54 protein-coding genes are annotated in these 57,671 nt (G+C 46.8%); 40 read left to right on the forward strand and 14 right to left on the reverse strand.

Translation table 11 applies throughout. The features are described from left to right. Positions 1-141: 141 nt before the first annotated feature. Positions 142-2,706, reverse strand: a complete 2,565-nt coding sequence (locus tag L1N97_RS12050; protein WP_236129970.1) for a penicillin-binding protein 1A — start codon at positions 2,704-2,706, stop codon at positions 142-144. A 156-nt stretch (positions 2,707-2,862) separates the two neighbouring features. Here L1N97_RS12050 and L1N97_RS12055 point away from each other — a divergent pair, with 156 nt between their 5' ends. The 9 genes from L1N97_RS12055 (at position 2,863) to L1N97_RS12095 (ending at position 11,756) form a co-directional block, all read left to right on the forward strand. After that, a complete protein-coding gene (locus L1N97_RS12055) occupies positions 2,863-3,942 on the forward strand; it encodes a pilus assembly protein PilM (RefSeq protein WP_236129971.1) in 1,080 nt (359 codons plus the stop codon). Beyond that, complete coding sequence (locus L1N97_RS12060; RefSeq protein ID WP_236129972.1) at positions 3,930-4,529, forward strand: PilN domain-containing protein; 600 nt, start codon at positions 3,930-3,932, stop codon at positions 4,527-4,529. The genes L1N97_RS12055 and L1N97_RS12060 overlap by 13 nt, the downstream gene beginning before the upstream one ends. Before the next feature lie 8 nt (positions 4,530-4,537). Beyond that, positions 4,538-5,125, forward strand: coding sequence for a type 4a pilus biogenesis protein PilO (locus L1N97_RS12065; protein ID WP_229586487.1), 588 nt, complete (start codon positions 4,538-4,540; stop codon positions 5,123-5,125). Continuing rightward, positions 5,122-5,655, forward strand: coding sequence for a pilus assembly protein PilP (locus tag L1N97_RS12070; protein WP_236129973.1), 534 nt, complete (start codon positions 5,122-5,124; stop codon positions 5,653-5,655). Before L1N97_RS12065 ends, L1N97_RS12070 begins: the two co-directional genes overlap by 4 nt. 15 nt (positions 5,656-5,670) lie before the next feature. Then, a complete protein-coding gene (locus L1N97_RS12075; protein ID WP_229586491.1) occupies positions 5,671-7,740 on the forward strand; it encodes a type IV pilus secretin PilQ in 2,070 nt (689 codons plus the stop codon). Between the two features lie 172 nt (positions 7,741-7,912). Then, positions 7,913-8,431: a shikimate kinase AroK gene (gene aroK / locus L1N97_RS12080; RefSeq protein ID WP_226751065.1), complete on the forward strand. Its 519-nt coding sequence runs from the start codon at positions 7,913-7,915 to the stop codon at positions 8,429-8,431. Between the two features lie 20 nt (positions 8,432-8,451). Next, positions 8,452-9,507, forward strand: a complete 1,056-nt coding sequence (aroB, locus tag L1N97_RS12085) for a 3-dehydroquinate synthase (protein ID WP_236129974.1) — start codon at positions 8,452-8,454, stop codon at positions 9,505-9,507. Then, positions 9,507-10,922, forward strand: coding sequence for an SPOR domain-containing protein (locus L1N97_RS12090; protein WP_236129975.1), 1,416 nt, complete (start codon positions 9,507-9,509; stop codon positions 10,920-10,922). The genes aroB and L1N97_RS12090 overlap by 1 nt, the downstream gene beginning before the upstream one ends. Further along, positions 10,923-11,756, forward strand: coding sequence for a Dam family site-specific DNA-(adenine-N6)-methyltransferase (locus tag L1N97_RS12095; protein WP_226751068.1), 834 nt, complete (start codon positions 10,923-10,925; stop codon positions 11,754-11,756). Here the strand turns inward: L1N97_RS12095 and L1N97_RS12100 are convergent. The 3 genes from L1N97_RS12100 to L1N97_RS12110 form a co-directional block, all read right to left on the reverse strand. After that, a complete protein-coding gene (locus L1N97_RS12100; protein WP_229586497.1) occupies positions 11,753-11,947 on the reverse strand; it encodes a DUF2970 domain-containing protein in 195 nt (64 codons plus the stop codon). The genes L1N97_RS12095 and L1N97_RS12100 overlap by 4 nt on opposite strands. A gap of 9 nt (positions 11,948-11,956) precedes the next feature. After that, positions 11,957-12,196, reverse strand: a complete 240-nt coding sequence (locus L1N97_RS12105) for a hypothetical protein (RefSeq protein WP_229586499.1) — start codon at positions 12,194-12,196, stop codon at positions 11,957-11,959. Between the two features lie 117 nt (positions 12,197-12,313). Further along, positions 12,314-12,997, reverse strand: coding sequence for a TorF family putative porin (locus L1N97_RS12110; RefSeq protein ID WP_236129976.1), 684 nt, complete (start codon positions 12,995-12,997; stop codon positions 12,314-12,316). 223 nt (positions 12,998-13,220) lie between these two features. Between L1N97_RS12110 and rpe the strand changes: the two genes are divergently transcribed. The 9 genes from rpe to speD all read left to right on the forward strand — a co-directional run bounded on the left by rpe (position 13,221) and on the right by speD (position 21,607). Next, on the forward strand, positions 13,221-13,898 hold the full coding sequence (gene rpe, locus L1N97_RS12115; protein WP_229587000.1) for a ribulose-phosphate 3-epimerase: 678 nt from the start codon (positions 13,221-13,223) through the stop codon (positions 13,896-13,898). A gap of 80 nt (positions 13,899-13,978) precedes the next feature. Beyond that, positions 13,979-14,983 carry a tryptophan--tRNA ligase gene (trpS, locus tag L1N97_RS12120; RefSeq protein ID WP_229586502.1) on the forward strand — a complete coding sequence of 335 codons (1,005 nt, stop codon included), beginning with the start codon at positions 13,979-13,981 and terminating at the stop codon, positions 14,981-14,983. 28 nt (positions 14,984-15,011) lie between these two features. Continuing rightward, positions 15,012-15,599 carry an anthranilate synthase component II gene (locus L1N97_RS12125; protein ID WP_226751073.1) on the forward strand — a complete coding sequence of 196 codons (588 nt, stop codon included), beginning with the start codon at positions 15,012-15,014 and terminating at the stop codon, positions 15,597-15,599. Between the two features lie 271 nt (positions 15,600-15,870). Beyond that, positions 15,871-17,088, forward strand: a complete 1,218-nt coding sequence (locus L1N97_RS12130; protein ID WP_229586506.1) for an aspartate aminotransferase family protein — start codon at positions 15,871-15,873, stop codon at positions 17,086-17,088. Positions 17,089-17,205: 117 nt separating this feature from the next. Further along, a complete protein-coding gene (gene astA / locus L1N97_RS12135; RefSeq protein WP_236129977.1) occupies positions 17,206-18,225 on the forward strand; it encodes an arginine N-succinyltransferase in 1,020 nt (339 codons plus the stop codon). Between the two features lie 15 nt (positions 18,226-18,240). Beyond that, positions 18,241-19,710, forward strand: a complete 1,470-nt coding sequence (gene astD, locus L1N97_RS12140) for a succinylglutamate-semialdehyde dehydrogenase (protein WP_236129978.1) — start codon at positions 18,241-18,243, stop codon at positions 19,708-19,710. Positions 19,711-19,844: 134 nt separating this feature from the next. Continuing rightward, positions 19,845-20,195: a DUF3802 family protein gene (locus L1N97_RS12145; protein WP_229586512.1), complete on the forward strand. Its 351-nt coding sequence runs from the start codon at positions 19,845-19,847 to the stop codon at positions 20,193-20,195. Between the two features lie 122 nt (positions 20,196-20,317). Continuing rightward, positions 20,318-20,728, forward strand: coding sequence for an OsmC family protein (locus tag L1N97_RS12150; RefSeq protein ID WP_226751078.1), 411 nt, complete (start codon positions 20,318-20,320; stop codon positions 20,726-20,728). 72 nt (positions 20,729-20,800) lie between these two features. After that, positions 20,801-21,607, forward strand: a complete 807-nt coding sequence (gene speD, locus L1N97_RS12155; RefSeq protein WP_229586514.1) for an adenosylmethionine decarboxylase — start codon at positions 20,801-20,803, stop codon at positions 21,605-21,607. Between the two features lie 59 nt (positions 21,608-21,666). On the opposite strand, the gene L1N97_RS12160 is transcribed toward speD, so the two are convergent. The 4 genes from L1N97_RS12160 to L1N97_RS12175 all read right to left on the reverse strand — a co-directional run bounded on the left by L1N97_RS12160 (position 21,667) and on the right by L1N97_RS12175 (position 27,130). Beyond that, complete coding sequence (locus tag L1N97_RS12160; RefSeq protein ID WP_236129979.1) at positions 21,667-22,155, reverse strand: RidA family protein; 489 nt, start codon at positions 22,153-22,155, stop codon at positions 21,667-21,669. A gap of 23 nt (positions 22,156-22,178) precedes the next feature. Beyond that, positions 22,179-22,811: a c-type cytochrome gene (locus tag L1N97_RS12165; RefSeq protein ID WP_229586518.1), complete on the reverse strand. Its 633-nt coding sequence runs from the start codon at positions 22,809-22,811 to the stop codon at positions 22,179-22,181. Beyond that, the gene (locus L1N97_RS12170) at positions 22,808-24,382 is read right to left on the reverse strand and encodes a flavin monoamine oxidase family protein (RefSeq protein ID WP_236129980.1); all 1,575 of its coding nucleotides are present in this window, start codon (positions 24,380-24,382) and stop codon (positions 22,808-22,810) included. Before L1N97_RS12170 ends, L1N97_RS12165 begins: the two co-directional genes overlap by 4 nt. A gap of 75 nt (positions 24,383-24,457) precedes the next feature. Then, entirely contained in the window at positions 24,458-27,130 is a 2,673-nt protein-coding gene (locus tag L1N97_RS12175) for a TonB-dependent receptor plug domain-containing protein (RefSeq protein WP_236129981.1), read from the reverse strand. 431 nt (positions 27,131-27,561) lie between these two features. Between L1N97_RS12175 and L1N97_RS12180 the strand changes: the two genes are divergently transcribed. Beyond that, positions 27,562-28,506, forward strand: coding sequence for a LysR family transcriptional regulator (locus L1N97_RS12180; protein ID WP_236129982.1), 945 nt, complete (start codon positions 27,562-27,564; stop codon positions 28,504-28,506). A 21-nt stretch (positions 28,507-28,527) separates the two neighbouring features. Here the strand turns inward: L1N97_RS12180 and L1N97_RS12185 are convergent, their stop codons facing one another. Further along, positions 28,528-29,409, reverse strand: coding sequence for a phosphoribulokinase (locus L1N97_RS12185; RefSeq protein WP_226751080.1), 882 nt, complete (start codon positions 29,407-29,409; stop codon positions 28,528-28,530). 270 nt (positions 29,410-29,679) lie between these two features. On the opposite strand from L1N97_RS12185, the gene L1N97_RS12190 reads away from it, so the two are divergent. Then, positions 29,680-30,075 (forward strand): MAPEG family protein, encoded by a 396-nt coding sequence (locus tag L1N97_RS12190; RefSeq protein WP_229586526.1) that lies wholly within the window; start codon positions 29,680-29,682, stop codon positions 30,073-30,075. Here L1N97_RS12190 and L1N97_RS12195 read toward each other — a convergent pair. The 3 genes from L1N97_RS12195 to L1N97_RS12205 all read right to left on the reverse strand — a co-directional run bounded on the left by L1N97_RS12195 (position 30,072) and on the right by L1N97_RS12205 (position 34,061). Continuing rightward, entirely contained in the window at positions 30,072-31,844 is a 1,773-nt protein-coding gene (locus tag L1N97_RS12195; RefSeq protein ID WP_236129983.1) for an ExeM/NucH family extracellular endonuclease, read from the reverse strand. The two genes, L1N97_RS12190 and L1N97_RS12195, sit on opposite strands and share 4 nt — an antisense overlap. Before the next feature lie 97 nt (positions 31,845-31,941). Then, positions 31,942-33,231, reverse strand: coding sequence for a phosphoribosylamine--glycine ligase (purD, locus tag L1N97_RS12200; RefSeq protein ID WP_236129984.1), 1,290 nt, complete (start codon positions 33,229-33,231; stop codon positions 31,942-31,944). Positions 33,232-33,251: 20 nt separating this feature from the next. Then, positions 33,252-34,061 carry a class I SAM-dependent methyltransferase gene (locus tag L1N97_RS12205; RefSeq protein WP_229586532.1) on the reverse strand — a complete coding sequence of 270 codons (810 nt, stop codon included), beginning with the start codon at positions 34,059-34,061 and terminating at the stop codon, positions 33,252-33,254. Between the two features lie 180 nt (positions 34,062-34,241). On the opposite strand from L1N97_RS12205, the gene trmJ reads away from it, so the two are divergent. The 19 genes from trmJ to L1N97_RS12300 all read left to right on the forward strand — a co-directional run bounded on the left by trmJ (position 34,242) and on the right by L1N97_RS12300 (position 54,329). Next, positions 34,242-34,985 (forward strand): tRNA (cytosine(32)/uridine(32)-2'-O)-methyltransferase TrmJ, encoded by a 744-nt coding sequence (trmJ, locus tag L1N97_RS12210; RefSeq protein ID WP_229586533.1) that lies wholly within the window; start codon positions 34,242-34,244, stop codon positions 34,983-34,985. Positions 34,986-34,990: 5 nt separating this feature from the next. After that, positions 34,991-35,800, forward strand: a complete 810-nt coding sequence (gene cysE, locus L1N97_RS12215; protein ID WP_236129985.1) for a serine O-acetyltransferase — start codon at positions 34,991-34,993, stop codon at positions 35,798-35,800. Positions 35,801-36,062: 262 nt separating this feature from the next. Then, complete coding sequence (gene iscR / locus L1N97_RS12220) at positions 36,063-36,542, forward strand: Fe-S cluster assembly transcriptional regulator IscR (RefSeq protein ID WP_226751086.1); 480 nt, start codon at positions 36,063-36,065, stop codon at positions 36,540-36,542. 17 nt (positions 36,543-36,559) lie between these two features. Beyond that, the gene (locus L1N97_RS12225; protein ID WP_236129986.1) at positions 36,560-37,774 is read left to right on the forward strand and encodes an IscS subfamily cysteine desulfurase; all 1,215 of its coding nucleotides are present in this window, start codon (positions 36,560-36,562) and stop codon (positions 37,772-37,774) included. 36 nt (positions 37,775-37,810) lie between these two features. Further along, complete coding sequence (gene iscU / locus L1N97_RS12230; protein ID WP_226751088.1) at positions 37,811-38,194, forward strand: Fe-S cluster assembly scaffold IscU; 384 nt, start codon at positions 37,811-37,813, stop codon at positions 38,192-38,194. 6 nt (positions 38,195-38,200) lie between these two features. After that, on the forward strand, positions 38,201-38,524 hold the full coding sequence (gene iscA, locus L1N97_RS12235; RefSeq protein ID WP_229586539.1) for an iron-sulfur cluster assembly protein IscA: 324 nt from the start codon (positions 38,201-38,203) through the stop codon (positions 38,522-38,524). An 18-nt stretch (positions 38,525-38,542) separates the two neighbouring features. After that, positions 38,543-39,067 (forward strand): co-chaperone HscB, encoded by a 525-nt coding sequence (gene hscB, locus L1N97_RS12240; RefSeq protein ID WP_229586541.1) that lies wholly within the window; start codon positions 38,543-38,545, stop codon positions 39,065-39,067. 7 nt (positions 39,068-39,074) lie between these two features. Further along, entirely contained in the window at positions 39,075-40,931 is a 1,857-nt protein-coding gene (hscA, locus tag L1N97_RS12245) for a Fe-S protein assembly chaperone HscA (RefSeq protein WP_236129987.1), read from the forward strand. 3 nt (positions 40,932-40,934) lie between these two features. Beyond that, positions 40,935-41,273, forward strand: a complete 339-nt coding sequence (gene fdx, locus L1N97_RS12250) for an ISC system 2Fe-2S type ferredoxin (protein ID WP_226751092.1) — start codon at positions 40,935-40,937, stop codon at positions 41,271-41,273. 160 nt (positions 41,274-41,433) lie between these two features. Next, entirely contained in the window at positions 41,434-41,865 is a 432-nt protein-coding gene (gene ndk, locus L1N97_RS12255) for a nucleoside-diphosphate kinase (protein ID WP_226751093.1), read from the forward strand. Between the two features lie 140 nt (positions 41,866-42,005). Then, the gene (locus L1N97_RS12260; protein ID WP_236129988.1) at positions 42,006-43,133 is read left to right on the forward strand and encodes a bifunctional tRNA (adenosine(37)-C2)-methyltransferase TrmG/ribosomal RNA large subunit methyltransferase RlmN; all 1,128 of its coding nucleotides are present in this window, start codon (positions 42,006-42,008) and stop codon (positions 43,131-43,133) included. 21 nt (positions 43,134-43,154) lie between these two features. Next, complete coding sequence (gene pilW, locus L1N97_RS12265) at positions 43,155-45,218, forward strand: type IV pilus biogenesis/stability protein PilW (RefSeq protein WP_236129989.1); 2,064 nt, start codon at positions 43,155-43,157, stop codon at positions 45,216-45,218. Beyond that, the gene (locus L1N97_RS12270; RefSeq protein WP_236129990.1) at positions 45,211-46,191 is read left to right on the forward strand and encodes a RodZ domain-containing protein; all 981 of its coding nucleotides are present in this window, start codon (positions 45,211-45,213) and stop codon (positions 46,189-46,191) included. The genes pilW and L1N97_RS12270 overlap by 8 nt, the downstream gene beginning before the upstream one ends. After that, on the forward strand, positions 46,191-47,291 hold the full coding sequence (ispG, locus tag L1N97_RS12275) for a flavodoxin-dependent (E)-4-hydroxy-3-methylbut-2-enyl-diphosphate synthase (RefSeq protein ID WP_226751097.1): 1,101 nt from the start codon (positions 46,191-46,193) through the stop codon (positions 47,289-47,291). The genes L1N97_RS12270 and ispG overlap by 1 nt, the downstream gene beginning before the upstream one ends. A gap of 101 nt (positions 47,292-47,392) precedes the next feature. Next, entirely contained in the window at positions 47,393-48,658 is a 1,266-nt protein-coding gene (gene hisS / locus L1N97_RS12280; protein WP_229586560.1) for a histidine--tRNA ligase, read from the forward strand. Positions 48,659-48,678: 20 nt separating this feature from the next. Continuing rightward, positions 48,679-49,308 (forward strand): YfgM family protein, encoded by a 630-nt coding sequence (locus tag L1N97_RS12285; RefSeq protein ID WP_236129991.1) that lies wholly within the window; start codon positions 48,679-48,681, stop codon positions 49,306-49,308. A gap of 9 nt (positions 49,309-49,317) precedes the next feature. Further along, positions 49,318-50,505: an outer membrane protein assembly factor BamB gene (gene bamB, locus L1N97_RS12290; protein ID WP_236129992.1), complete on the forward strand. Its 1,188-nt coding sequence runs from the start codon at positions 49,318-49,320 to the stop codon at positions 50,503-50,505. Positions 50,506-50,578: 73 nt separating this feature from the next. Continuing rightward, complete coding sequence (gene der, locus L1N97_RS12295; RefSeq protein WP_226751101.1) at positions 50,579-52,054, forward strand: ribosome biogenesis GTPase Der; 1,476 nt, start codon at positions 50,579-50,581, stop codon at positions 52,052-52,054. A 16-nt stretch (positions 52,055-52,070) separates the two neighbouring features. Continuing rightward, positions 52,071-54,329 (forward strand): arginine/lysine/ornithine decarboxylase, encoded by a 2,259-nt coding sequence (locus L1N97_RS12300; RefSeq protein WP_229586574.1) that lies wholly within the window; start codon positions 52,071-52,073, stop codon positions 54,327-54,329. 99 nt (positions 54,330-54,428) lie between these two features. Here the strand turns inward: L1N97_RS12300 and L1N97_RS12305 are convergent, their stop codons facing one another. Then, the gene (locus tag L1N97_RS12305; protein WP_236129993.1) at positions 54,429-54,998 is read right to left on the reverse strand and encodes a gamma-glutamylcyclotransferase; all 570 of its coding nucleotides are present in this window, start codon (positions 54,996-54,998) and stop codon (positions 54,429-54,431) included. 221 nt (positions 54,999-55,219) lie between these two features. Here L1N97_RS12305 and L1N97_RS12310 point away from each other — a divergent pair, with 221 nt between their 5' ends. Beyond that, positions 55,220-56,116, forward strand: coding sequence for a tetratricopeptide repeat protein (locus tag L1N97_RS12310; protein ID WP_236129994.1), 897 nt, complete (start codon positions 55,220-55,222; stop codon positions 56,114-56,116). A 133-nt stretch (positions 56,117-56,249) separates the two neighbouring features. Here L1N97_RS12310 and xseA read toward each other — a convergent pair whose 3' ends face one another. Beyond that, positions 56,250-57,581, reverse strand: coding sequence for an exodeoxyribonuclease VII large subunit (xseA, locus tag L1N97_RS12315; RefSeq protein WP_236129995.1), 1,332 nt, complete (start codon positions 57,579-57,581; stop codon positions 56,250-56,252). Between the last annotated feature and the right edge of the window lie 90 nt (positions 57,582-57,671).

Consider the following 57,671-nt stretch of genomic DNA (forward strand, 5'->3'; position numbering starts at 1 on the left):
AACCGTTTCCAAAGCCTGACCAATATGCATAAAAAAAGCCTACAGTGTTTATTCTGTAGGCCTTTATATACCAACCACTGGATCGGTCAACCGATCTGAAAAGTTCTTAACTGATCGGCATTAGGCTTTCGCCGGTTTTTTTTAGAACAATTCTTCGACTTCTTCGGTTTTTTCAACCGGCTCTTCACCAAATTGAATTTGCGGTACACTTCCTGAAACGTATTGCGTTGGCTCCGTGCCCAACTTGAAGTATTCAAAGGTACTGCTATCATCGGTGCGACGACTTAACAGCCCTGTGGCCTGATCAATACGTACTGAAGAAATACCTACGGGAGTCGGTAAAGACTTTTCAGCATAAGCGGGCAATACGACTCGCATGTAGTTTAGCCAAGCTGGCAGAGCAGTACGAGCGCCAGACTCTGTGCCTGCACTTTGATTTCTGTCTAAATTGGCATTCCACAAGGCACGGCCTAAGCTGCGGTTAGCATCATCAAAACCAACCCAACTTGTTACAACAAGTTGCGGGGTAAAGCCTGAAAACCACGTATCTTTAGAGTCGTTGGTGGTACCGGTTTTACCCGCAATATCTCGACGTTTTAGGCTTTGTAATTGCCAAGCCGTACCATTCCAGCCTGTGCCTTGCCGCCAATCGCCACCGCCCCAAACGCTGCTTTTTAAGGCGTCGGCGATTAAGAACGCATTTTGGGCAGAAATAACTTGTGGCGCATATTGTTCTGTCGCCATGGCGTTAAGGTCAGTCAATTCATCTACTGTCGCGTCGGTCAGTTCGGCTGAACTGCCAGCATTTTGCTGTTCGCCACAGGCTTGGCAAGCCAATAACGGTTGATGTTGATAAACCACTTTACCTTCGGCATTGATAACTTTATCAACAACATAAGGCTGAACCAAATGGCCACCGTTCGCAAAAACGGCATAGCCGGTAACCACTTCTAATGGCGTTAATGAGGCTGAACCCAGCGCGAGCGTTTCGTTACGTGGCAGGTCGCTTTGTGCAAAGCCAAATTTTTGCAAATGGGCAATACTGGCATCAACCCCGATACCGCGCAGTAAGCGGATCGACACCACGTTTTTGGATTTAGCTAAAGCTTCACGGATGCGAATTGGCCCATCATAAACGGCGGGTGAATTCTTCGGCCGCCATGCAATACCTGCGTTATTATCCCATTGATGGATGGGAGCATCATTCATAATGCTGGCTAGGGTATAGTTTTGCTCTAACGCCGCAGAATAGATAAAAGGTTTTACATTTGAGCCGACTTGACGCTTGGCTTGTGTTACGCGATTAAATTGGCTCTGTGAGAAGCTGTAGCCACCAACTAATGAGCGGATCGCACCGTTTTGCGGATCTAATGCCACCAAAGCACTACTCACCGTTGGCACTTGGCTTAAGCGCCAGGCATTATCTTGCTGACGCACTAAAATACTCATGCCGGGGGCTAAGATGCTGGCGGCAGATTTTGGTGCTGTACCTTGACGATCATCAGCAATAAAATTACGTGCCCATTTTAAGCCATCCCATTCCAAAGTGAGAGTTTGGCCGCCTTTTAAAATCACTTCCGCACTTTGTTGCGCCACGCTCAATACTACCGCTGGCACTAAATCTTCGATACCCTGTTGTTGCTCAAGAAACTGCGTAAGTGCCGCTTCATCTAAACGTCCGCTTTCGCCAAACACAGGAGATTCATCATCGTTACTGACAAATTCGGCCTGCCACGCTCTGGCAACAGGGCCACGATAACCATGGCGTTCATCGTAATCGTAGATATTTTGCTGTAACGCTTGTTTGGCAGCGGCTTGTTGTTGACTATTGATGGTTGTAAAGACTTTAAAACCATCAGCATAGGCGACTTCTTCACCAAACAAGTCAACCATTTGTTGCCGAACCATCTCAGCAATATAGGGTGCTGATGCGGTAATTTGTGCACCATGCAAGCGACTGGTCACAGGTGCCGCTATGGCTTTTTCATAAGTGGCTTGATCGATAGCGCCGGTATCGAGCATCCGGCCTAACACCACATTGCGTCTGGCGCGAGCGTTACTGGCAGAGCGTACGGGGTTGAGGATGGAGGGCGCTTTAGGTAAACCCGCGATAATGGCAATTTCGTCAACCGTCAGTTCAGTGACAGACTTACCAAAATACACTTGTGCAGCCGCACCGACACCAAAAGCACGTTGACCTAATTCAATTTTATTTAAATAAAGTTCTAAAATTTCTTGTTTAGTCAGTAGCTGCTCAATATGGATCGCTAAAAAGATCTCTTTTACTTTACGAATGATTTTTTTCTCACGCGATAAAAAGAAATTTCGAGCTAATTGCTGGGTGATGGTACTGGCACCTTGGCTTAATTCACCCGACGTCGCTACCACACTGGCGGCACGAATAATACCAATAATATCAATACCAGGATGTTCATAAAAACGGGTATCTTCGGTAGCTAGGAAAGCCTCGAGCAATAAGGGGGGCATTTGCTCTAAGGTTAAAGGGATGCGGCGTTGCTCGCCAAACTGGGAGATCAGTTCGCCATCAGCGGTGAATACTTGCATTGGGGTTTGCAGCCGCACATCTTTTAAAGTGGCAACATCAGGTAGGTCATCTTTTACAACAACATAGGTAATACCGATAGTGGCGACACCTAAAAATGTCATCAAGACGAACAAAATAAAAAGCTTTTTAACCCACGACACCGTTGGCCCCCAATTTTTAACTCCCAATTTGACAATAACGCTGCTAGTATATATTTATTAGGTTGAGATTAAACGCTTTTTCTTGCCAAAAACCTGTGACTGGGCTAAGAATACCTAAACAAAAATCGATAAATAATAATACGGCTGCAAGGCGCTATGATTAAAAGCCTGTTTAGTAAACAATCACCCATAATGGTGGGCATTGACATCGGTTCTCACACCGTTAAGGCAGTGCTATTAAGTATGCACAGTGGCTACTACAAGGTAGAAGCCTTTGCCGTGGAGCCCATGGTAAAAGGCGCAATGGCGGATCGTGAGATCCAAGACATTGAAGCTGTTGGTAATGTGCTGGCGAAAATTCGTAAAAAAATTCCACGCGGTGTTAAGTTCGCGGCTGCAGCTATTTCTGGTTCTACCGTTATCAGTAAGGTCATTTTCATGGATGTGTCATTAACTGACGCTGAACTTGAAAGCCAAATTGAAGTTGAAGCGGATACCTTAATCCCTTACCCATTAAATGAAGTTAGCCTCGACTTTGAAAAGCTTGATGTTAATGAAGCCGACCCCTCTAAAGTAAACGTGCTATTGAGCGCCGCTCGTACGGAGAGTTTAGAAGCGCGAGTCGCTGCCCTAGCCGATGGCGGCTTTACCGCAAAGGTGGTCGATGTTGAAAGCTATGCGTTAAGTCGGTCAGCAGAGTTATGTTTAAGTCAGTTACCTGCGGATGCCGGCAATAAAGTGGTTGCCATGATAGATATTGGCGCAACCATGACGTTATTAAGCATCGTTGAAGGCGGCAAAACACTCTATACCCGTGACCAAGTGTTTGGTGGCGAACAATATACTCGCAGTATTTTGTCTTACTACAATAAAAGCTACGATGAAGCTGAAAGTGCCAAAGTATCCGGTGATTTACCCCCAAACTATACCTTCGAAGTGTTAGCGCCTTTCCAAACCATGTTATTACAACAAATCCGGCGCGGTATTCAAATGTACTTAACCAGCAGTGGTAAAGAAACACTGGATTACATCGTGGTGTCAGGTGGTTCAGGTATGATTGAAGGTATCGATAAGTTATTAATTGACGAGTTAGGCATTCATACCGTGATTGCTGATCCTTTTAGCAGTATGGAAGTGGCGTCGTCAATTGATCGCGATCTTTTAGATAAGCATGCTCCACAATTAATGGTAGCCAGTGGGTTAGCCTTAAGGAGTTTTTCGCCATGGCACATATAAACCTACTGCCGTGGCGTGATGCGGCTCGAAAGGAACGTCAGAAAAACTATGTGATGGTATTGGCTTTTACCGCATTAATGAGTTTTTTGGTATTTTTCTTAATTAATATGATTTACAACGCCCGTTTAGAAGGCCAAGCGAAGCGTAATCAGTATCTGCAAAGTGAAATTACCATCTTAGATCAACGTATTGCTGAGATTAAACGTTTAAATGAAACTAAACGCAGCTTGCAACAACGTTTAACATTGATTGAACAACTGCAAAGCAGCCGAAATTTAGGTACGCAAGTGATGTCTGAAATTGCGACCATCATTCCAAACGGTGTTTATTTGACGCAATTGGAGAAAAAAGGCTCAATGTTACTGTTAGTGGGGAAAAGTGAGTCAAATAACCGACTGTCTAATATGCTGCGTGAAGCGGAGCAGTCAGAATTATTAGCAGAGCCTTACCTCGAGTTTATTCAAGCTGCTAAAGAGCGCTCAAGTTTATTAAGTGATTTTAAAATGCACTTAAAAATTGTCGGCTTTGAAGCCTTAGACAATAGCAACGAAGAGACAAAAACCAATGCTCAGGGAGGCCGGAAATGAGCCTCAACATGAAGTTATCTGATATTGATGTCAATGATTTAGACCTAGACAATATGGGTTCTTGGCCTGTATTGGTCAAAGCGATTTTTGCCGCTATTTTAGCGGCCTTGGTGTCAGTTATCAGTTATTACTTATTAATCGACAGTAAAATTGACGAGTTGGCGAGCGCGAAACAAAAAGAAACCGAGCTGATGCAATTGTATCAAACCCGCTATGCGGTTGCGGTGAACCTAGAAGCGTATCGCGAGCAAATGAAAGAAATGCAAGATTCATTAGCTTTCTTATTAAAACAACTACCTACCACGTCTGAAACGCCTGGTTTGTTGGATGACATTACCTATGTTGGCACCACAAGCGGTTTAGTTTTTTCCAAAATTAACTGGGAGCCGGAAGTCGAAAAAGAATTCTACACCGAGCTGCCAATTAAGATTGATGTGACCGGCGATTACCATCAATTCGGTAACTTTGTCAGCGAAGTGGCTAAATTACCGCGTATTGTCAGTTTACATGACTTTAATATTCAAGCTGAGAAAGACGGTAAACTACGTTTTAACGTGGTCGCAAAAACCTATCGCTATAAGGAGAACAGCCAATGAGAGCCATACTGCTAGCCGGTACCTCAGTGCTGCTACTTAGCGGTTGTTTTGACAGCGTCGACCATATTCAAGCGCATATGGATAATGTAAAAGCCAATACTCGGCAACGTATTGAACCGTTACCGCAAGTAAAAGAGTTTTCGCATATCAGTTATGCGGCGGCAAATCAGCGCAGTCCTTTTGCAGAGCCTACGCCAGAAGCAATTCAGGAACGACTCTTGCAACAACAAGATTGTTTGTATCCGGATCCTAATCGGCGCAAAGAACTGCTGGAAAGATTTGCGTTGGAAAATCTGACAATGCGCGGTACTTTAGGTGATGGCGATAAACTCTGGGGCTTGATTGAATCTGCTGACAAGTCTTTATACAGAGTAACAATTGATAATTATTTGGGCTTATTCAGCGGCAAAGTAACCAATGTAGAGCCAACTTATATCGATTTACTGGAATTAATTCCTGATGGTTCTGGCTGCTGGGTGGAACGTGAAACACGGATCCAGATGTACGATGCTGCGACTGCAGGTAACTAGGTGTGCGAGTGAATCATGGATAAATTAATAAAAATTAAAAATGTAGGACGCAAAGTTAGCAGACTTGGTTTGTTATCGTGGTTATTGCTTGCTTTACCTGCTAGTGCAGCGCCCTTGCTCTACGAGGTTCGTTTCAATCCATTGCTGAATGGTGAAACTGAGATCGAGTTCGTGTTTGATGAGCCGTTGCTGCAAGAGCCAGACATCAGCTTGTTAAATGAGCCATCGCGTTTAAACGTTCGCTTTGCTGAAGCTGAGCTAGAACAGCGTATTGCTGATGTGGCGATTAATAATGCCGGCGTTAGCCGAGTGAAGTCTACCTTGTCTGAAGGTGGCATTAATGCTGTTATCAGCATGGATTCCTTAAAAGTCTACCGCACCAGACTTGATGGTAATGTCTATGCTGTGCATCTCGCCGATTCACCGCAAATTGTTAAAGCGGGTTCGACATCTGAGCTTAATCCAAGCTTTATTAATAAATTACAGGCGATTGATTTTCGTCGTGGTGATAAAGGCGAAGGCCGAATTTTAGTATTTTTAAAAGAAAATGCAGCGGCCGTTGATGTGCAAGAGCGTCTTGGCAAATTAGAAATCGAATTCTATAACACCGATATTCCCGATGAGTTACTTTATCAGCTTGATGTCGGCGATTTTGCGACTGTCGTTAAAGGTATTGAAACCTTTAAAACTAAAACCTCAACGCGTTTAGTGATTGATGCCACAGATCAGTTCACCTTTAACTATCAGCAAATCGACAATATTTTTACGGTTACTATGCAACGTGATTTGACCAGCCGGAGTATTTTAGGCGGTGGTCGTGATTATAAAGGCCGTGCTATTTCTTTGAACTTCCAAGATATTCCGGTAAGAACCGTACTACAAATTATCGCCGATTATAACGGCTTTAACTTAGTCACCAGCGATTCTGTTGTTGGCAATATTACTTTGCGCTTAGATGGTACTCCGTGGGATCAGGCCTTAGATATCGTGATGCGTGTTAAAGGCTTAGATAAGCGTATGGAAGGTAACATTCTGTTGGTGGCGCCAACGGAAGAGTTAGCTGCGCGTGAAGCGAAAGAATTAGAAGTATTACAGCGGGTGGAAGAGTTAGAGCCACTGTATTCAGATTTCTTACAAATTAATTATGCAAAAGCCGTTGATTTAGCGCTGTTGCTATCCAATAAAGATGCAACCTTACTTTCTCCTCGCGGCAGTGTCGTCGTGGATGAACGCACCAATACCATCTTAATCAAAGATACAGCCCGTAACATTGAAAACGTCCGCAGATTAATTGAACGTTTAGATATTCCTGTACGCCAAGTCTTAATCGAATCGCGTATTGTCACGGTAAATGATAGCGTAACGGATGAGCTTGGTATTCGTTGGGGCTTTAGTGATCAACAAAGCACCAGTGGCGGTGATCGCGGTGTCTCAGGTAATGCCACCGGCGCTAATGGTATTTCAACGGGTGGTTTCCCAGCGTTAGATGATCGTTGGAACGTGAATTTGCCCGTTTCTAGCCCTGCTGGCAGTATTGCCTTTCACGTTGCTCGGTTAGCTGACGGTACTTTGTTAGATCTTGAATTATCGGCGTTAGAGCAAGAGAACAAAGGTGAAGTGATTGCCAGTCCACGCATCACAACCTCTAACCAAAAAGAAGCGAGCATTGAGCAGGGTGTTGAAATCCCTTACGTGCAAGCGGCTTCCAGTGGTGCGACAACGGTAGAATTCAAGAAAGCGGTGTTGAGCTTAACGGTGACACCGCAAATCACCCCAGATAACAAGATTATTTTAGACTTAGTCATTACCCAAAATACCCGTGGTGAGACAGTACAAACGCCTACAGGCCCAGCTACGGCTATTGATACACAGCAAATTAAGACGCAAGTGTTAGCCGACAATGGTGAAACTATCGTGTTAGGCGGTATCTACCAGCAGCAAGTGGTATCAACGGTCACTAAAGTGCCGTTACTAGGTGATCTGCCTTACATGGGTGTGTTATTCCGCAACAAAAGCGAATTAAACGAGAAAAGTGAGCTGTTAATTTTCGTTACACCGCGCATTTTGACTGAAGGCCAGCCTTAATTCAGGCACAAGCGATGGTCGCTGACCATCGCTTGTGCTGTTGACGCTGTCAGAATTAACTTGCCAATGAAAGGGCATTCCTGACATAATTCAGCGCTTCAAATTTTCGTGGGAGCCTAGTGGTCCTTGAATTCAACTTTTCTTTGAGTTAGCTGATTTAGCAATACGACATATGGCAGAAAAACGTAATATCTTCCTTGTGGGGCCAATGGGTGCAGGTAAAAGCACAATCGGCCGCCATTTAGCAGACATGCTGCATCTTGATTTTTATGATTCTGATCAGGAAATTGAACGACGCACTGGTGCCGATATCGCCTGGGTTTTTGACCTTGAAGGCGAGGAGGGTTTTCGGGTGCGTGAGGAAAATGTCATTCAGGATCTAACTGAATTACAAGGAATAGTATTAGCGACCGGTGGTGGCTCAGTTATCAGTAAAGAAACGCGCAATAGGTTATCTGCCCGCGGTATCGTGGTCTATTTAGAAACACCTATTGAAAAGCAAGTGGCCAGAACACAACGTGATAAAAAGCGGCCATTATTGCAAACAGAAGAAGAGCCAAAAGAAGTTTTAGAACGTCTGGCCGCTGAACGCAACCCGTTATATACGGAGATTGCTGACTTTACTGTTCGTACCGATGAACAAAGCGCCCGCAATGTAGCTAACCAGATTATTGAGCAACTGGGTTTTTAATCGTTAAAGGAGAACTGCATATGCAAGAAGTTGCTGTACAACTTGGCGAGCGCAGTTATCCCATCATCATCTCCGATACGTTTCCTGCATTACTACCTGAGCTAGCGAAAGCGACTCAGGTAGTGATCGTTTCAAATCCTACTGTTGCTGAACCTTATCTGGCCGCTGTCAGCGCGTTATTCCAGCAACCGGTAAAACATTTCCTTTTACCAGATGGTGAAGCCTATAAAACGCTGGCATCGTTTGAGCAAGTGCTATCCTTTTTGTTAGAGCAAAAAATGTCACGGGATGTGGTGCTTGTCGCATTAGGTGGCGGCGTAATTGGTGATATGACCGGTTTTGCTGCAGCGTGTTTCCAACGTGGTGTGCGCTTTGTACAAATTCCGACCACCTTATTGGCGCAAGTTGATTCATCTGTCGGTGGTAAAACCGCAGTTAATCATCCGTTGGGTAAGAATATGATCGGTGCGTTTAAACAGCCCGAGCAAGTGTTAATCAATACCAGTGTGCTTGGCACCTTACCTGATCGTGAATTTGCTGCAGGCATGGCAGAGGTGGTGAAATACGGTTTATTAGGCGATGCTGCTTTTATTCAGTGGTTGTTAGCTAATGCGCCGGCTATTCAACGTAAAGAGCCGCTAGTGTTAGCGCAAATGATTAAACATTGCTGCCAAATGAAAGCCGATATTGTTAGTCGTGATGAAACCGAGCAAGGCGACCGTGCCTTATTAAACCTTGGTCATACTTTTGGTCACGCTATTGAAGCCTTTTTGGGCTACGGCGAGTGGTTGCATGGTGAAGCGGTTGCCGTTGGTATGGTGATGGCGGCTAAACTTGCGCAGAGTCGAGGTTGGTTAAGCGATAACGAACTCACTCAAACCATCGCATTATTGCAGGCTTTTCACTTACCTACTGTTGCACCTGCACAGATGAGCATTGCAGACTTTCTGCCGTATATGAAAACAGATAAAAAAGTGAAAGAGGGCAAGATGCGTTTTATTCTGCCAACGGCGTTAGGTGCCAGTAAAGTGGTTGCGGATGTAACCGAGCACGAACTTAGCCAAGTTTTTGCCTGATGAAAGTACGCGGCCTCCAACAACAGCTGGCCAATTCTGGATATTTGCTGCCCTCGCAACGTGATGTGCTATCGCGCTTATTATTTCAATTAGCCTTTAATGATTTTTCCCGCCTAGCCATTATTGGTGCTTCAGGCAGTGGTAAATCGACATTGGCTCTCGCCTTAGCTGAGTTATTTTCTGAAGCTGAAGAAATCTCGGTCAATGTTGCGATGCTTCAAGCACCGATCGCTGAGGCATTATTAGCTTCGCAGCTCGGCAAGCAATGGTTCGCGACCAGTGATTTAACCGAGCAAAATCTATTGCAGCGTTTGCAAAACGTTGACGCCGATACCCGTTATATTTTAATTACCGATAACCCCGAGCTATTAAGTGCTGAGCAATATGCTTGGATCTTAAGTTTACCGGTGACATTATTTGTCTTCACGACGCAAGCGGATAGTCAGATGCAGCTTAATTTGACGATCCCAGGGCTTACCTTAGCGGATTGCGAGCAGTTGTTACAGGCAGAACAATTAGATCCATTAGCGTTAGCAGAACGCTTTGCCAACTGTCAGAATAACCTGCATAAATTAATTAGCCCAGCGCCTGCACGAACGGCGAGGGCGGCACGTGAGGCCGTGGTCAGCAGACCCAAAGCCCCCTTAATTGCTGCAGGCGTAGGCGCGGCACTGATCTTATTGTTTATCCTCACTAGCTGGTTAAATTCAACACCTTCTGCAGATCAGGCAAAGCCTGCTACAGAGATGGCGATTGTCCCCATGCCGCAAGTGCAATCAGCTACAGCAAGCCCTGAAACGATTGGAGTAGCGAGTGAATCGGCGCAGCTTGACTTACCCAATGACGCCAAGTTGCCAGAGTTAGCTGAAGCAGAAGTAGAAGCCGAGCCCGAGCCCGCTATAGTCGCTATGCCCAGCAACGCTGAGAACATTAAGGCTGCTGTTATTGACGAGGCCAAAACGGTCGCTGCAGAACCGACAGTAGCAACCACATTAAATAATGTGCAGCCATTACCCGATAAGTTATTACAAGAATCAGTGCTTACCCCTGAGCCCGAAGTGAAACGCGAACAAGACACGCCGAAGGTGCATCAGCACGGCGCATTACTTGCCACGCCTGCTCAACACTTTGTTGTGCAAATCGCGGTATTATCGAGTGAAAACGCGTTAAGCCGATTTAAGCGTAACTATCCAAAATTATCGATACAAGTGTATCAACGCAGTTGGCAAGGCCGAGGTCAATGGGTCATCGTCAGCCAAAGTTTCGCCAGCAATACCGCCGCTAAACAGTATGTGCAACAATTACCCAGCGCGCTGAGCTCAGCTGGGCCTTTTATTAAAAGTGTGGGTGCTGTCCAGCAAGAGATCAAAGCTTGGCAACGATTGCAACTGGCCCAAAGTAGTCAGGATAATTAAGTGGTACAGAAAAGAAGTCGTGCCTTTTTAAAATGGGCGGGTGGTAAATATAATTTAGTCGAGCAGTTGCAGCGGCATTTGCCCGCAGCTGATTGTTTGGTTGAGCCTTTTGTCGGTGCGGGCTCCGTTTTTTTGAACACGCATTATCCGTCTTACAAGCTAAACGATATTAATGCTGATCTGATTGAATTATATAAGATTGTTCAGCAGCAGCCGGAGCGTTATATTGCTGACGCACGTCAACTTTTTGTGCCCAGTGCCAACGAGCGCACGAGCTATATCCGCTTTCGGCAGCAGTTTAATGAGCAACAAGATACCTATCAACGTGCTTTGTTATTTTTGTATTTGAATCGCCATGGTTACAACGGTTTATGTCGTTACAACCTGTCTGGCAAATTCAACGTGCCTTTTGGTAGTTATAAAAAGCCTTATTTCCCAGAGGCTGAGCTGTATTTCTTTGCGGAAAAAGCACAACTCGCCGAGTTTACCTGTAGCAGCTATCAAGATGTCTTTCAGCAGTTAACTGCTGGCGCCTCCGTGTATTGCGATCCTCCTTATGTCCCCTTAAGTAAAACGGCCAGTTTCACCAGCTATGCGCGGCAGGGTTTTACTTTAGATGATCAGGCGCAGTTAGCGATTTTAGCCGAGCAAGCGCAAGCCAATGGGCATAGCGTGTTGATCAGTAATCACGATACGACTTGGACGCGCAAGATTTATCAGCAAGCAGAGCTGCACACCATAAACGTTAGTCGTTCGATCAGTCAAAAGGGCAGTGCCCGGGGTAAGGTTGCAGAATTATTTGCGTTATATCTGGCTGAGCAAAAAAGCAGTTAAGGGACGACGAAGCTAACGATCAATAATAAGACACCCACAAATAGCGCTGCCATCAGAATGCCTGTGACAATGTAAGGTACCGCGCTGTCGCTTTGAAAATCTTGTAAGCGTTGTTTTTCAGACTGCACGCCAATAAAAGCGCCGAGCACGGCTTTGATAATTTGCCAAGTACTTGCTTTGGTGTGGCTCATACAAAGAAACTAAGAAGGGTTATTGTTGCTAGGAGACATACGGCTTAAAAGCTCTAGAAAATCAACAAAATGAAACTGTACAGAGCGACTATCGCCAGACAACCAACTCACCCAATTACGTTGAGTTTCTTTACAGCCAGCAAGGTTGTCAGCAGAGCATTGCGACAAACTATCTATTTGCCAAAGCGCAAAAGCAAACAACACACCACTAATGGCAAGCATTGATTTGCTGGTTTTAGTTAGTTTCATGTTAAATCCTGTTAACGACGCACCACCGCTAGATAATAGTTGATTACACCACCAGATACAAGCTGATTATTTATTAAGCACTGTATCGGTGGCGTAGGCTAGTGATGGAAACGGGATTTAGAAGCTTTTTGATACGCCAAACACCACACGGCTATCACACAGGTAACAATCTTTAATATCGGTATCGATATAGGCTAATGATAAACCAAGACCCAATACCTCAGTACTGACCGTGACACCGTAGTCTAGGTAGCTTAATGAACTATCGTCTGAATATTCGTTTTGACCAACATGAAAATCAACTGCCAGATTATCGGTTAACGCTAAGCTGTAACCGGCATAGACATAGTAGTAGTTACCACTGTTGCCGTAGTAATCATCGCTGTAAGCCAAACCTAAGCTGAAGTCTTTGTAAGCCACAGAACCGTATAATTCCCAGAAGTTAGAGCCTTCGAACTCGGTGTTTGGGTAGCCATAACGCATAATACCTACATCGGCCGACCAACCTTCAGCAATATCACCGCTCCAACCTAACATAACGTCTAGCTCTAAAGTGCCAGTACCACCGAAATCAACGCTTGAGCCCCATACTGATAAATAGATGCCTGACTCATCACTTAAAGTTAAACCACCTTGTAAGGCTGCCGCTTCGTCCGTTTGTGAAATACCACGGAAGGCATAGTCAGAAACAAAGGTGACATCGCCACTCACTTCTACCGCGTGGCTCTGCATGCTGGCCGCGCTCATGGCTACAAATAAGGTGCTATAAGTTGCTACAGATAGTTTTTTTAATAATGTCATTGTTGTTTCCCCTCATATTGGATTCATTTAATTGTTTCCAAGATATATGCCATGTGGGAATTCTCATTAATAAACAGCAGTTTAGTTTTTTTTAAGCGACTTAGCTTGCTTAGCTTTGCAACATCTTGGTGCAGCTATGCTTGTATTTTGTGCAGTACGGCTTAAGCCGTTGATGCATTCTGTTGAATAATTCAGTAAAGTCGGTGTTTTTCCAAGGAGAACACTGATGCAACCATTTTTAATCGCGCCGTCTATTCTGTCTGCTGACTTTGCTCGCCTAGGTGACGATGTAGCCAAGGTGCTCTCTGCTGGAGCGGATGTGGTGCACTTTGATGTGATGGACAACCATTATGTCCCCAATCTCACCATGGGGCCGATGGTCTGCCAAGCTTTACGAGATTACGGTGTAACGGCCCCCATCGATGTGCATTTGATGGTTGAGCCTGTCGATAGCATGGTGCCGCAGTTTGCTAAAGCCGGCGCCAGTATTATTACTTTTCATCCGGAAGCCTCTCGGCATATCGACCGTACTTTACAGCTGATCAAAGAACACGGTTGCCAAGCCGGCTTGGTGTTTAATCCGGCGACACCGCTTAGTTATCTGGATTACGTCATGGATAAAATTGATGTGGTGTTATTGATGTCGGTGAATCCCGGTTTTGGTGGCCAGAAGTTTATTCCTGCTACGCTCGATAAGTTACAAGAAGCACGGCAACGTATTACGCAAAGTGGTCGGCCAATCCGTTTAGAGGTTGATGGTGGCGTTAATTTAGATAATATCGCTGACATTGCTCGTGCGGGTGCCGATATGTTTGTCGCTGGCTCGGCTATTTTTAACACACCCGATTACGCGGCAACGATACAAGCGATGCGAGCTGAATTAGCAAAAGTCTGCTGTTAATGGCTTTTTTGCTGCGAGCTTAGCCGACAACAGCGTATAATGACGCGCTTACATGGTTTTAAAACAGGATACTGCAAAGAATGAGTCGTAAACCGATAGTGCTAAGTGGCGCACAACCTTCAGGACAATTGACGATTGGTAATTACCTTGGGGCATTGCGTCAATGGGATGAAATGCAGAATGATTACAATTGCTTGTATTGTATTGTCGATTTGCATGCCATTACGGTGCGTCAAGATCCTACGGCGCTGCGTAGTGCTTCCTTGGATAGTTTGGCACTGTACTTAGCCTGTGGGATCGATCCGGCTCGTTCAGCGGTCTTTATGCAGTCACATGTGCCTGAACATAGCCAATTAGCCTGGGTATTAAATTGTTATACCCAGTTTGGTGAATTAAGCCGTATGACACAGTTTAAAGATAAATCAGAGCGGCATAACAATAACGTTAATGCCGGTTTGTTTACTTACCCGGTGTTAATGGCGGCCGATATTCTGCTGTATCAAGCGAATCAAGTACCTGTAGGTCAAGATCAAAAGCAACATTTAGAATTAGCTCGTGATGTTGCCAGCCGCTTTAATGCGTTGCATGGAGATATTTTTACGGTGCCTGAGCCCTTTATCCCAGCGGTAGCCGCGCGGGTTATGAGCCTACAAGAGCCGCAAAAGAAGATGTCAAAGTCAGATGAAAACCCTTGGAATTTCGTTGGCCTATTAGAAGATCCCAAAGTGATCAGTAAAAAGTTTAAAAAAGCGATGACGGACTCTGAAGATCCACCACGCGTTTACTTTGATCAAGAGAATAAACCTGGTGTAGCAAACTTATTAAATATTCTCAGTGGTGTAACTGGTAAAACGGTAACAACCTTAACCAATGAATACGAAGGTAAGATGTACGGCCATTTAAAAACAGATGTGGCCGATGCCGTGATTGGTTTATTAGAACCGGTACAGCAGCGCTTTAAAGAAATCAGAGCGGATCAAACCTATATGCAGCAAGTCATGCGAGCTGGTGCTGCCAGTGCTCGTGAGCATGCTTGCAAAACGTTAGAGCAGGTGAATGCCGCTGTTGGTTTTGTCACGCCTTAAGTTGGTTTGGGTCTGGAGTTAATACCCTATGCTGCTGATGATCGACAACTATGATTCTTTTACTTGGAATCTGGTGCAATATTTTGCTGCCTTAGGGCAGCAAGTTGTGGTGCGCCGCAATGATGACATCAATGTCGAACAGATCCGCAGCATGGCTCCGCGTTATCTGGTGATTTCACCGGGGCCGGGTAATCCTAGTCAGGCGGGCATCAGTTTAGCCGCTATTGAGGCTTTTGCCGGTCAGATCCCCATTTTGGGGGTTTGCTTAGGACATCAGGCGATAGCACAAGTATTTGGGGCTAAAGTGGTGCGGGCGCCCCGCGTGATGCACGGTAAAAACTCGATTATTCAACATCAGCACCAGTCGGTGTTTCAGCAGTTACCCTCACCACTGAGTGTGACGCGTTATCATTCGTTGTTGGTAGAGGCCGCAAGTTTACCGGCAAATCTGCAAGTCAGTGCCACAACTATTCCGCTTAATGAAAACGAGCCGCCTGAAATTATGGGCCTGTACGACCCGGCTTTAGCACTTCATAGTGTGCAATTTCATCCGGAAGCGATTCTCAGTGAGCAGGGACAACGTATGCTTGCAAATTTTTTAGCAGTGACTATTTAAGCTTTTCATAAAAATAGCGCGGTTTACCGCTAAGGCATAGGCTGCTGCATCTCGCCGAGCATTTCGCTTTCATTGAATATTCTTAAGAAGCGCTTGAATATTCATTTCCACTGCAAATCTATCTGTATCCCTTGTTTTTTCAGGTGTTGCTACAGATGTAGATGCAAGACAACGTCAGTTTAATCTGTAATAATGGCGCTATCACGATGTCAATACTGACACCCATACGTGCAAGCTATTCCCTACAAATAAGCAAAAGAGGAACACGAATATGACCGCAGAGATCCAAGTAACCCGAGCTTTGTTCGATGACGTAATGGTACCCAATTATGCTCCGGCAAAATTGATACCGGTAAAAGGGCAAGGCGCTCGCGTTTGGGATCAAGAAGGTCGGGAATATATCGACTTTGCAGGTGGTATTGCGGTCAGTAGCTTAGGTCATTGTCATCCGGCGTTAGTCAATGCGTTAAAAACGCAGGCTGAAAAACTGTGGCATTTAAGTAATGTACTCACTAACGAGCCCGCGCTGCGTTTAGCGAAAAAGTTAGTCGACGCGACCTTCGCCGAAAAAGTGTATTTTTGTAACTCGGGTGCTGAAGCTAACGAAGCGGCCTTTAAATTAGTGCGTCGTTGGGCTTTAGACAATTTTGACGAGAGCAAGCAAGAAATTATCTCGTTTGGTAAGAGTTTCCATGGCCGGACATTCTTCACCGTCACGGTCGGTGGACAGGCGTCTTACTCTGACGGTTTTGGTCCAAAACCGGGTGCCATTGTGCATGCTGAATTTAATAACTTAGACAGCGTGAAAGCGCTGATCTCGGATAAAACCTGCGCCATCGTTGTTGAGCCCATTCAAGGTGAAGGCGGCATTATTCCGGGCGATGCAGCGTTTTTAAAAGGGTTACGTGAGCTGTGTGATCAGCACAATGCCTTATTAGTTTTTGATGAAGTACAAACAGGCGTTGGTCGTACAGGCCAGTTATATGCTTACATGAACTACGGTGTCACGCCCGATATATTAACCACGGCAAAATCGCTTGGTGGCGGTTTCCCAGTGGGCGCTATGTTAACCACCACGGCGATTGCACAACACTTAAAAGTGGGTACCCATGGTAGTACTTATGGCGGTAACCCCTTAGCTTGCGCCGTTGCTGAAGCCGCAATCGACACCATCAATACCCCTGAAGTATTAGAAGGGGTATTGAAAAACGAAGCCATTTTCCGCGAGTGTTTAGCCACGATCAATGCCGAGCACAAGGTGTTTGCCGAAGTGCGTGGTAAAGGTATGTTGTTAGGTGCGGTCTTAAACGAGCAATACAAAGGCCGTTCACGTGAGTTTTTCTTAGCGGCAGCTGAGCATGGTTTATTTGCTTTAGTTGCAGGCACCGATGTTGTGCGCTTTGCACCCTCTCTGGTCATTACCGAAGCTGAAATTCGTGAAGGTATGAAGCGTTTTGCGGCTGCCGTGGCTCAAGTTGTCAAAGGCTAAGCGGTTTACGCGTTTTTGCTTGTCGATAAGCGTTAATTCAACTGCATGCTCAGTTAAACTCGGGGCTTTTAGCCCTGAGTTGCGACCGCGGCCTGTATCAGAATGGAGTAAGCTAGCATGATGGTGATTCGCCCGATCCGAGCGAATGATTACCCCGCACTGTATCAAATGGCGGTAGAGTCAGGACATGGCTTTACCTCGTTGCCGGTCAATGAAGAGCTGCTGATGCGTAAAATCAGCCGTTCGATGGCGTCTTTTAATAAGACCGTCAGTTCGCCCGGAGACGAAGGTTATTTGTTTGTGCTGGAGGATACGTCGAGTGGCCAAGTGTGTGGTACCAGCGCGTTAGAGGCCGCCGTAGGGCTTGAAGATGCGTTCTATCATTATCATCTTGGTAAGGTCGTGCATAGCTCGAAAACCTTAGGTGTGTACAAAACGGTCGATATCTTGACGTTATGTAATGACTACACGGGCGTGAGCGAATTATGTACTTTGTTTTTGCGACCGCCGTTTCGCCAGAAGTTTAATGGCCGCTTGTTGTCTAAAATGCGCTTTTTGTTTTTAGCTGAGTTTGCTGAACGCTTCTCAGATAAAATCATTGCCGAGTTACGTGGCGTATCTGATGCCCAGGGTAACTCACCATTTTGGCAATGGTTACAAGCTCACTTCTTTTCAGTTGATTTTCCAACGGCAGATTACCTAACCGGCATTGGTCAAAAAGAGTTTATTGCCGAACTGATGCCAAAATACCCAATTTATGTCAGTTTGCTGAGCAAAGCCGCACAGCAAGTGATTGGTCAGGTGCACGAAAAAACCCGCCCGGCGCTAGCTTTGTTAGAGTCTGAAGGTTTTTCTTGTCGTGGTTACGTCGATATTTTTGATGCAGGCCCAACGGTAGAAGCGCGCATTTCACAGATCCGAGCCATCCGCGACAGCCAGCGTTTACAAGTGCGCATTGCTGAGGTAACGGCGAGTGGTGAGGCCTATATGATTTGCAATACAACGCTAAGCGAGTTTCGAGCTTGTTGGGCAGAGTTGCAACCGCAGGCCAATAGTACAGAAATTAGCATTCCCGCCGAACTCGCTACGGCCTTGCAGGTCAATGCTGGTGAGTGGGTACGGATCAGCAAACTATAATAATAGGAGAGACAGATGAGCCAAGCAGTGCAGTTTATTAACGGTCAATGGCAGGCAGGTGAAGGTCAAGCTTTTCACTCTATCGATCCCGCAAAAAATAAGGTTATTTGGCAAGGCCAAGCGGCCAGTGCCACGCAAGTTAAGCAAGCGATCCACGCTGCGCGTCAAGCACAAATTGCTTGGGGAGACTTGGGTTTTGCAGAGCGTGTGGTGTTTGTTAAACAGTTCGCCGCCCAACTAAGCAGCCATAAAGAACAACTGGCGGCCTGTATTGCTGAAGATACCGGTAAAGCGTTATGGGAAAGCCTAACCGAAGTGGGCGCCATGATCGGTAAAATAGACATTTCAGTGCGCGCCTATGAAGAACGCACCGGCACCAAAGAAAACCCGATGCCACAAGGACGAGCGTTTTTACGTCATAAACCACATGGTGTTGTGGCGGTATTTGGCCCGTATAACTTTCCTGGCCACTTGCCTAATGGCCACATTGTACCTGCACTTCTCGCAGGTAATACCGTGGTGTTTAAACCGTCGGAATTAACGCCAAAAGTAGCAGAATTAACCGTTAAATTATGGCAACAAGCCGAACTTCCCGCCGGTGTGTTAAACCTAGTGCAAGGTGAAGTTGATACAGGTAAAGCCTTGGCCAGTGATGATGGCATTGATGGCTTGTTCTTTACCGGGAGTTCTCGCACCGGCCATTATTTACATCAACAGTTTGCCGGCCGACCAGAAAAAATTCTGGCACTGGAAATGGGCGGAAATAACCCCTTAATCGTGCAAGATGTGGCAAATATTGATGCTGCGGTGCACGATATTGTGCAATCGGCCTTTATTACCTCAGGGCAGCGCTGTACTTGTGCTCGTAAGTTATTTTTACCTGTAGGCGCTAAAGGTGATGCGATTTTACAGCGCTTGTTAGAGGTTAGCCGCAACATTCAAGTGGGTGAATACGATGCCCAGCCGCAGCCATTTATGGGGGCGATGATCTCCGTCCAAGCGGCGAAAGGGATGTTAGCCGCGCAGCAGCAGCTGGTGGCGTTAGGCGGTGAGATCTTACTACCGTTAAGCCAACCTTATGCCGATAAAGCCTTGGTCACGCCAGGTATTATTGAGTGTACGAACATTAGTGATTTTCCAGATGAAGAGCACTTTGGTCCTTTGTTAAAAGTGTTCCGCTTTAGCGATTTTGATGCCGCCATTGCTGCTGCGAATAACACTAGCTTTGGTTTGTCAGCGGGTTTGTTAAGCGACAGTCATGAGCTGTATCAACACTTCTACAAGCATATTCGTGCGGGTATTGTAAACTGGAACCGGCCTATCACAGGTGCCAGCTCAGCGGCGCCTTTTGGTGGTATAGGTAAAAGTGGTAATCATCGTGCTAGCGCTTACTATGCTGCCGATTATTGCGCTTATCCCGTGGCGTCGGTGGAGTTAGAGCAAGTCGTGTTACCCGAACAATTGTCACCCGGCTTACAGTTTTAAGTGAGTCAGTTAATCGGCGCTTCGGCGCCGATTTGTTTTTCATGACATTGTTTGCTTAAATAAAGAGAGCTGATAACACAACATTTTGCTGTTTATCAGCAAAACTCGCCGCACTATGACGATATAGGTACAGTATGGTTATTGATAAAGTCGGTTATGAGCATCTTATTCAGTTTTTAACTGAACATTTAGATTTATTTACAACTCAAGGCCCCGCAGATGCATCGGGTAAATCGATAGGCGCTTTATTAGAAGAGCATATTGCAGAGCAAATTATTACCTTATGCACGCAACATCAAGAACTCGAAATGAATCATCGCGCACTGATTATCCGTGAGGTTGACGGTATCATGTATGATTTCCAAGAAATTCTTGCCTCGGTATTAGACAATCCCGCCACGCCACAACAAGTCGAATTAATTAACGAGATCGCGCTGTTAATTAAAAATTTATTTGATAACGCCATTGCCGCATTATTTGATTAACAATTGCTGATGTTGCCCGCGCACAGGTTATGGCTGCTTGGCAGCCAATGTGCGATTTTACTGGCGGCACACGGGGCTTTTACGTAGAATACCCACCCTTATTTTCAAGCTGAGATACGATGATGAAAGCCAAGGTCAGTTGGGTCAACGGGTTAACCTTTTTAGGTCAATCTGAGAGTGGTCATGCCGTAGTATTCGATGCCGATCGGGACAGTAATACTGCACCGACACCCATGGAAATGCTATTGATGTCAGCCGGCGCATGTTCTTCGGTTGATGTGGTCAGTATTTTAGAAAAAGCACGTCAGCAAGTGTCTGCTTGCCGGGTTGAATTATCCGGTGTGCGCGCTGAGACCGTGCCTAAAGTCTTTACTGAGCTGCATTTACATTTTGTTGTTAGCGGTAAAGCCTTAAGCGAAAAGCACGTAGAGCGAGCCGTGAGCTTGTCTGCTGAGAAGTATTGCTCAGTGTCTATTATGTTATCGCAAAGCGTAAAAGTAACTCACTCATTTAGTGTTGAAGACGCTGAGTGAATCAATTGTCTGCACGGTCGGGCTGAAAGTTAACTACGGCGTATTTGGGCGTCGTTAGCGGAGAGCAAAGAATTGGTTAAGCCTTTTGAAAAACTGAAACTGCACGGATTTAATAACCTGACTAAAAGCTTAAGTTTTAGCATTTATGATATTTGTTATGCAAAAACAGAACAGCATCGTCAAGAATATATTGAGTATATCGATGAGCAATACAACGCTGATCGTTTAACCGATATTTTGACCGAGGTGGTGGATATTATTGGCGCCAATGTTTTGAATATTGCCCGGCAAGATTATGATCCTCAAGGTGCCAGCGTGACCATTTTGGTCAGTGAAGAGCCGGTACTGGTTGATCCGGACAATACTGAAAACCCTGGGCCATTACCTGAAGCGGTGGTTGCGCATTTGGATAAGAGCCATATTTGTGTGCATACTTATCCTGAAGTACACCCGCATGCCGGTATTTGTACGTTTCGAGCTGATATTGAAGTATCAACCTGTGGCATTATTTCACCGTTAAAAGCGCTGAATTATTTGATCCACAGTTTTGAATCGGATGTGGTGACCATCGATTATCGCGTACGGGGTTTTACGCGTGATATTAGTGGTACTAAACATTACATCGACCATCCGATCACGTCGATCCAAAACTTTATGGATCACGATACCAAGAAAGCCTTCCAAATGATTGACGTCAACGTTTATCAGGAAAATCTATTCCACACCAAGATGATGCTAAAAGAAGGTGATTTAAACAATTACTTATTTGGTATGGGCACGGATTCGATGACCGCCGATGAACAAAAAGACATCAGTAGTAAGGTGTTTCGCGAAATCCGTGAAATTTTCTACGGTCGCAATTTGCCAGAAGTAAAATAACGGCAATGTCAGACAGTACGGGCAACAGCAGAGGGGGCGCTGTTACCCGTACCGCTGTGTTACTTGGCTTTCGGTCTTACCGCAATCACTTCAATTTCCACTAACATACCTGGTCGCACTAAGCCGGCAATTTGTACCGTTGAGCGCGCAGGTAAATTAGGTTGTTTCGCGGCTTCACCAAAATAGCGGGTATAACCGCGCATAAAACCTTCGAAATCCATTTTGCCTTCTAACGCTGGATCACCGACTAAAAATGCGGTCATTTTCACGATATCAGTAATACCCATACCTTTAGATTCTAGAGAGTCTTTAATGCGCTCCATCACGCTGATGGTTTGTGCTTCGGTATCACCCCAGTACGCGGCGCTAAATTTTTCAGCATTCACATCTTTTGGCTCAGGCACCTTGCCGCTTTCATAGACAATACCATCTACTTCTACTGCCGCTGCAATCGGAAAGCTACCGCCGCCATAACGTGTGATGTCTGCGGCTAACGCAGTATTACTTAAACCGAGTAAAAGTGAGGAAATTAACAAAGTCTTTTTCATGGTGTATTCCTTATGAAGCATGATTAAAGGTTAACGGTATTCAAACTATTTATGTAACTAATGACATCTAACATATCTTGTTCTGTGGTCAGCAAGGCCACGCTTTGACGCATCAACTGGCCTGAACTATCGTCTTTAGCCGCGCCGCGTTGGCCTTGTTTAAAGCTGATTAACTGTTTATGCAGATACCAATCATTCTGACCAAGCAGTGGCGGTGCTTTTAAACTGGCGTTACCTTCAGCTTGTTGGCCATGACAGGCGGCACAGGCTTGATATAACTGCTTGCCATGCTCTTTGTTGCCGGCCAGCCTTGGCTGGGCTTGTTTTGGCGGTAAGTTTTTAATAAAGCGAATGGCCATTTCGATATCTTGCTCATTCATACTATTGGCAATCATCTGCATTTCTGAGCTGTAACTATCTTGGGGGTGTTTACCGCGCCAGCCATGTTGAAAGCCCTGCAACTGAGCCCGTAAATACCAATCGGGTAGTACTGATAAGTTCGGGCCGCCAATCACCTCACTGCCTTGGGCATGACCACCGTGGCAGACCAAGCAATAACGGCCATCAGGTTGATTATTGCTGGTTGAGGCCGCAATGCTGACGGCGCTCTGTAAGCCTAAAACAATCAATCCTAACGTTTTAAGTAAGTGTTTCATGCGTTTTTAGCCTCCGTTTCACGACGTTGAATATCATTTAAAGCAAACCATGCTGATTGCACGGCGCCTTCTTGCCAACCTGAGTGATAACTGATCTGATCGCCTATCATGTAGTGACGCCCTGCGGGTGCTTGGATTAATTTAAAGTTGGCATCGCGATCTTCTTCAGGTAAGCCGGCGCTACAGCCAAGCATATGGTTCATGCGGTGCCAGCAGACTCCGACACCGTTTTCAATTTGCTCAGGATAATTGGGGTGAATGGCTTTACCCTGTTCAATAGCGAGCGCGACACGCTGCTCGTTATTTAATGCCGATAAGGTTTCACCTTGCTCTCTAGAGTAGGTGTAGGCACTGAGTAACACACCTTTTGCTTTGAACACGCCATGACCGGGATACCAGATCTGGGTAATCAGCTGTGTGGTCCAACTGATACCGGCATAAATATTTTCTTTTTCCCAAAAGCGCGTTTTCGCCTGCAGGCCAATTTTCGATAAATAGCCACGTCGAAATTTAGTCAGGACATTTTTATATGCCTCCGGAAAATTATTTTCGATGCCCGGCATCAGCTGAGCGGGGATACAGTTTAAGCAATAATCTGCGGTAGCGGTTTGTTGCTGACCTTGGTGTAAGTAAGTTACCGTTACCTTGGAGGGTTCTTGCTGGATCTTGGTGACCTGAGCATTTAACAGCACAGCATCTTCTAAATGCCGCATAAAGCCACTGACAATTTTGTCCATGCCGCCTACTGGGGTAAACATGGCAGGGGCTTGGTCAACGCTATATTGAAAATGCATAGCTTGGCGCCAGTAACGGCTTTTGATCAGTTCGGTCAAATCGCGTGGTTTTTTCAGTTCACCATGCGTTAAAAAACCACCACTTAAATAGCCCGCGCGATCAGAGCCTTGGTATTGATAATTATCATCTAAATCACCCAATCCTTTAATCAGCTGTAATAATTGCTCTTGTGATAATGGCGCAGCAATCTCAGGCTGGGATAATACGCTTTTGGCGAAGATTTCTTGAATAAAGCCGTGTAAGTCGGTTTCAAACTCTTTGATCCGCACCGGTTTACCGGCAAAAGCATTAGCATCATGGGTATAGCAATTACGGTTGTAATTACAAAACTGCTCTAGCTCAACACCCAGCTCTTGGCAATAATGCATAATACTCGTGTGTTCTGCTGGCAGTCGAGCTGGGCCAGCATTGAAATATAAATGCGGTTCGTTATCAAATTTACAGTAATGCGGATTGCCTAATTCATCAATAAAATCACCATGACGAATAGTAATATTACGCCCTCCCGCTCGGTGCGAGGCTTCTAAGATTTTGACATGGTAACCGGCTTTACGTAACTCATAGGCGGCGGTTAAACCGGCGATACCGGCTCCTAAGATCAGGACTGTTTTTCCGGTTTTTGCGGTGGGTTTAAGTTTTAATGTTTCTGCTTGTACATGTGCCGTACTTAATCCCAGCAAGCCAGCGGCATGCATCACTGCGGTCAAGCCGCCCGCTTTGCCAGCAAGTTGTAAAAATTGGCGACGGTTAAGTGATGGTAACGGTATCTTTGGCATTCGGTGTTAACTCCAGTACTATTTTTTACAGACTCAAAAGAGCAGCCTGCGCGCTCAGGCGCAGGCTGCATTGCCTTAAAACGTGGCGGAGAAACGCATATAGTAGTAACCACCTTGCCAGTCGACGACGGTCGCCGAGGAGTAAACACGGCCACAACAGGCATCGTATTCACTCTTTTGTGGGTAGTTATCAAAGATATTGCGTGCGCCAACGGCCATCGTCACGATATCGGTGATGGGATAAGACAGCTCTAAATCGAAAAACCATTCTGGGTCGAATTTTTGAACCGCGTAAATGACACCACCACTGGCATCCGAGTTGTAATAAGAGCCATAGTAATTAGCACGCGCTAAGATAGTGAGGTCGGCTACCGTGTGTTTAGCGGAAAACACGCCTCGCACCCGCGGGGTTCCTCGCTCGTAGTCATATCGATCTTCTGCACTGGTCAGGTATTGGCTGGGATCTGAATCAAATTCAGTTTTGTTGTAGTTAAACGAGCCGGTAAGCGTCGTTAAGCCCCCATCCCATGGCAAGCTGTAGTTACCAACAATGTCCACACCGGTTGTGATCGAGTCAAAAGCGTTTTGGAAGTAGTAAACGCCACCGATATTTCGGGCATCCGCTTCTGGTAAGCCCGCGCCCAATAATTTGAGGTAATTGTCATAACCTGACGCCCCTGCAACGGAAGACACATTCATGGTAGAGATGCTGTAGAACAGATCTTGTAACTCGATACGGTAAAAATCGGTAGTTAAGGTAAAGCTGCCGTAATTTGCGGTAACCCCAAGGGTGTAGTTCGTCGATAACTCTGGTTTCAGCTCTTCTGCTCCGAGCGCCTGTGCAATAGCGCTAGAGGCTGGGAATAAGCCCGTAGCGACCGGAAAGCCGTTTGGTAAGCGTGTTGAAACGTTAGTCGTGCCTTGCTGTCCTGGGGTGGGTGCCCGGAAACCGGTGCCAATAGAGCCCCGTACGGCGTAAGTGTCGGTTAAGTCATATTTAAATGCGCCTTTCCAAACTAATTCAGAACCAAAATCTGAATAGTCTTCGAAACGTAAAGCACCTTGTAAAAATAGCGCTTCGGTAACGTGTGAGCTCACATCAACATAAACGCCGTAAGAATCACGGGTATATTTAGATGAGTTCGCTGGCGCGTAACCCGGAAAGCCGTTAGATCCCACACCCACAGTGCGATAAACCGGATCGGCTGAGTTATTACAATCTAAGCCGTTGGCGATGGCATTAGCGAGGTTAACTGCAGAAGCCGCTGTACCGGTCCAGCTTCCGATACCACAGAATCCCCACGGATCGGGCAGCGCATAAGGGCCTTGTGAATATGAACTTTCATCGGCAGCCGCTACGATTTCGTAGCTTTCATCCAGATAACTGGCACCAAAGGCGAGCACTAATGGGCTGTCTAAACCGCTGATGGTGAAATCTTTAACAAAGTCGGCTTGCAGTTGAAATTCTTCGTTAATTAAGTCACCCGGTTTGAATGAGGTAGGCGAGGCTGAACCCAATGACGGGTTAATGGTGTTATTCAGGCTGTACTGAATTTCACTATGGCCCATACGTGCCGTAACATCGTAAGAAATGTCATTTGCCAACATGCCTTCTAGGCCGGTGGTGAACGAGTAGTCGTAAACTTCACCGGTAAAACGTGGGGTAAATCCGCCGGGGAACTTTTCTAAAGGTGAGTAAATTGTGCCATCTTCTTCCCTGAGGTTTTCAATAGTACCGTTGCCTGGGTAGCGATAGAAAAATACCCCTGTGGCTTCACTTTTTGAGTAGTTACCAAAGGCATAAATCTTGGTGTCATCATTGATATCATAGCCAGAGTTAAAAAAGATGCGGGTGGCTTCTGATTCAGGTTGGCCCCAAGGTTGAACCACACCTAAACCTGCTTCATTTGCCGCGGCAACGCCAGCTAAAAAAGCGGGGTCGTTTAAATACTGTGCATAACTGGCGTTAGGGTTAAAAACGGGGTTGTCGGTATCTAAACAAAAATAACTTTCACAGTATTGCTCTGAACGACTGGTGGCGTCGGCATTAGCCAGCTCTGCTGATAAGCTAAAAAAGCCTTTATCGCCTAAAGAAAAACCGATGTTGCCGGCAACCGTGATACTTTCACCATCGCCCTCAAAGTATTGGCCATAGTCAACCGACAGACTGCCACCTTCGCTATTGTCTTTTAAACGAAAGTTGATCACACCCGCAATCGCATCTGAACCGTATTGTGCCGCTGCGCCATCGCGCAGTACTTCAACACCTTTTAACGCAGAAACGGGGATCGTTGCGATATCAGGGCCTTGTGTGCCTGAGCCACCGGTTGATACTACGGCAGAGCGATGTCGTCTTTTGCTGTTCACTAACACCAGCGTTTTATCTGTGGGCAAACCGCGCAGTGATGCGGGTCTAACAAAGGTGCCACCATCAGAGATCGGCTGACGTGACAAAGAATAAGACGGTACCAGTGTTTTTAACACATCGTTGGTATCGGTAAAGGCAACGCCGCTCAGATCCTCTTCTGAAAACACGTCAATAGGTACAGGTGAATCGGCTACCGTCCTTGGTGCACCCCGAACGCCGGTCACAATCAGTTTTTCAATCGGTGCACTTTGCATCGCAGCCGCCACCACACTTTCGTCGGCATAAGCGGCATGATTAAAACTGATGGACAAGAAAGTTGCGCTGGCCGTAACGGGCAAGGCAATTCGAATGGCACGGGTTATTTTATTAAACATTGTCATGGTAGCACCCCAGATATCATGTTATGGCGTAAGTAAAGCGGTGCTGCAGGGCAGCCTTATCTGTCTGGAATGTCTAAAAAAGTGTCAGCATCTATTGTTTTTATTGTGTTCGTTTTTGTGTTTTTTATCGGAACGAACTGTGCTAACTCATTTCATCCTAACGAATGAATTTTCGCTGCGGAAACATTTAAAATATGGAGGGGGTATAGCATTTTCTTATAGCTCATGCTGGGTAACATTATGGTTTAACTGTATTTTTTAGGTAACGAATTGTTAATAACCTGCTGAAGGCGATTGCACCAAGATAGCGCTTAATTAGCTGGGCCTGAAATTTGCATATTTAGGGTACAACGCATGATGAGCGGAAAAGTGTATGGCAAAACCAGCCTTATTTGCACACATGCAGTGAACTTGCGAAAGAGAGAAAAGCAGTGAACCTGAAGCAACTTCGCTATTTTATCGTCACTGCCGATTACGGCAGCATTGCCAGTGCCGCTCGCGCGCTTGATGTAGCGCAGCCCGCTGTCAGCCAACAATTAGCTAATTTAGAGCATGAGTTAAAATCCACTTTATTGATGCGCAACTATCGCGGCGTAACGCTAACCGCGAGCGGTCAGGTGTTTTATGACTATGCCACTGAAGTACTACAGCAATTTAATAGCGTGCGCTTACAAATTCATGAATTAGAGCAGAATTTACGTGGTGCTATTGTCATCGGCATGACTCAGGCGGTGTGTAATATCCTTGCCGCGCCGTTACAGCTGGCTTTGCAGCAGCATAATCCTGATATTGAGCTCATTATTAATACGGCACAATCTAGCACGTTACAACGCTGGTTAGAGCAAGGCGAAGTGGATTTAGTTATCAGTTATCTAGCCTTAGATAATCACAAAAGTTGCCGAACGGTGCCGTTGCTTGAAGAGCGGTTCTTTTTGGTGTTCAGTGGCCAAGTTAAAGCGCAGCACCGTTTTTTAGCCCGCAATAAACTGCTACCGTTTCAACGCTTGGCTGAATTTGAAATCTCTGTGCCGAACCAACGTAGTGCATTATGGGAGATATTGCACAGATATGAAGCAGAAACAGGTGTTAAACTTATGTATAAAAATTCGGTTGGCCAACTGATTACCGGCTTGCCACAGATGATTGAACAAGGGCAAGTGTTCATCCTACCTTCACCGGCGTTCTATCAGTTAGTGGGTAAACAGCTGCTGTATGCCTTGCCCATAGCCGATCCTGACGTGACCGCAACCATTGCGCTGCTCAGTTCGTTAAATCGGCCTTTCACTCCGATCATGGAGCAAGTGCAGCAATTGATCGTCACCGAAGTAAAAAATTTACACAATAAGGGGCACTGGCAGGGCAACTTGCTATGCTAAAGCCGCATTAAGCGGCAAGTTTTAGTACAAAAATTGTGAATTACGGCGCTTTTGCATCAACGCTTCAATCAGCGGCGTTAATATTAACTCCATCGCTAAGCCCATCTTGCCGCCTGGCACCACTAAGGTGTTAACCCGAGACATAAAAGAGCCATCAATCATTTTCAAATAATAGGGAAAGTCGACATGTTTGATCCCGCGAAAGCGGATGACCACGAAGCTTTCATCTAATGATGGGATATCTTTGGCACTAAAGGGGTTAGACGTATCAACCGTAGGCACGCGTTGAAAGTTAATATGGGTGCGAGAAAACTGCGGGGTAATGTGGTTAAAATAATCTTCCATACTCCGCACGATACTGGCTTGCACCGCTTCGCGGCTGTGCCCACGTTCGGATGTATCGCGAATAATTTTCTGGATCCACTCTAAATTAACGATCGGTACCATGCCAATCAGCAAATCGACATGCTGGGCGACATTCTGTTGTTCGGTGACGGCACCACCATGCAGCCCTTCGTAAAATAACAGATCGGTATTCGCGCGTAACTCTTGCCACGGCGTAAAAGTGCCTGGCAGTTGGTTATAGGGCACCGCCTCATCGAAGGTATGTAAATAGTGGCGAATTCGTCCGGTACCGGTTTCAGCATAGCTAGCGAAAAAGCTCTCTAAAGCCGCAAAATCGTTAGCTTCAGGGCCAAAATAGCTAATATGTCGGCCTTCTTCACGTGCTTTACGTACCGCTAAATCCATTTCAGGTCGGCTAAAACGATGAAAGCAATCACCTTCAACAAAGGCCGCATCGATACCCAGTGTCCGGAAAATATGTTTAAAGGCATTGGTCGTAGTCGACGTGCCTGCACCCGATGAACCGGTAACCGCGATAATAGGATTTTTGTGCGACATAGTGTCACCCTGTAACTTAAATTAGCCTCACCTTATCGGATTTGGCCCTAGCGGCGCAACTATTATCCATTCAGGTTTGTGTCGCATGACCGTTTAAACTTTTGGGCTTTGCTGCGGTTAAGCTGGGCAAAGGCAGCGTATCGCTCGGGCAAGCGACTGGGTTATGCTAAGTGCCGCAAATAAGCAACGGCACGAGATTTAACTGATCCGAAATGAGCTGAACCAGTACAAAGCCACAGTAGGTTTAATACGATATTTTTGGAGAATGCCATGGCAGATATGCTGCTAACCTTATTAATCGTTGCGGTGATGCCTTATTTAGCCAAGGCGCCTTTGGTGTGGGCAATGCAACAAGCCGGGGGCTATGACAATCATTATCCTCGGCGGCAACAAGCATTATTAAAAGACTTTGGGGAACGTTGTACTGCGGCGCATTACAACAGTTTTGAAGCTTTAGGGTTATATATTGCGGCGATGGTATTTGTGGTTGCCGCGGGGAATGTCACAAGCTCAATGCTCATCGCTGCCTGGTTGTTTGTGGTTTGTCGGCTGGGCTATTTATTATGCTACTGGTTAAATTGGGCGGCCGCGCGCAGTTTAATTTGGCTTGGCTCGATAGCGGCAGCCATCAGCTTAATGCTGATGGCGTTAGCCGAATTACCTTAAAAGCGGAAGGTAGCAATAATCGGATCGTGGTCAGAAGAGCGATAGGGTGTTGGCGCATATAATTGTTGCTGCTGCGTCGCTGATTTAAAGCGTAAGCTGTAATCCAGTAACACCGGTTCATCCGCATTAATGGGCCAGTGCTGAAAATGGCTCAGCTGTTGTGCCAAGGCTGGGCTAGCTAACATGTGATCTAAGGATCCGGCTCGGCCTCTGAATACAAATGAGTAGGAGGCGTGTTTATTCTCATCTAAATATTGCCAGCCTTGCTGTTCTAGATAGGTAATCGGATCTTCAAAACGATAGGCATTTAAATCACCTAGCACTACTTGATAGGGTGTGGTGATGCCAGTGGGCGTGGTCGTTAACCATTGCTGTAGCGCGGTCACGGCTTCTACTCGAGCCGCATTCCAACACGCTTGACCATCAGCTTGATCTTTTTGTAGTGCATAATCACTGGCATTAGCGCGAGGGCAACTGCCTTTAGATTTTAAGTGACCCAGTGCCAAGGTGAGTTGTTGGTTTGAGGCGATATGCCGAAAACTTTGCGCCAGCGGTGGCCGATGCAAACGGGTAAACGGCGCTGCGGTATTAACTGCGGTTTGTCCAATGGCTTCAATGCGCTCTGAGCGATAAAACATACCGACTTTTATGGCATCTGAGCCGGGTGAAACTGCCGTGGTGATCATCTGGTAAGGTGAGGCACTGCGCGCATTAACAGCGGCTAATAGCGTCGCAATAGCGCTGCCCTCATCGTAGCCATTATTTTCTAGTTCTAGCAGACCAATAATATCAGCGTCTAAGGCGACGAGCGCTTCAACTAATTTGGCTTGTTGTCTGGCTAATTCAGCGGGTGAACGAGCTCCTCGGCGTGTTGGGAAAGGCTTATCTTGGCCATGGCCGGTAAAGAAATTCAGCACATTATAACTGGCAATTCGCAGTTCGTTCTGTTGCACCGGCGTCGGTGCAGCAGGCCGCGGATTAGCACTGACAAACTGCGCTTGTGACGTGGGCAAAATGCGATAGCCGCGCTCATCTTGATGTACTATACCGGCAACATTTAATACCTGATCGCCAATACGCAAAGTGCTGTTGGCGCTTAAGCCGGTATTAGGATACGGCAGAGGGTCGGGGTTTTGTTGCCAATGGCCATCATCTAACCAGATTTCTTGGCGGTTTTGTTGCTCTGCCAGTTTTGCGGCCGCCTCACCCGGAGTGACCACTTGCGTCGGCACCATTAAACGTTCATTCGCCAGTAAAATTTCGCCATAACGACCTAAAGGATAGGTATCGGCGACTAACAGCGGTTGGCTAAATGCCACCCACATCCCTTCATAAGCTTCCCAACTTTGTTCTGCTGCCAGCGGTAAGCTCAAGGCTAAAGGCTGTGTGCTGCTCTGGCCGCAGGTGTTAAGCACGGTAGCATCCACTAGGCTGGTCTGTTGTTCAATTTCAGCGACGGTGCCTTGTACCGTTAAGATCTGCCCGACTTGATAATTTGCCGCATCCGCGAGGCTGAGTAAAATCCCTTCAGCGGTAAGTGGATCATTATCAGGCTCGACACTTTGTAACATGAGCCCTGGCATAGGCCCATCGAGGTAGACGGGGGCTAATACCACACCTTGCAGTGTAACGTGTTGTCCAAGCAGTGGGCTGATTTCTGCCGTGCCTTGAACTTGCGCAATGCTATGAGTGGTTTCGCCACAAGCGGTGGGCGGTTGCTGACATGCTGCTAGACATAAACTGATAAAACCGAGTGCAATAATTCGCATAATCTATCCTTTGAAAGCCGATAAAAAAGGTGCCGAAGCACCTTTTAACACCCTTTAATTAGGGCAAAGCTAATTAGCCTACTGGCTAATAAAAGCGTTAAGCTTGTTGCTCACGCGCAATCGCGCGATAGCCAATATCATGGCGATAATACACATTATCCCAATGAATTTTTGTCACAAGCTGATAGGCCGCTTGTTGTGCCTCGGTAACGCTGTTACCCAATGCGGTGGCACATAACACGCGGCCACCGTTCGTCACGACATCGTTGCCAACCAGTTCGGTTCCGGCATGAAACACTTTACCCGCAAGGGCTGCGGCATCGTCTAAACCATGGATCACGGTGCCTTTAGCATAGGCATCAGGGTAACCCCCAGCAGCCATCACCACACCTACTGCCGCTTTAGGGCTAAATTGAATGTCGGTTTGTGCTAATTGACCTTGCACCGCACTTTGACATAAAGCGACAAGATCTGACTCTAAGCGCAGCATAATCGGTTGTGTTTCCGGATCGCCAAAGCGACAGTTAAACTCTAACACTTTCGCCGAGCCATCTGCGGCAATCATTAAACCTGCATATAAAAAGCCGGTAAATACATTACCTTCAGCGGCCATACCTTTAACGGTAGGCGCAATCACCTGCTGCATAACCCAATCATGCACCGCAGGGGTGACTACGGGGGCAGGAGAATAGGCACCCATACCACCCGTATTTGGGCCTTTATCGCCGTTATCACGCGCTTTATGATCCTGCGAAGAGGCAAAAGCCAAGGCATGGCTGCCATCCACCATCACAATAAACGAGGCTTCTTCACCGGTCAGGAATTCTTCAATGACCACGCGACTGCCAGCATCACCAAATTTATTACCCGCCAGCATATCGTCGATAGCGGCAAAAGCCTCTGCCTCGGTTTGCGCGATAATGACACCTTTACCTGCGGCTAAGCCGTCGGCTTTGATCACTATCGGCGTGCCGAGGCTTTTTACATAGGCTTTCGCCGGCGCAATTTCAGTAAAGTTTTGGTAAGCGGCTGTAGGAATGTTGTGCCGTGCCAAAAAGTCTTTGGCAAAAGCTTTTGAGCTTTCTAATTGTGCCGCAGCTTGAGTTGGGCCAAAAATGGCTAAACCTGCTGCACGAAAGCGATCGACTACGCCTTTGGCTAAAGGCGCTTCAGGGCCAACAATCGTCAGATCAATCTGTTGTTGTTGGGCAAAAGCCAGTAAACCTGCCACATCATCGGCAGCAATAGCGACATTTTGCAACGCCGCTTCGCGAGCGGTGCCCGCGTTGCCTGGTGCGACAAATACTTCGGTTGCCAGTGGAGATTGTGCTGCTTTCCACGCTAGGGCGTGTTCACGACCACCGCCGCCAATTACCAATACTTTCATCAGTTTGTCCGTTTGCTCTGTTAGTTAAGGGGTTTGCGGAATTTTAACGTCATGCGATCGCTTTCGCCGATAGCTTGATATTTTGCTCTATCTTGTTCACCTAAACGTAAAGTGGGTGGCAAAGTCCACACACCTGAAGGGTGGTTGGCAGTATCTTTGGCGTTGGCATTGATTTCGCTGCTGCCTTCAAATACAAAACCCGCTTGCTCGGCTAAACGCACCGCCATGCTTTGTGGCATGTAACCGCTGCGTGTCCATTCGGTGTTTAATTGGCTTTCAGGTAAGCGGTGTTCAACCACACCTAATACGCCACCTGGTTTTAATGCGGTAAAAAACTGCTTATAGGCTGCAACCAGCGCGTCTTCACCACCGCCAATATACCAATTGTGTAAATTACGGAAGGTTAATACCACATCGGCTGAGTTAGCAGGAGCAATGGTAACACCGCCAGCAGCGGAAAACTCGGTGACCTGAACTTTACTGTATTGTGGTTGGCTCGCCATTTTTTCGATAAAGGCTGTGCGGCTACGCTGACCATATTCTGACGAGTTGGCTGGAAAATGTGCCGCATAGTACATGCCTTTTTCAGCAACGAGTGGCGCGATAATTTCCGTGTACCAACCGCCGCCGGGAGAGATTTCAACAACGGTGCTTTGTGGCGTAACGTCAAAAAAGGCCAAGGTAGCGACCGGATTGCGGTATTGATCACGCTGTATATATTCAGGTGTACGTAGCGGATTTTTTACGGCGGTTTCTAAAGCTTCATTTGCGGCAAGTGGCAAGCTGCATAATAAAGCAGTCAGGCTTAATATTTTGCTGAAACGTAACATAATGGTGAGCTCCTTTTAGGGGTGGCTGTAGTTTAGCAAAGCAACTGCAGAATTGCAGCGTCTTTCGTGGCCCAATAAATAGGCACTTTTGTTTTTTTAGGTGGCTAGACTGCTAATTTTCAAGCTACAATCTGCCGTGGCTATGCTAGAATAGCCACCTTTTTTAGTGTGGGTTGCATTATGTTAGATCAGATTAAAGTGGTATTGGTGGGCACGACACATACGGGTAACATGGGTTCGGTTGCTCGAGCTATGAAAACGATGGGTTTGTCACAGCTTTGTCTGGTTGCACCGAAAACCGCCCCTGACGGCCAAGCCTATGCCTTAGCTGCGGGCGCCAGTGAAATTTTAGCTAACGCGCAAACGTTTGAATCTTTAGCCGAAGCCGTGGCCGATTGCAGTTTAGTGGTCGGCAGTAGTGCGCGTTCTCGCACCTTAAGTTGGCCCATGTTATCACCGCGTGAATGTGGCTTAAAAGCAGTAGCAGAAGCTACGGCAGCACCGGTGGCGTTAGTGTTTGGCAGAGAAAGCAGCGGCTTAAGTAATGAAGAGCTGCAGCTGTGTCAGTACCATGTGTGTATTGATGCCAATCCAGAGTACAGCTCGCTTAACTTGGCGATGGCCGTACAGATTATTTGTTACGAAGTGCGAATGGCGCATTTAGCGGCCAAGCCGGTACCTGAGGTCGCGGATGATGAAAAATACCCAAGCTCAGCGCAGATGGAAAACTTTTATCAACACCTAGAAACCGCCTTGCAGCACACGGGCTTTATTATTAAGCAGCATCCGGGTGTGGTGATGACAAAACTGAAGCGCTTGTTTACCCGCGCTCGACCTGAAGAGGCGGAATACAACATTTTACGCGGCATTTTAACCTCGATGCAGCGTCTTGAAAAAATTGATCACACGAGTCACAAGGAATAATAGGCATGTTCTCCGGCATCAAAGAAGATATCCGAAGTGTATTTGAGCGCGATCCGGCAGCACGCAGTGCCTTTGAAGTTCTCACAACTTACCCTGGCCTACATGCCATTTGGATACATCGCTTAAGTCATCGTTTATGGCGTGCTCAGTGGCGTTGGTTAGCGCGTTGGCTCAGTACCCTGGGGCGCTGGCTAACGGGGGTGGAAATTCATCCTGGCGCTAAAATTGGCAGACGGTTTTTTATCGATCATGGTATGGGCGTGGTCATAGGTGAAACGGCTGAAATTGGCGATGATTGTACGCTGTACCATGGCGTGACCTTGGGCGGTACGAGCTGGAATCCGGGTAAACGGCATCCTACTTTAGGAAATGGCGTGGTCATTGGTGCCGGTGCCAAAGTACTCGGGCCGTTAATGGTGGGCGACAATGCCCGTATCGGTTCCAACGCGGTCGTGGTTAAAGATGTGCCGAAGGCAGCAACGGTTATCGGTATTCCAGGGCGCGTTGTATCTAAGCCCGATGCCGATGTATCCAAACAGCGACAACATTTAGCCAAGAAATATGGCTTTGATGCCTACGCGGTAGCGGCAGATAACCCGGATCCGGTTGCCAATGCGATTGGCAGTTTGTTGGATCATATCCAAGTGCTCGACAATAAGGTCGCTGAACTCTGTCACAGTGTTAATGCGCTGGGGGGCAATGTGTGTGAAGAAGTGCCCACGGTCAATATTGAAGAAAGTGATTTTCGGGAAGCAGAGCAACGCGCTGCCGAGCAGCGCTGTAAAGATGAAGAAGTGTTTGATCCGCGGGTCTAACGGCTAATCGCGAATACCGATAAGTTTAGGCTTTAGCATGACGCGGTTTGCTCAGCTTAATACGCCTTGAATCATCCCTGAGGCGCGATGATGAACTGCATTGCCGCAGTTCACCCTTAGCCTGTAAAGGTTGATTTAGAGCAAGCAAGCCATGCTGAACAGGCGGGTGTTCGGTTAATACCTGACTAAAACACTAGGGTTAATACTTGACTAAAATAGTCAGGAATGTAAAATGGACCCCATTCTGAAATGGGAGCCAATTATGCGATTAACTTCAAAAGGCCGTTATGCCGTGACTGCAATGTTAGACGTTGCTTTACACGCAGTACAGGGACCTGTACCTCTTGCAGATATATCAGAGCGACAAGGGATCTCACTTTCTTATCTTGAACAATTATTCGCTCGTTTACGCAAGCACGGGCTAGTAAGCAGTGTACGTGGCCCCGGCGGCGGTTACCAATTAGGTATGGCAGCAGCGGCAATCTCTATCTCTGCCGTGATCGCTGCGGTAGATGAGTCCGTAGATGCCACACGCTGCCAAGGCAAATCCGATTGCCACGGCGGCACTCGCTGCTTAACCCATACGCTGTGGAGTAATTTAAGCCACCGTATAGAAGACTTTCTGACCAATATTTCGTTAGAAGAACTGGTCAATCAACAAGAAGTGCGGCAAACCGCTCAGCAACAAAGCCGTAAGTTAAAGAATCCTGCCACTGATATCGACGTCAGTTGTCAGCTGTAAGCGCAACGGAGCAAACCATGAAGCTACCAATATATTTAGACTATGCTGCAACAACCCCGGTTGACCCGCGGGTTGCAGAAAAGATGATGCAATTTTTGACAATGGATGGCCAGTTTGGTAATCCTGCGTCACGCTCGCATCGTTTTGGCTGGCAAGCTGAAGAGGCGGTAGAAATTGCACGCAGTCAGATCGCCGACTTAGTCAATGCTGATCCACGTGAGATCGTGTTTACCTCTGGTGCCACTGAATCAAATAATCTAGCCATTAAAGGTGCGGCCGAGTTTTACCATAAAAAAGGTAAACACCTGATCACGGTCAAAACAGAACACAAAGCGGTATTAGATACTATGCGCCAATTGGAGCGCGATGGCTTTGAAGTGACCTATCTAGATGTTGAAGCTAACGGTTTAGTCGATTTAGCGAAGCTAGAACAAGCCATCCGCCCTGACACCACGATCATCAGCATTATGTTTGTAAACAACGAAATTGGTGTGGTGCAAGATATTGCGGCTATCGGTGAATTATGTCGCAGTAAAGGCATTATTTTCCATGTTGACGCGGCGCAAGCAACCGGCAAAGTAGCGATCGATTTACAAACCTTAAAAGTCGATTTAATGGCCTTCTCTGGTCATAAAACTTACGGCCCGAAAGGCATTGGTGCTTTGTATGTGCGGCGCAAACCACGCATTCGTTTAGAAGCACAAACGCACGGTGGTGGTCATGAGCGTGGTATGCGTTCTGGTACTTTAGCCACGCACCAAATCGTCGCGATGGGCGAGTCTTTCCGCATTGCTAAAGAAGAAATGGCTTCAGAAAATATCCGGATCACCGCGTTACGTGATCGCTTATGGAATGGCATTAAAGATATTGAACAAGTTTTCTTAAATGGCGATGCCGAACATCGTGTGCCAGGGATCACTAACATCAGCTTTAACTATGTTGAAGGTGAGTCTTTAATCATGGCATTAAAAGATATTGCAGTATCGTCAGGTTCTGCCTGTACGTCGGCCAGTTTAGAGCCATCTTATGTGCTGCGCGCACTGGGCTTAACTGACGAACTGGCGCACAGTTCAATTCGTTTTAGTATCGGCCGTTTCACTACGGAAGAGCAAGTTGACCACACTATTAAGATCGTGCATGCCGCTATCGATAAATTACGTGAAATGTCGCCGTTATGGGATATGTATAAAGACGGTATCGATTTAAACACTGTGGCCTGGGTGGCGCACTAAACACTAGGCGCTATCGCCACAACAGAGGGTATTAACATGGCTTACAGCAATAAAGTTATTGATCACTACGAAAATCCACGCAACGTTGGCGCTTTTGCTAAAGATGATCCAACCGTTGCCACCGGCATGGTGGGTGCGCCGGCTTGTGGTGACGTAATGAAACTACAAATCAAAGTCAATGAGCAAGGCATCATCGAAGATGCGAAGTTCAAAACGTACGGTTGTGGTAGTGCTATCGCTTCAAGCTCACTGGTTACTGAGTGGGTAAAAGGTAAAACCTTAGACGAAGCACAGCTAATTAAAAACACCGATATTGCGCAGGAACTCGCTTTACCACCGGTAAAAATTCACTGCTCAATTTTAGCTGAAGATGCTATTAAAGCCGCTATCGCAGATTACAAACAAAAGCACGGAGGCTAATGCCCGATGGCGATTTCAATGACAGCAGCGGCGGCCGAGCGGGTCAGTAGTTATCTGCATAATCGCGGTAAAGGTGTTGGCCTGCGCGTAGGGATAAAAACCACCGGCTGTTCTGGATTGGCATATGTACTGGAATTTGTTGATGAGTTGAACGACGATGATCAAGTGTTTGAAGATCATGGTTTAAAACTTATTGTGGATGGCAAAAGCTTGGTATATATCGACGGCACGCAGCTTGATTTTGTTAAAGAAGGCCTGAATGAAGGTTTTCAATTTAACAATCCGAACGTCAACGGCGAATGCGGTTGTGGCGAAAGCTTTACAGTGTAATGCAGACCCTGAGGTAGCATGAATTACTTTCGGTTGTTTGATTTACCTGAGACATTTGAACTGGATCTAACCGAATTAGGTTCGCGTTATTTGTCGTTGCAAAAGCGTTTTCACCCCGATAATTTTGCGGCCGGCTCTGAGCGTGATCGCTTGATGTCGGTGCAGCAAACGGCCAACATTAACGATGCTTATCACAGCCTAAAGCAGCCTTTGCTGCGGGCTGAGCATATGTTAGCGTTGCGTGGTTTGAAAATTAGCAATGAACAGCGCAGTTTTACCGACCCGCTGTTTTTAATGCAGCAAATGGAATTGCGCGAGCAACTAGCAGAATTACAAGACGAGGCCGATCCAGAAGCGGCCTTGTTTGCTATTGAGCAACAGATCCAGCAGCAACGCAAACAGCTGTTAAAGGCGTTAAGCGAAGCTCTGGTTGAGCAGAGCGCTGAACAAGATCAGCTCGCCGCCGAGTTGGTACGTAAATTAAAATTCTTTTATAAACTGCAGCAAGAGCTGGAGTTAATCGAACAGCAACTACAAGACTAATTTCACTATGGCTTTACTACAAATTGCAGAGCCGGGCCAAAGTGCGGCCCCGCATAAACATCGGTTGGCCGCAGGCATTGATCTGGGCACCACTAATTCCTTAGTTGCAACGGTACGCAGTGGTGAAGCAAAAACTTTGCTAAACCAAGCAGGCGAAGCGATGGTTCCTTCCGTGGTTCGTTACACTAAAGACGGTGTGCAAGTCGGTAGTGCTGCCGAAGCCGCTGCCGTTAGCGATGCTGAAAATACGATTGTTTCGGTTAAGCGTTTAATGGGCAAGGGCTATCAAGAAACCGTGGCTTTAGCCAATGCGCTACCTTACCGCTTAGTGGAGCAAACCGGCTTAGTCGCTATCGAAACGGTACAGGGTATCAAAAACCCGGTAGAGATCTCTGCTGAAATTCTGGCTACTTTAGCGAATACCGCCAGTGAAACACTCGGTGGCGAATTGAATGGCGTAGTCATCACCGTACCGGCTTATTTTGATGATGCTCAGCGCCAGGCAACCAAAGATGCCGCTAAGTTAGCCGGTTTAACCGTGCTGCGCTTATTAAATGAGCCAACAGCGGCAGCCTTAGCTTATGGCCTCGACAGTGGCCAAGAGGGCGTCATTGCCGTTTACGATTTAGGCGGCGGTACCTTTGATATCTCCATCTTACGTTTGCGTCACGGCGTGTTTGAAGTACTGGCGACCGGGGGGGACTCAGCACTCGGTGGTGACGATTTTGATCAAGCCATTGTTAGCGAATTGAAAGAACGTAGCGGCCAAACTGATTTATCCTTTAGTGCTCAGCGCCAATATCAGCAGCAAGCTCGGGCCTTGAAAGAAGCATTAACCGATAAAGCTCGTTGCGATTATCATTTTACTGCCGATCAACAAGAGGTGAAGGGAACTTTAACCCGTACTGAGTTAGATCAGTTAATTCTGACGTTGGTGAAAAAAACCATCCGGGCTTGCCGTCAAACCCTTCGCGATGCTGACTTGACCACCGATGAAGTGTTAAAAGTGGTGATGGTTGGTGGGTCTACCCGAGTCCCCCTTGTCAGGCAGCAAGTGGCAGAGTTTTTTAATACCGAGCCATTAACCAGTATCGACCCTGATAAAGTGGTGGCCTTAGGCGCGGCTATTCAAGCCAATGTGCTGGTGGGTAATAAAGCAGACAATGAAACCTTGTTGCTCGATGTGATCCCACTGTCGTTAGGCATTGAGACCATGGGCGGGTTAACCGAAAAAATTATTCCACGCAATACGGTGATCCCGGTGTCGCGTGCCCAAGAGTTTACCACCTTCAAAGATGGTCAAACGGCGATGGCGATTCATGTCGTGCAAGGTGAGCGCGAATTAGTCGAAGATTGCCGTTCTTTAGCACGCTTTGAATTACGCGGTATTCCTCCGATGCCTGCCGGTGGCGCTCATATTCGCGTAACCTTTCAGGTTGATGCCGATGGTTTACTCAATGTCAGTGCCGAAGAGAAATCGACCGGTGTGCAAGCCAGTATTCAAGTGAAGCCGTCTTATGGTTTAAGTGATGATCAAATTGCTAGTATGATCAGTGGCTCGATGCAGCACGCCAGACAAGATATGCAGCAGCGCTTGTTGCGTGAGCAGCAAGTTGAAGCAGAACGAGTCATTGAAGCCGTTAGTGTGGCGTTAGCCTCTGATGCGGCGTTACTTGATGAGCAGAAGCAAGCCGACATTAAGCAGGCGTTAGCCACCTTAAGTGAGTTACGTCAGCAACAAGATACCGCGGCCATTAAAGCTGCCATAGAACATACCAACCAGTTAACAGATGAATTTGCAGCTCTTCGCATGGATAAATCTATTCGTTTAGCGCTGCAAGGTCATAAGGTAGATGAGGTCTAAGTTATGCCACAAATCGTATTTTTACCCCATGCCGAATTATGCCCTGAAGGCGCGGCTCTCGACGCTAAAAGTGGCGAAACGGTATTAGATGTTGCACTGCGCAACGGTATTGCCATTGAACATGCTTGTGAAAAGTCTTGTGCCTGTACTACCTGCCATATTGTGGTACGTGAAGGTTTTTACTCGTTAAACGAAAGTGACGAGTTAGAAGAAGACATGCTGGACAAGGCTTGGGGTTTAGAGCCGGAATCTCGCTTAGGTTGTCAGGCGCGAATTGCCAATGACGACTTAGTGGTTGAGATCCCGAAATATACCCTGAATATGGTCAGCGAAGGGCATTAAGCCCCGCTAGCGCTCTGCGCTGCCTAGTCGCAGCACAGAGCGCAGTAAGTGTGTTACCTCCCTAGGCAATCTTTTCTTCAAGCTAGGTTTTTTATAACTTTTAGCGTATAATTTGCCGCCCAAATTTTTTAACCCTTTATTAGATTAATAGGAGCCAGACATGGCCTTAGAACGTACTTTCTCTATCGTAAAACCTGATGCCGTAGCCAAGAACCACATCGGTGCTATCTACAGCCGTTTCGAATCTGCAGGTTTACGCATTGTTGCTGCCAAGATGTTACACTTAAGCCAAGAACAGGCTGAAGGTTTCTACGCTGAGCACAAAGAGCGTCCATTCTTCAATGCATTAGTTTCTTTCATGACGTCTGGCCCAGTAATGGTTCAAGTGTTAGAAGGTGAAGATGCCGTTCGTAAAAACCGTGAAATCATGGGTGCTACTAACCCGAAAGATGCTTTCGCGGGTACTTTACGTGCAGATTTCGCTGCTAGCATCGACGAGAACGCGGTACACGGTTCTGACGCTGCGGCTTCTGCTGCGCGTGAAATCGCTTACTTTTTCACTGAAGCTGAGCTGTGCAGCCGCACACGTTAATTTTCAGCGTTAAGTGAACAAACAAAGGGGGCGCGAGCCCCTTTTGTGCATTAATGCCCTCACTGCGGTGAGCATGACGACAATAGCGTAAGTTATTGTTCTGAATAGATAGTTATATTGGTTAGCAGGAGTATCCTGGAATGAGTAGCTCATCCACTTTAGTTAATTTGTTAGATCTTACCCGATCGCAGATGCAGGAATTTTTTGTCACGCTTGGCGAAAAACCGTTTCGTGCCGATCAGGTAATGAAGTGGATATACCATTACTGTGTCGATGATTTCGACAAGATGACCAATATTAACAAAAAGCTACGCGATGTTTTAAAAACGCGCTGCGAAATTAAAGCCCCGGTCGTGGCGACGCGGCAAGATAGCGCCGATGGCACCATCAAGTTTGTGATGGCCTTAGCGGGTGGTCAAGAAGTTGAAACCGTTTGGATCCCCGAAAAAGATCGCCGTACACTTTGTGTTTCTTCTCAGGTGGGTTGTGCGCTAGATTGTTCATTTTGCTCTACTGCGCAGCAAGGGTTTAACCGTAATTTATCTGTCTCAGAAATCATCGGTCAGGTTTGGCGTGTTTGCCAAATTATCGGCAGCTATGGCGATACTGGTGTAAAACCCGTGACTAATGTGGTGATGATGGGCATGGGCGAGCCACTGCTAAATTTGAATAACGTTGTGCCTGCGATGGAACTGATGATGGAAGACTTCGGTTTTGGTTTATCTAAACGTCGTGTCACTTTAAGCACCTCGGGTGTTGTGCCCGCGTTAGATTTATTACGTGAGCGCATTGATGTCGCTTTGGCCATTTCGTTACACGCCCCCAATAACGCTTTACGCGATCAGTTGGTTCCAGTCAACAAAAAGTACCCCATGGAAGAGTTTTTAGCGGCTTCACGGCGCTATGTTGCGCAATCAAAAGCCAACGATAAAGTCACCGTAGAGTACGTTATGCTCGATGGCATCAATGACAGCATGGAGCAAGCGCATGAACTGGCTCTCGCTTTAAAAGAAACCCCTGCTAAGATTAACTTAATTCCATTTAATCCTTACCCTGGATCGCCTTATAAGCGTTCGAGCAATTCTAGGATTGATCGTTTTAACAAGGTCTTACAAGAACATGGTTTTACTGTTATGGTACGTAAAACCCGAGGCGATGATATTGATGCGGCTTGCGGGCAGCTGGTTGGTGATGTTATCGACCGAACTAAACGTTTAATGAAAAAGCAGCAAAAAGGTGAGTCAATCACAATAAAAGAGCTGCAATAACAAAAGGGAACGCCAGTGGTAATGCAGAGATTTCCTGTTGTCACCGCGCTTACGGCATTGTTAATACTCTCAGGATGTGTTTCTGAGAGCACTTATGTTGCGAATGAGCGCCAGGTTAGCCAGCGCAGTGTGGATAACACCGAAGCTGCTAGAACCCGAATTTCGCTAGGTTTAAACTATTTGCGTCGTGGCGATACGACGCAAGCGCTTTATAATCTTGAGCGTGCCAAAACGATGGCACCTAATTTGCCAGAAGTGTTTAACGCCTTGGCTTATTACTACCAAACGGTGGGTGAACATACTCAGGCTGAAAACGCCTACAAGCAAGCCATTGCTAAAGATTCAAACAATGCGGATGCTTACAATAACTATGGTGCTTTTCTTTGCCAAATAGGAAAGTACACCGAGGCTGAACAGCTGTTGTTATCGGCCATTTCCAAGCCCGGTTATATCCGCGTGGCGGAAAGTTACGAAAATTTAGCCCTGTGTCAGTTAGAACAAAACGGTTTTGAACAAGCCCGAACCTATTTAGGGTCTTCTATCTCACACAATGGCACGCGGATTAGTGCCTTAATCAACAGTGCTTCGGTTAATTATGCCATGGGTAACTTAATTGATGCCAAAGCCGATTTGCAGCGCATTCAACGTGTAGGTCGTGTCTCTGCGCGCAGCACCTTATTAAATTATTTGGTGTCTGAAAAGCAGGGTGATATGGCAACCATGCGCCATGCCGAGCAGCTATTGCTGACACTATATATTGATACGGCTGAAGCCAAATTGCTGTTACAGCAACGCACATTGGATAGCGAGTTTGAGCAGTTGCGTGAACGCTACAAGCAAAAACTTCTGGCTAGCATTCAACCTGTGGTTACTGATACACCTGCCGCCAAACAACAGCGGCAACCGGTAGCTAACCCGCAGTTGCGGATACGACGCAAATCGACCGAAGCCGAGCCGGTTAACGATAAGCCTGTAGCGAATACGCCTGCTGCTGCGCTAAGCCATAACCCTACACTGCCCACTGCGGCGGTGCCGCGTCAGCCAGAGCCGACGCATTCGGTGGCGGATATTGCTAACAGCTTTAGTGCGCAACAAACCAAGCCGGCTGAACTTCCACCGGCTTTACCGGTTGAGCATGTGCTGTTAAACGACGAAACCGTGAATGCTGCCAACAATACAGCGGCTGCCACAGCAGAAGAACTCAGTGCTCAAGCTGCGCTCATCACACAAAATGAGCTCAGCAACAAGACCACAAAACAGCGCAGCGACGCGACGCTTCAAGCAACAAAACCGCAAAGCGCCGTTACAGCGCAACAAAGGCTAAGCCCTGTTACAACCACCAGCGCTGCACCTGAAGCGCAACTTACCGCTGTGTCTAATACCCCCACCGCGAGCACCCAGCTAACGGCACAAGAGCCGCCAGCGGTTACGCCTGCGCTTGAGACCAAAAAGGCATTAGAGACATTAACAACAGCAGCTGTGGACAGCGCTGCGCCAAGCATGATGTCAACTGAACCAGCCGCTGCCGCGGTGACCGTTCAGCCTGAGCCTTTAACCAGACAAACCGTGGCAAATACTACAGAAGCCGCCGTTACAGCGAATTTACCTGCCGCGCCTGATGCTGTTGCGCCAGGGCAACCTATCTCTTCTGCAAAGCCAACCATAACGATGCCACAAAGCAATAACGAGCTTATTGCTGATATCAGTGATGTGCCTTTTCATAAAGTCGCCGAGGGCGAATCACTTCACAGCATCTCGGTAAATTACAATATTTTATTAACCCGCCTGCAAGAGTGGAACGCCTTAACGCCAACCTCTAAATTGCGGGTAGGACAAAAAATCTGGTTAGCTCCGAGTGATGCCCCGCCAGATTCGGGTGCACCGCCAGTGCGATTGGCCAATGCGCAGCCAGTCGATGAATATTTTCATCTGGTTGCTGAAGGTGACACTATGTTTGCCATTTCGTACCGCTATAATATTCGTTTAGAGCGGTTCATGGCCTGGAATGCGTTAACGGAACAAAGCCGTTTAACCATCGGGCAAAAACTTTACATTGTGGATCCGGCATCAATTAATCATGACTAATGACGAACAACTTGAAGCGAGCTCAGCACCTGAATTGACGGTCGGTCAGATCTTACGGCAAACACGTGAGAAACGCGGCTTATCTTTAAAGGATGTGGCACAACAGCTAAATTTAAAAGCGGAAGTGTTGCAATGCATAGAAGCCGATGAACCTGATAAAAACATCCTGCCGACCTTTATGCGTGGTTATGTTCGTGCCTATGCGCGGTATTTAAAATTACCTGAGTTGCCGCTACTAAAACAGTTTGAACAGGCGCACCATGTCAATAGTGCACCGGTTAAAACCATGAAAACCTTTTCTAATCGGCAGGCCAAGCAGCAAACTGAAGCTCGCTTTATGTGGCTGACTTATTTGATTGCCGCTATTTTACTGGCTTCATTAGCCATTTGGTTTTGGCAGGGCTCGCGTGATTTTGTCACTAGCGATAGCCTACCGACCAGCAGCACAACGCCCGCGCTGACAGAATCAAGCGGGACTATTCCACTTACGCAAACCGTTACACAGCCTAGCAGCTGGGAGTCACCACCAGCGGCCAATAACGCAGCAGATAACAGCAATGAGCCAGAAAGTTCCGTAAGCGAGTCGGTAACGCAAAGCAATCCGTCTGCATTACCCAGCAGTGTGCCCGTGGTTGAGTTGCCAGCGCCAAGTACTGACACGCTGCTTGCCCCAGAAAACAACGAACTGGCCACAGAATCTTTTGGTGACAGTAACGACAGTGGTTTAGATCGGTTAAAAATGACGTTTGCCGAAAACTGCTGGATTGATGTCGTAGATGCCAGTGGCGAACGAGTCGCTTATGGCACCAAGCAAGCTGGCTACATTATGGAACTGAATGCCAAGGCACCGTTTGTGATTACCTTAGGCAACCCCAGCGTGGTCGCCATCGAATTAAACCAACAGCCTTATGATATGTCGAAATATCCTGGAGGCCGTGTTGCCAAATTTACTTTGTCAGGACAGAACGAATAATGTTTGCAGAAAATCCGATTAAACGTCGGCAATCGACTCAAATTAAAGTAGGAAATGTATTAATTGGCGGTGATGCGCCAATCGCCGTACAGTCAATGACCAATACTCGCACCACGGATGTTGACGCGACCGTCGCACAAATTCGCGCCATTGCAGCTGCTGGTGCTGATTTAGTGCGTGTTTCAGTGCCAACCATGGAAGCTGCCGAAGCCTTTAAGCTGATTAAACAGCAATCGCCAGTACCTTTAGTTGCCGATATACATTTTGATTATCGAATCGCTTTAAAAGTGGCTGAGTATGGTGTTGATTGTTTGCGCATTAATCCGGGTAACATTGGCAAAGAAGATCGTATTCGCGCCGTGGTCGATGCCGCTAAAGATTACAATATTCCCATCCGTATTGGTGTGAATGGCGGTTCCTTAGAAGCGGATATTCAAGAGAAATACCGTGAGCCGACGCCCGAAGCGCTAGTAGAATCAGCAATGCGGCATGTCGATATTCTGGATCGCTTTAACTTCGACAATTTTAAAGTCAGCGTAAAAGCCTCCGACGTGTTCTTAGCCGTCGGCGCTTATCGTTTATTGGCAAAGCAAATTAAACAACCACTGCATTTAGGCATTACCGAAGCAGGTGGCGCAAGAGCCGGCGCAGTTAAATCGGCCATTGGTTTAGGGATGTTATTGGCAGAAGGCATCGGCGATACACTGCGCATTTCATTAGCGGCCGATCCGGTTGAAGAAGTTAAAGTGGCGTTTGATATTTTGAAATCACTGCGGATCCGCTCGCGTGGTGTTAATTTTATTGCCTGCCCCAGTTGTTCACGCCAAGAATTCGACGTGATTAAAACCATGAATGAGTTAGAGCAACGTTTAGAAGATATTGTTGATCCTTTAACGGTGTCCGTGATTGGTTGTGTCGTCAATGGCCCGGGTGAAGCGTTAATTTCAGATCTGGGTGTGGCCGGCGCCAATCGTAAAAGTGGCTTTTATATCAACGGCGAGCGGCAAAAGTTGCGGTTGGATAACGGGCAAATTGCTGAACAACTCGAGTTTCAAGTACGGCAGTATTTGCAACAACGTATCGCAGTAAAACAACTCTAAGAGTAGGATGCTTGGTGTTTTGCGGCGCAGGCTCTATAATCCCTGCTTTTGCAGACACCTTAGCGGTGCTCTTTGCGTAATAGTTAAACGGAAGCATTATTTTGGCTAAGCAAATTCAGGCAATTCGTGGCATGAACGATTGCCTGCCGCAGGATTCTGGTCTGTGGCAATATGTAGAACAAGTCCTTCGCGACACCGCGGCTAGCTATGGTTACAGTGAAATTCGCTTTCCCATTGTGGAGATGACTGAGCTGTTTAAACGCTCTATTGGCGAAGTTACCGATATCGTTGAAAAAGAAATGTACAGTTTCAATGATCGCAATGGTGACAGCTTAACCTTACGACCAGAAGGCACTGCCTGCTGTGTGCGTGCGGGTAATGAGCACGGCTTACTGTATAACCAAGAACAACGCCTGTGGTACACCGGCCCGATGTTTCGCCATGAACGGCCGCAGAAAGGCCGCTATCGCCAATTTCACCAATTTGGCTTAGAAGCTTTTGGTATTGGCAGTGCTGATATTGATGCGGAAGTGATCATATTAAGTGCGCGTTTATGGCAAAAGCTGGGTTTAACCCCTTATGTGAGCTTAGAGCTGAACTCATTAGGCTCGAATGACGCGCGCGCGGCCTATCGTGATACCTTGGTAGCCTATTTAGAACAGCATAAAGATCTGTTGGACGAAGACAGCTTGCGCCGTTTGTACAGCAACCCTTTACGGGTGCTGGATAGCAAAAACCCTGCTATGGCCGAGATGCTGGCCGCTGCACCAAAGCTAGCCGATCATTTAGATGCCGAGTCAACAGCGCATTTTAATCAATTACAAGCACGCTTAACCGCGGCGGGCATTAGTTTTACCATTAATCCACGCCTTGTGCGCGGCTTAGACTATTACAATCGTACCGTGTTTGAGTGGGTAACCACAGAGCTGGGTTCGCAAGGTACCGTGTGTGCCGGTGGCCGTTACGATGGTTTAGTCGAACAGCTTGGCGGCAAACCTACGCCGGCCGTTGGTTTTGCTTTAGGCTTAGAGCGCTTGATTTTATTACTGCAAACATTAGAGTTAGCGCCAGTATTAGCCCCAACCGCAGATATTTATCTGATGGCAATGGGTGAGTCTGCGGAACTTGCAGCCGTTAGCGTTGCCGAAAGGCTGCGTAGCGATTTGCCGACCAAACGTGTTATCTTGCACTGCGGTGGCGGCAATCTAAAAAAACAATTTAAAAGGGCTGATAAATCAGGTGCCGAATTAGCACTGATTTTAGGCGATGAAGAACTGGCCCGTGGCGAAATCACCTTAAAATGGTTACGTCAGGATCAGCCACAACAAACCTTGAAACTGAGCGAATTGGCTCAGCATCTGGCCTGAGAGCATAACGGAGTAGTTAGGTGGAAATTTACACAGACGAAGAACAACAGGTTGAAGCCCTTAAACGGTTTTGGAATGAATACGGCAAAGCCATCTTAGGCGGTGTGGTGATCGGTTTAGGTTCCCTGTATGGCTGGCGCTTTTATCAGGCTGAACAGCGAGCGAGTGCTGAAGCATTATCTAACAGTTATGCTCAATTAGTGCAAAAGCAAGCCAGTGAGGATGATTTCTTAGCAGAAGCGCAAGCTTTTATTAGCGAGCAAGGCAATAATAATTATGCCGTGTTCGCGGCGTTATTAGCGGCGAAAGATGCGGTGACCGCTGAGAATTTTGCCGAAGCGGTTAAGCAGTTAAGCTGGGTACAGCAAAACAGCAAAGACGCTAGCGTTAAGGCGATCGCTCAGTTACGTTTAGCACGTGTACAACGTCAAACAGGTGACTATACCGGCGCTTTAGCAACCTTAGAGCAAGCTGTACCATCAAGTTTTGTTGGGCAACAAGCAGAGCTGAAAGGCGATGTGTTACAAGCCACGGGTGATTTAGTCGCGGCGAAAGCGGCTTATCAAGTCGCCTTTAGCAACGCCGGCCAAAATACGCAATTATTGCAGATTAAACTTGATGAGCTGGCGCACATCACCGCTGCGAATTAAGGGGCCGATATGAAATTTGCCTTAAAACATGCAGCGTTGGCGTTGATTTCGCTAACGTTGATGGCTTGTTCTAGCAAAGAAAAATTAGTACTGCCCGATATCGAAAATCGCATTAGCCCGAAGAAAGTGTGGTCGATGCAAGTCGGTGACGGCGTGGGCCATTACGAATCAGGCTTAAAACCCCTGATTTTAGATGACAAAGTGTTTATGGCTAGCCGTGAAGGCATCGTGGTGGCAGCAGATCTGGCCACAGGCAAGCGCTTATGGACCTTTGATCTACGCCAAGACGCGCAAGTGTCTGCTTGGCAAAAATTAAACTTAAGCTGGTCTGAAGGTAATGCCCGCATTGCTGGTGGTATTAGCCAAGGTTACGGTAAGCTTTTTTTAGGTACTGAAAATGGCGAAGTGGTTGCGCTCGATGCGGTCACGGGCACTTTAGTTTGGCGTGCGCAAGTACCGGGTGAAGTGTTAGTGAGCCCTGCGGTCGGTGATGGCTTTGTGGTAGTCAAATTAGGTACCGGTACGCTTTTGGCATTAAGCCCCGATGATGGCGAACAGCGTTGGGTGTTTGAAAACGAACAGCCTCCTTTAACGATCCGCGGTGTCAGCGAGCCGGTTATTGAAAGCGGCGGCGTTATATACGGTACAGCGAATGGTCGTGTCGGCGTATTGTTAGTCGATCGTGGTTTCCAAGCTTGGGAAGAAACGGTTGCGACACCAAAAGGCAGTACCGACTTATCACGTTTGGTCGATGTGGATGCTAAGCCATTGGTCGTTGGGGGGACAGTTTACACTATCGCCTTTAACGGTGAGTTATTTGCATTAGATCTGCGTTCGGGGCAGCAATCTTGGAAGCGCGATTACGCCAGTTTCCGCAATATGGCGATCAGCGGCTCAGTGATTTATCTGGTCGATTCTGAAGGTCTTATTTATGCGGTAGACCGTCGTAACGGGTCGGAGATCTGGAGTCAAACCGGTTTACATAAACACTTTTTAACTGGCCCTACCGTGTATAAAGACTACCTGGTTATCGGTGATAGCAAAGGTAATTTGCATTGGTTTGATCGCAACACCGGTGACTTTGTTGCCAGACAAAGCTTTGATGATTCAGGCTTTTATCGTGAAGCTGTTGCCAATAATGACTATATAGTCGTCACAACTCGTGATGGTGAGCTAGTATTATTACAAACGCCTTAAACTGCGTATTAATCTACTTAACAGAAAACAGGCCTAAACTGAGGCCTGTTTTCTTATTTTTGAGGTTGACTAAATGTTACCTGTAGTGGCCCTGGTTGGGCGCGCCAATGTTGGCAAATCAACACTGTTTAACCGTTTAACCCGCACCCGCGATGCGCTTGTTGCCGACTTTCCGGGATTAACACGTGATCGCAAATATGGCTCGGTCAACTTCGAAGGCATGGAGTTTATTGTGGTGGATACCGGTGGTATCGACGGCAATGAGCACGGTATTGAAGTCGAAATGGCCGATCAATCGTTAAAAGCCATTGCTGAAGCCGATGTTGTGCTGTTCCTTGTCGATGCACGCGCCGGTTCAACAGTGGGCGATCAAGCGATTGCGGCTCATATTCGTCGGGTGGAAAAGCCCGTCTTTTTGGTCGCCAATAAAACCGATGGTCTAGACGCAGATACCGCCGTTGCCGACTTTTACAGTTTGGGCATAGGCGAAGTTTACCCCATCGCAGCCGCACATGGCCGGGGTGTCTCTTCCTTGTTGCAACATGCCTTATTGCCGTTCTTGCAACAACAAAAAGACGAAACGGCTAGCGAAGATTCTGTGATCAGTGATTACACGGATGTCTCTGAAGAGGACGCTGCCGCAGAAGCGGCCAGACTGCGCTCTGAACATATCAAGTTAGCCATTGTTGGCCGGCCTAATGTGGGTAAATCGACACTGACCAATCGTATTCTGGGTGAAGAGCGGGTAGTGGTGTTCGATATGCCGGGTACCACTCGTGACTCAGTGTATATTCCGATGCAGCGTAATGAGCGTGATTACACCTTGATTGACACTGCGGGTGTTCGTCGTCGTGGCAAGATTGATGATATGGTCGAGAAGTTCTCGGTTGTGAAAACATTGCAAGCGATTGAAGATGCCAACGTAGTCATTTTGGTATTGGATGCTCGTTTAGGCATTTCAGATCAAGATCTGAGTATCTTAGGTTTCGTATTGAATGCCGGGCGTTCCTTAGTGTTAGCGGTGAACAAATGGGATGGTTTAAACGACGGTGTAAAAGACGAAATTAAACGCGAGTTAGATCGTCGCCTTGGTTTTATCGATTTTGCCCGCTTACATTTTATTTCTGCTCTGCATGGTTCTGGCGTGGGTAATCTATTCGACTCGGTTGAAGAAGCCTTTGATTCTGCCACGAAACGCGTTAGTACCTCGTTATTAACCCGCATCATGAAAATGGCGCAAGAAGATCACCAGCCACCGATGGTGCATGGTCGTCGCGTTAAATTGAAATATGCGCATGCCGGTGGTTATAACCCACCGATTATCGTCATTCACGGTAACCAAGTGAAAGATTTACCAGACTCGTATAAGCGTTATTTGATGAACTACTACCGAAAAGCGCTGCAAATGATGGGTACGCCAGTGCGTATAGAATTCCGTGAGGGTGAGAACCCCTATACGCCCACCAAGAAAAATACTGAGACTGCGCTGCAAAAGTACAAGCGTGAGCGCTTAATGAAAGCCCGTCAAAAAGTGGCTAAAAAAGATTAACAGCAAGGACTAACAGATGAAATTCCGTTTTCCGGTTATTGTAATAGACGAAGATTTCCGCTCAGAAAATATTTCAGGTTCGGGGATTCGTGATCTCGCCCAAGCGATTGGTGGCCATGGTTTTGAAGTCGTGGGTTACACCAGCTATGTCGATTTAACCGCTTTTGCCCAACAAGCGAGCCGCGCATCCTGTTTTATTTTGTCGATTGATGACGAAGAGTTTGGCAGTGGCAGCAACGATGATGTGAATAAAGCGCTGATTGAGCTGCGTGCTTTCGTCAAAGAAGTGCGTAAGCGCAATGCCGATATTCCGATTTTTCTGTACGGTGAAACCCGTACCAGTCGGCATATACCGAATGATATTTTGCGCGAGCTACATGGTTTTATTCATATGTTCGAAGATACGCCTGAGTTTGTCGCGCGGCATATTATTCGTGAAGCTCGTAAATATTTAGACGCCTTAGCGCCACCATTTTTCAATGCGCTGATGGATTATGCCCAAGACAGTTCATACTCATGGCACTGCCCAGGTCACTCTGGTGGCGTGGCATTCTTAAAAAGCCCGGTGGGTCAAATGTTTCACCAATTCTTTGGTGAAAACATGCTTCGGGCTGATGTGTGTAACTCGGTAGATGAATTAGGCCAACTGCTTGATCACACTGGGCCTGTGGCCGAAAGTGAAGCGAATGCGGCGCGTATCTTTAATGCCGATCATTTGTTCTTTGTCACAAACGGGACCTCCACCTCGAATAAGATGGTGTGGCACTCTGTGGTGGCACCGGGTGATATCGTGGTGGTGGACCGTAACTGCCATAAATCGATTTTACACTCGATCATTATGACCGGTGCTATTCCTGTGTTTTTAATGCCCACCCGTAACCATTACGGCATTATTGGGCCTATTCCGAAAAGTGAGTTTTCGCCCGAAGCCATTGCCAAAAAGATTGAAGCCAATCCGTTCGCTCGCAATGCCAAGAACAAAAAGCCGCGTATTTTAACCATTACTCAAAGTACCTATGACGGTATTTTGTATAACGTGGAAGAAATTAAGCAAGAGCTGGGCTCAACAATCGACACCTTGCACTTTGATGAAGCGTGGTTACCGCATGCCAGCTTCCATGAGTTTTATCATGAAATGCATGCTATTGGTAAAGATCGGCCGCGCTCGGAAGAAACGCTGGTATTTGCTACGCAATCTACCCATAAATTGTTAGCTGGTTTATCTCAAGCTTCGCAAATTTTGGTACAAAATGCCGAAAAGCGTAATTTAGATACCCACCGCTTTAATGAATCTTATTTGATGCACAGCTCGACTAGCCCGCAATATGCCATTATTGCCAGCTGTGACGTGGCTGCGGCGATGATGGAAGCACCCGGCGGCACGGCGCTGGTGGAGGAATCGTTGTTGGAAGCCATCGATTTTCGTCGGGCGATGCGCAAAGTTGATGACGAATTTGGCGATGATGATTGGTGGTTTAAAGTATGGGGCCCCGATATTCTGCCAGACGAAGGCATTGGCCATCGCGAAAAGTGGGTGTTACATGCTACTGATAGCTGGCACGGTTTTGGTGATATCGAGTCAGGCTTTAATATGCTGGACCCCATCAAAGCCACTATCATCACACCGGGTATGAACTTGCATGGCCAGTTTGATGAAACCGGGATCCCGGCGGCGATTGTCAGTAAATACTTGTCTGAGCACGGTATTATTATCGAGAAAACCGGCCTGTATTCATTCTTTATTATGTTTACCATTGGTATTACCAAAGGTCGTTGGAACTCGATGGTGACCGAGTTACAGCAGTTTAAAGACGATTACGACCAAAACTTGCCGTTATGGCGCGTCATGCCAGAGTTTGCGGGTAAGAACAAGCGTTACGAAAAAGTCGGTTTACGCGATCTGTGTCAGCGAATTCACAATATGTATCGCAAGTATGACGTGGCCAAAGTGACCACCGAAATGTACTTGTCGCAAATTGAGACGGCGATGACACCGGCCGATGCTTGGGCGAAAATGGCTCACCGTGAAATTGAGCGAGTGTCGATAGATGAAATCGAAGGGCGGGTAACGGCCATGTTAGTGACGCCATATCCACCAGGTATTCCACTGATGGTGCCAGGCGAGCGCTTTAATAAAACCATTATCAACTACCTGAAGTTTACCCGTGCGTTCAATGGCGAGTTCCCCGGTTTTGAAACCGACGTGCACGGTTTAGTGCGTGAGTTGGTCGACGGTGAAGTGAAGTACTTTATTGATGTGGTAAAAGAAGCTTAAGCGAAAACGCTATTGCGTTATTTAAATCAAAGGTCGCCTAGTGCGACCTTTTTTACGCGTTTGATTTAAACTCGCAGGTTTATGTTAATACATGGTATCTCACGCTAGCAGGTTTAACAGTTCTCGCTCTATCGCAAATACATGCTCATCATGTTCACCCAACTCACGTAGCGCAGCGGCCAGTTGCAGTAAATACTCGCTATTCGGGCCACTTGGGCCAGCACTTACCGCAATATGTGCCGCAATGGCCGCATCACTGTCTGGCCCTAAATAAGCTTCATTATCGGCGCTGGCTAGATATACCAAGCCCGCCGTTTGGCCAGGCTGATCTTGCCAATGTAATTCAGTAAAAAAGCGCAGATAACCATTCTTCTCACGATGGTCTAAGTGAGTAAAAGTTTGAGGTGTCACCTGATAGGCCATACCGGCACAGCGCTCACCAGGGGCTTCTATTAGCGTTAAGACACGACCAGGTGCCTCTGGTGTACCACGATGATCATGTGAGCCTTGCCAAAAACGCCGCTGCCAGCCATAAATACAGGCAGGCTTGCGCTGTAGATAAGGAAAATCCGCCTTATAAATCAACGAGCCATAGCCAAACAGCCACACCGAGTCGAGGTGATCAAGCGGTTGGCGTTGCTGATTTAAAGCGATGGTATTGTGAGGCATAAAACTCCAAGCAAACTTTATGATTCAATTATCAGCGATATGATGATGAGTACCTCATTATCAAAAATAAGGGGTAAAACATGCCATCGTTGATCGCAACGGATGGTCAATCATGACGATAGTGCTTTAAATTGACAAGTTGCTTTTTTGTAATATTGAGTTGCTGTATTGTTTTAATTAGGCTAATGTTTAGACGATATGCTGGCATGCAAGGATGGATTATGCGTACTTATTTAAAATATTTATTAGTCACCAGCGTCATTGTTATGATGCTGCCGTTACGTGCAGAGACAATAGCAACTTCCTCAGCAGGCTTAATTTGCGCTGAGGCGTCATGTCAGAACAAAATTACGACATTGCACAGGATGGCGAGGTTTGGCAGTTTTGAAGCGATGACCTTGCTAAGTATGATTTATGCTACCGGTGATGGCCGAGAGCAGGATCCAAAGAAAGCACTCAGCTTTTTACAAAGAGCGGTAAATCATAAACACCCGATGGCAGTTTTTATGTTATCAGAATGGTATCGAGAAGGATTTGTTGTTGAACAAGATCTTGCACAAGCAGATGCGTTATTAACTCAATCCGCATCCTTAAAGCATGCGCCGGCCTTATATAAAAAGGCGTTACTGTTGCTCTCACAACCCGATACCGACAATGTGCTTGAAGGCATGACATTGTTAGAGCAGGCAAGTGAGCTGCGTTCAGTTGATGCTATGTTTTTGTTGGCTAGATTAAAGCAGAAGGGTATCTATACGGAAACTGATGTGCCGGCTGCTGCGCAACTCTTTAAACGATTGGTATTATCTGGACACAATGAGTCCAGAGCGTTTTTAACAGAATCGATCGCATTGCTCACACCCAAACCAGATGCTAAAGAGCTGGTCGCCGATTTGCAACAATCATTAGATATCGAAGTTATTAAAGTAGTGGGGCATGATATTTCTCCTGATAGCGTGTTAATAGGTTTTGTTGATACTTTGCAAAGCAAAGGGTTGTATACCAGAGGTAGCATGAACAAAATCAAAACTACCCAATGCAATGGCGCGAGTCTTTGTTACTCAATAAAACCCGAAAGAGGACAATTCACACTTGGTCAAGTGATATCGGGCCAGCAGTAAAAGTTAAAAATACATAGCTGTACGATATCTATAAGAAGATATGCAGAGTTTGTTGAAGCTAAATGGGCTATTTAGCTTCAACTTCGCTGCAGCCAGAAAAAAAGCTCAACGCATAATTCGCTTTGCTCGTTCTTTACTCAAGCGCAGTGACTTTGGCCATAAAGCGGCCCTCTGCTAAACGCGTACTGATAGTATCGCCTAACTTTAGTTGTGAGCTGCTGGTAATGGCTTGCTCTGCGGCATTAAAACTTATGCTGTATCCACGAGCTAGGGTGGCGAGTGGGCTAACGGTGTGCAGTTGCGCACTGAGTTTCGCCAGTTTTTGTTGTTGCTGTTTTGCGTTTTGTTGCTGCGCGTGCAGCAAGCGGCGTTGAAGTTGCTGCAACAGGTTGTTTTGTTGCTTTAAGGTTTTAGCGGGCGAGAGATGCAGCAAACTTTGTTGTAAATAGCTGTGCTGGCGTTTAGCTTGCTGTAACTGTAGCTGCATCACCCGTTGTAAGCGCAGTTGTAACTCATCTAGGCGCTGTTGCTGTTGTTCTAAACGGCGTTGTGGGTGCAGTTGTTGTAAGCGTAGCTGTAATTGACTGAGCTTGGGTGTCAGCCTTTGTAAAAACAAGCGCTGGGCTCGAACTAAGCGGCTCGACAGTTGTTGCAGTTGCAACACAAAATGGCTTTGATCGGGTGACACCAGTTCAGCCGCCGCGGAAGGGGTTGCTGCCCGCACATCTGCTACAAAATCGGTGAGTGCAAAATCAATTTCGTGCCCCACGGCACTGACAATCGGAATAGGGCACTGCGCCACGGCTCTGGCCAAGGCTTCGTCGTTAAAACACCACAAGTCTTCTAACGAACCACCACCACGGCCAATAATTAAGACGTCAACCTCATCACGCTGAATGGCTGTACTGAGCATTTGCCGTAGCTGCCCAGCGGCGCTGTCACCTTGCACTTGGCATGGGTAAACGATCACCTTAATACCGGGTGCTCGGCGTTGCAGCACAGTAATAATATCGCGCACGGCGGCACCGGTGGGTGAGGTAATTACGCCGACGGTGCGCGGATTAGCCGGTAACGCCTTTTTACGCTCGGCTGCAAATAAACCCTCGGCAGCCAGTTTATTTTTTAACTGTTCAAATTGTTGTTTTAATAAACCATCGCCGGCGGGCTCAATAAAGTCGGCTAATAATTGATACTCGCCGCGCGGTTCATAGACACTAATCCGGGCGCGTAATAAAACCTGCTGGCCATTTTGCGGCCGGATCAGTGCATTGCGATTGGCTTGCTTAAACATCGCCACTTTTACCTGCGCTGCCTGATCTTTTAAACTGAAATACCAATGCCCCGACGCGGCCGCCACAAAATTCGACACTTCACCGCTTAACCACAATTGCTGAAACTGTAATTCGAGGGTAAGGCGTACTTCGCTATTTAAACGGGAAACGGTATAAATCTCAGACTGCTGCATGATTAACTCAACGACTTGTTCATGCCCTTAGTGTACGTTATCAAACCTTATCCTGACAAAAAGAAAAAAGCGTTTGTTCTGTTGCACTAT

The sequence above is a fragment of the Rheinheimera sp. UJ63 genome (genome assembly GCF_021568285.1).
In the GTDB taxonomy this organism is placed as follows: Bacteria; Pseudomonadota; Gammaproteobacteria; order Enterobacterales; family Alteromonadaceae; genus Alishewanella; species Alishewanella maricola.

What these genes read in the sequence shown, in the direction of transcription:
- L1N97_RS12055 (WP_236129971.1), top strand. Translation starts at nt 2,863, where the DNA reads ATGATTAAAAGCCTGTTTAGTAAACAATCACCCATAATGGTGGGCATT.
- L1N97_RS12060 (WP_236129972.1), top strand. Translation starts at nt 3,930, where the DNA reads ATGGCACATATAAACCTACTGCCGTGGCGTGATGCGGCTCGAAAGGAA.
- L1N97_RS12065 (WP_229586487.1), top strand. Translation starts at nt 4,538, where the DNA reads ATGAAGTTATCTGATATTGATGTCAATGATTTAGACCTAGACAATATG.
- L1N97_RS12070 (WP_236129973.1), top strand. Translation starts at nt 5,122, where the DNA reads ATGAGAGCCATACTGCTAGCCGGTACCTCAGTGCTGCTACTTAGCGGT.
- L1N97_RS12075 (WP_229586491.1), top strand. Translation starts at nt 5,671, where the DNA reads ATGGATAAATTAATAAAAATTAAAAATGTAGGACGCAAAGTTAGCAGA.
- aroK (WP_226751065.1), top strand. Translation starts at nt 7,913, where the DNA reads ATGGCAGAAAAACGTAATATCTTCCTTGTGGGGCCAATGGGTGCAGGT.
- aroB (WP_236129974.1), top strand. Translation starts at nt 8,452, where the DNA reads ATGCAAGAAGTTGCTGTACAACTTGGCGAGCGCAGTTATCCCATCATC.
- L1N97_RS12090 (WP_236129975.1), top strand. Translation starts at nt 9,507, where the DNA reads ATGAAAGTACGCGGCCTCCAACAACAGCTGGCCAATTCTGGATATTTG.
- L1N97_RS12100 (WP_229586497.1), bottom strand. Translation starts at nt 11,947, where the DNA reads ATGAGCCACACCAAAGCAAGTACTTGGCAAATTATCAAAGCCGTGCTC.
- L1N97_RS12105 (WP_229586499.1), bottom strand. Translation starts at nt 12,196, where the DNA reads ATGAAACTAACTAAAACCAGCAAATCAATGCTTGCCATTAGTGGTGTG.
- L1N97_RS12110 (WP_236129976.1), bottom strand. Translation starts at nt 12,997, where the DNA reads ATGACATTATTAAAAAAACTATCTGTAGCAACTTATAGCACCTTATTT.
- trpS (WP_229586502.1), top strand. Translation starts at nt 13,979, where the DNA reads ATGAGTCGTAAACCGATAGTGCTAAGTGGCGCACAACCTTCAGGACAA.
- L1N97_RS12125 (WP_226751073.1), top strand. Translation starts at nt 15,012, where the DNA reads ATGCTGCTGATGATCGACAACTATGATTCTTTTACTTGGAATCTGGTG.
- L1N97_RS12130 (WP_229586506.1), top strand. Translation starts at nt 15,871, where the DNA reads ATGACCGCAGAGATCCAAGTAACCCGAGCTTTGTTCGATGACGTAATG.
- astA (WP_236129977.1), top strand. Translation starts at nt 17,206, where the DNA reads ATGATGGTGATTCGCCCGATCCGAGCGAATGATTACCCCGCACTGTAT.
- astD (WP_236129978.1), top strand. Translation starts at nt 18,241, where the DNA reads ATGAGCCAAGCAGTGCAGTTTATTAACGGTCAATGGCAGGCAGGTGAA.
- L1N97_RS12145 (WP_229586512.1), top strand. Translation starts at nt 19,845, where the DNA reads ATGGTTATTGATAAAGTCGGTTATGAGCATCTTATTCAGTTTTTAACT.
- L1N97_RS12150 (WP_226751078.1), top strand. Translation starts at nt 20,318, where the DNA reads ATGAAAGCCAAGGTCAGTTGGGTCAACGGGTTAACCTTTTTAGGTCAA.
- L1N97_RS12160 (WP_236129979.1), bottom strand. Translation starts at nt 22,155, where the DNA reads ATGAAAAAGACTTTGTTAATTTCCTCACTTTTACTCGGTTTAAGTAAT.
- L1N97_RS12165 (WP_229586518.1), bottom strand. Translation starts at nt 22,811, where the DNA reads ATGAAACACTTACTTAAAACGTTAGGATTGATTGTTTTAGGCTTACAG.
- L1N97_RS12170 (WP_236129980.1), bottom strand. Translation starts at nt 24,382, where the DNA reads ATGCCAAAGATACCGTTACCATCACTTAACCGTCGCCAATTTTTACAA.
- L1N97_RS12175 (WP_236129981.1), bottom strand. Translation starts at nt 27,130, where the DNA reads ATGACAATGTTTAATAAAATAACCCGTGCCATTCGAATTGCCTTGCCC.
- L1N97_RS12185 (WP_226751080.1), bottom strand. Translation starts at nt 29,409, where the DNA reads ATGTCGCACAAAAATCCTATTATCGCGGTTACCGGTTCATCGGGTGCA.
- L1N97_RS12190 (WP_229586526.1), top strand. Translation starts at nt 29,680, where the DNA reads ATGGCAGATATGCTGCTAACCTTATTAATCGTTGCGGTGATGCCTTAT.
- L1N97_RS12195 (WP_236129983.1), bottom strand. Translation starts at nt 31,844, where the DNA reads ATGCGAATTATTGCACTCGGTTTTATCAGTTTATGTCTAGCAGCATGT.
- purD (WP_236129984.1), bottom strand. Translation starts at nt 33,231, where the DNA reads ATGAAAGTATTGGTAATTGGCGGCGGTGGTCGTGAACACGCCCTAGCG.
- L1N97_RS12205 (WP_229586532.1), bottom strand. Translation starts at nt 34,061, where the DNA reads ATGTTACGTTTCAGCAAAATATTAAGCCTGACTGCTTTATTATGCAGC.
- trmJ (WP_229586533.1), top strand. Translation starts at nt 34,242, where the DNA reads ATGTTAGATCAGATTAAAGTGGTATTGGTGGGCACGACACATACGGGT.
- cysE (WP_236129985.1), top strand. Translation starts at nt 34,991, where the DNA reads ATGTTCTCCGGCATCAAAGAAGATATCCGAAGTGTATTTGAGCGCGAT.
- iscR (WP_226751086.1), top strand. Translation starts at nt 36,063, where the DNA reads ATGCGATTAACTTCAAAAGGCCGTTATGCCGTGACTGCAATGTTAGAC.
- L1N97_RS12225 (WP_236129986.1), top strand. Translation starts at nt 36,560, where the DNA reads ATGAAGCTACCAATATATTTAGACTATGCTGCAACAACCCCGGTTGAC.
- iscU (WP_226751088.1), top strand. Translation starts at nt 37,811, where the DNA reads ATGGCTTACAGCAATAAAGTTATTGATCACTACGAAAATCCACGCAAC.
- iscA (WP_229586539.1), top strand. Translation starts at nt 38,201, where the DNA reads ATGGCGATTTCAATGACAGCAGCGGCGGCCGAGCGGGTCAGTAGTTAT.
- hscB (WP_229586541.1), top strand. Translation starts at nt 38,543, where the DNA reads ATGAATTACTTTCGGTTGTTTGATTTACCTGAGACATTTGAACTGGAT.
- hscA (WP_236129987.1), top strand. Translation starts at nt 39,075, where the DNA reads ATGGCTTTACTACAAATTGCAGAGCCGGGCCAAAGTGCGGCCCCGCAT.
- fdx (WP_226751092.1), top strand. Translation starts at nt 40,935, where the DNA reads ATGCCACAAATCGTATTTTTACCCCATGCCGAATTATGCCCTGAAGGC.
- ndk (WP_226751093.1), top strand. Translation starts at nt 41,434, where the DNA reads ATGGCCTTAGAACGTACTTTCTCTATCGTAAAACCTGATGCCGTAGCC.
- L1N97_RS12260 (WP_236129988.1), top strand. Translation starts at nt 42,006, where the DNA reads ATGAGTAGCTCATCCACTTTAGTTAATTTGTTAGATCTTACCCGATCG.
- pilW (WP_236129989.1), top strand. Translation starts at nt 43,155, where the DNA reads ATGCAGAGATTTCCTGTTGTCACCGCGCTTACGGCATTGTTAATACTC.
- L1N97_RS12270 (WP_236129990.1), top strand. Translation starts at nt 45,211, where the DNA reads ATGACTAATGACGAACAACTTGAAGCGAGCTCAGCACCTGAATTGACG.
- ispG (WP_226751097.1), top strand. Translation starts at nt 46,191, where the DNA reads ATGTTTGCAGAAAATCCGATTAAACGTCGGCAATCGACTCAAATTAAA.
- bamB (WP_236129992.1), top strand. Translation starts at nt 49,318, where the DNA reads ATGAAATTTGCCTTAAAACATGCAGCGTTGGCGTTGATTTCGCTAACG.
- der (WP_226751101.1), top strand. Translation starts at nt 50,579, where the DNA reads ATGTTACCTGTAGTGGCCCTGGTTGGGCGCGCCAATGTTGGCAAATCA.
- L1N97_RS12300 (WP_229586574.1), top strand. Translation starts at nt 52,071, where the DNA reads ATGAAATTCCGTTTTCCGGTTATTGTAATAGACGAAGATTTCCGCTCA.
- L1N97_RS12305 (WP_236129993.1), bottom strand. Translation starts at nt 54,998, where the DNA reads ATGCCTCACAATACCATCGCTTTAAATCAGCAACGCCAACCGCTTGAT.
- L1N97_RS12310 (WP_236129994.1), top strand. Translation starts at nt 55,220, where the DNA reads ATGCGTACTTATTTAAAATATTTATTAGTCACCAGCGTCATTGTTATG.
- xseA (WP_236129995.1), bottom strand. Translation starts at nt 57,581, where the DNA reads ATGCAGCAGTCTGAGATTTATACCGTTTCCCGTTTAAATAGCGAAGTA.